Origin of the sequence: Streptomyces sp. NPDC048590, from assembly GCF_043199535.1 — a bacterium.
Taxonomy (GTDB): domain Bacteria; phylum Actinomycetota; class Actinomycetes; order Streptomycetales; family Streptomycetaceae; genus Streptomyces.
The window spans coordinates 170,561-225,864 of record NZ_JBICWC010000010.1; the positions used below are offsets into that span (position 1 = coordinate 170,561).

The 55,304-nt window shown below is 71.5% G+C and carries 54 protein-coding genes, 1 tRNA gene and 2 pseudogenes (2 of these 57 running past the window's edge); 22 read left to right on the forward strand and 35 right to left on the reverse strand.

What is annotated here, in order from left to right:
• The 6 genes from ACGFNN_RS27500 to ACGFNN_RS27525 all read left to right on the forward strand — a co-directional run.
• Positions 1-952, forward strand: the 3' portion of a protein-coding gene (locus ACGFNN_RS27500; protein ID WP_393559821.1) for an ABC transporter ATP-binding protein. 671 nt of this gene lie to the left of the window's left edge; 952 of the gene's 1,623 nt are visible here — the last part of the coding sequence; its start codon lies off the left edge, out of view; its stop codon occupies positions 950-952.
• Positions 953-1,023: 71 nt separating this feature from the next.
• Positions 1,024-2,136: an ABC transporter permease gene (locus ACGFNN_RS27505; RefSeq protein ID WP_393559823.1), complete on the forward strand. Its 1,113-nt coding sequence runs from the start codon at positions 1,024-1,026 to the stop codon at positions 2,134-2,136.
• Positions 2,133-3,056: an ABC transporter permease gene (locus ACGFNN_RS27510; protein ID WP_393559825.1), complete on the forward strand. Its 924-nt coding sequence runs from the start codon at positions 2,133-2,135 to the stop codon at positions 3,054-3,056. The genes ACGFNN_RS27505 and ACGFNN_RS27510 overlap by 4 nt, the downstream gene beginning before the upstream one ends.
• 52 nt (positions 3,057-3,108) lie before the next feature.
• On the forward strand, positions 3,109-4,104 hold the full coding sequence (locus ACGFNN_RS27515; RefSeq protein WP_393559827.1) for an ornithine cyclodeaminase family protein: 996 nt from the start codon (positions 3,109-3,111) through the stop codon (positions 4,102-4,104).
• 99 nt (positions 4,105-4,203) lie between these two features.
• A complete protein-coding gene (locus ACGFNN_RS27520) occupies positions 4,204-4,713 on the forward strand; it encodes a YbaK/EbsC family protein (RefSeq protein ID WP_393559829.1) in 510 nt (169 codons plus the stop codon).
• On the forward strand, positions 4,710-5,561 hold the full coding sequence (locus ACGFNN_RS27525; protein WP_393559831.1) for an EamA family transporter: 852 nt from the start codon (positions 4,710-4,712) through the stop codon (positions 5,559-5,561). The genes ACGFNN_RS27520 and ACGFNN_RS27525 overlap by 4 nt, the downstream gene beginning before the upstream one ends.
• Positions 5,562-5,612: 51 nt before the next feature.
• Here ACGFNN_RS27525 and ACGFNN_RS27530 read toward each other — a convergent pair whose 3' ends face one another.
• From ACGFNN_RS27530 to ACGFNN_RS27550, 5 genes are all read right to left on the reverse strand, one after another.
• Positions 5,613-6,401 (reverse strand): SDR family NAD(P)-dependent oxidoreductase, encoded by a 789-nt coding sequence (locus ACGFNN_RS27530; RefSeq protein ID WP_393559833.1) that lies wholly within the window; start codon positions 6,399-6,401, stop codon positions 5,613-5,615.
• On the reverse strand, positions 6,398-7,558 hold the full coding sequence (locus ACGFNN_RS27535) for a serine hydrolase domain-containing protein (RefSeq protein WP_393560120.1): 1,161 nt from the start codon (positions 7,556-7,558) through the stop codon (positions 6,398-6,400). Before ACGFNN_RS27535 ends, ACGFNN_RS27530 begins: the two co-directional genes overlap by 4 nt.
• A gap of 77 nt (positions 7,559-7,635) precedes the next feature.
• Positions 7,636-8,406: an energy-coupling factor ABC transporter ATP-binding protein gene (locus ACGFNN_RS27540; protein ID WP_393559835.1), complete on the reverse strand. Its 771-nt coding sequence runs from the start codon at positions 8,404-8,406 to the stop codon at positions 7,636-7,638.
• Positions 8,403-9,164 (reverse strand): cobalt ECF transporter T component CbiQ, encoded by a 762-nt coding sequence (gene cbiQ, locus ACGFNN_RS27545; RefSeq protein WP_393559837.1) that lies wholly within the window; start codon positions 9,162-9,164, stop codon positions 8,403-8,405. The genes ACGFNN_RS27540 and cbiQ overlap by 4 nt, the downstream gene beginning before the upstream one ends.
• 1 nt (position 9,165) lies before the next feature.
• Positions 9,166-10,215, reverse strand: coding sequence for an energy-coupling factor ABC transporter permease (locus ACGFNN_RS27550; protein WP_393559838.1), 1,050 nt, complete (start codon positions 10,213-10,215; stop codon positions 9,166-9,168).
• 177 nt (positions 10,216-10,392) lie between these two features.
• On the opposite strand from ACGFNN_RS27550, the gene ACGFNN_RS27555 reads away from it, so the two are divergent.
• Positions 10,393-10,761, forward strand: coding sequence for an SsgA family sporulation/cell division regulator (locus ACGFNN_RS27555; protein WP_393559840.1), 369 nt, complete (start codon positions 10,393-10,395; stop codon positions 10,759-10,761).
• A gap of 129 nt (positions 10,762-10,890) precedes the next feature.
• On the opposite strand, the gene ACGFNN_RS27560 is transcribed toward ACGFNN_RS27555, so the two are convergent.
• Both ACGFNN_RS27560 and ACGFNN_RS27565 read right to left on the reverse strand, forming a co-directional pair.
• Positions 10,891-13,104, reverse strand: coding sequence for an MMPL family transporter (locus tag ACGFNN_RS27560; protein WP_393559842.1), 2,214 nt, complete (start codon positions 13,102-13,104; stop codon positions 10,891-10,893).
• A 118-nt stretch (positions 13,105-13,222) separates the two neighbouring features.
• Entirely contained in the window at positions 13,223-13,795 is a 573-nt protein-coding gene (locus ACGFNN_RS27565; RefSeq protein WP_393559844.1) for a TetR/AcrR family transcriptional regulator, read from the reverse strand.
• Positions 13,796-13,986: 191 nt separating this feature from the next.
• On the opposite strand from ACGFNN_RS27565, the gene ACGFNN_RS27570 reads away from it, so the two are divergent.
• Positions 13,987-17,400, forward strand: a complete 3,414-nt coding sequence (locus ACGFNN_RS27570) for a S41 family peptidase (RefSeq protein WP_393559846.1) — start codon at positions 13,987-13,989, stop codon at positions 17,398-17,400.
• A 268-nt stretch (positions 17,401-17,668) separates the two neighbouring features.
• On the opposite strand, the gene ACGFNN_RS27575 is transcribed toward ACGFNN_RS27570, so the two are convergent.
• From ACGFNN_RS27575 to ACGFNN_RS27590, 4 genes are all read right to left on the reverse strand, one after another.
• A complete protein-coding gene (locus ACGFNN_RS27575; protein ID WP_362540375.1) occupies positions 17,669-17,896 on the reverse strand; it encodes a hypothetical protein in 228 nt (75 codons plus the stop codon).
• Positions 17,897-17,983: 87 nt separating this feature from the next.
• Positions 17,984-18,868: an SDR family oxidoreductase gene (locus tag ACGFNN_RS27580; protein WP_393559848.1), complete on the reverse strand. Its 885-nt coding sequence runs from the start codon at positions 18,866-18,868 to the stop codon at positions 17,984-17,986.
• Complete coding sequence (locus ACGFNN_RS27585) at positions 18,865-19,827, reverse strand: alpha/beta fold hydrolase (RefSeq protein WP_393559850.1); 963 nt, start codon at positions 19,825-19,827, stop codon at positions 18,865-18,867. Before ACGFNN_RS27585 ends, ACGFNN_RS27580 begins: the two co-directional genes overlap by 4 nt.
• Complete coding sequence (locus ACGFNN_RS27590) at positions 19,824-21,350, reverse strand: flavin-containing monooxygenase (RefSeq protein ID WP_393559852.1); 1,527 nt, start codon at positions 21,348-21,350, stop codon at positions 19,824-19,826. Before ACGFNN_RS27590 ends, ACGFNN_RS27585 begins: the two co-directional genes overlap by 4 nt.
• A gap of 170 nt (positions 21,351-21,520) precedes the next feature.
• On the opposite strand from ACGFNN_RS27590, the pseudogene ACGFNN_RS27595 reads away from it, so the two are divergent.
• Both ACGFNN_RS27595 and ACGFNN_RS27600 read left to right on the forward strand, forming a co-directional pair.
• Positions 21,521-22,141, forward strand: a pseudogene (locus ACGFNN_RS27595) (MerR family transcriptional regulator); the annotation flags it as partial.
• 195 nt (positions 22,142-22,336) lie between these two features.
• A pseudogene (locus tag ACGFNN_RS27600) lies at positions 22,337-22,732 on the forward strand (GNAT family N-acetyltransferase); the annotation flags it as partial.
• Positions 22,733-22,831: 99 nt separating this feature from the next.
• Here the strand turns inward: ACGFNN_RS27600 and ACGFNN_RS27605 are convergent.
• Together ACGFNN_RS27605 and ACGFNN_RS27610 are read right to left on the reverse strand one after the other, a co-directional pair.
• Positions 22,832-23,197, reverse strand: a complete 366-nt coding sequence (locus ACGFNN_RS27605; RefSeq protein WP_393559854.1) for an iron chaperone — start codon at positions 23,195-23,197, stop codon at positions 22,832-22,834.
• 8 nt (positions 23,198-23,205) lie between these two features.
• Complete coding sequence (locus tag ACGFNN_RS27610; protein ID WP_393559856.1) at positions 23,206-24,021, reverse strand: exodeoxyribonuclease III; 816 nt, start codon at positions 24,019-24,021, stop codon at positions 23,206-23,208.
• 50 nt (positions 24,022-24,071) lie between these two features.
• On the opposite strand from ACGFNN_RS27610, the gene ACGFNN_RS27615 reads away from it, so the two are divergent.
• A complete protein-coding gene (locus tag ACGFNN_RS27615) occupies positions 24,072-24,563 on the forward strand; it encodes a GNAT family N-acetyltransferase (RefSeq protein ID WP_362667132.1) in 492 nt (163 codons plus the stop codon).
• Between the two features lie 3 nt (positions 24,564-24,566).
• Here ACGFNN_RS27615 and ACGFNN_RS27620 read toward each other — a convergent pair whose 3' ends face one another.
• From ACGFNN_RS27620 to ACGFNN_RS27635, 4 genes are all read right to left on the reverse strand, one after another.
• A complete protein-coding gene (locus tag ACGFNN_RS27620; RefSeq protein WP_393559858.1) occupies positions 24,567-25,352 on the reverse strand; it encodes an SAM-dependent methyltransferase in 786 nt (261 codons plus the stop codon).
• Between the two features lie 132 nt (positions 25,353-25,484).
• Entirely contained in the window at positions 25,485-26,090 is a 606-nt protein-coding gene (locus ACGFNN_RS27625) for an HD domain-containing protein (protein WP_393559860.1), read from the reverse strand.
• Positions 26,091-26,162: 72 nt separating this feature from the next.
• Positions 26,163-27,221: a MarR family transcriptional regulator gene (locus ACGFNN_RS27630; RefSeq protein ID WP_393559862.1), complete on the reverse strand. Its 1,059-nt coding sequence runs from the start codon at positions 27,219-27,221 to the stop codon at positions 26,163-26,165.
• Positions 27,222-27,586: 365 nt separating this feature from the next.
• Positions 27,587-28,093 carry a DinB family protein gene (locus tag ACGFNN_RS27635; RefSeq protein WP_393559864.1) on the reverse strand — a complete coding sequence of 169 codons (507 nt, stop codon included), beginning with the start codon at positions 28,091-28,093 and terminating at the stop codon, positions 27,587-27,589.
• Positions 28,094-28,382: 289 nt separating this feature from the next.
• On the opposite strand from ACGFNN_RS27635, the gene ACGFNN_RS27640 reads away from it, so the two are divergent.
• Positions 28,383-28,634: a hypothetical protein gene (locus ACGFNN_RS27640; protein WP_393559866.1), complete on the forward strand. Its 252-nt coding sequence runs from the start codon at positions 28,383-28,385 to the stop codon at positions 28,632-28,634.
• Between the two features lie 83 nt (positions 28,635-28,717).
• Here the strand turns inward: ACGFNN_RS27640 and ACGFNN_RS27645 are convergent, their stop codons facing one another.
• From ACGFNN_RS27645 to ACGFNN_RS27660, 4 genes are all read right to left on the reverse strand, one after another.
• A complete protein-coding gene (locus tag ACGFNN_RS27645) occupies positions 28,718-29,329 on the reverse strand; it encodes a hypothetical protein (RefSeq protein WP_393559868.1) in 612 nt (203 codons plus the stop codon).
• Between the two features lie 193 nt (positions 29,330-29,522).
• Positions 29,523-30,395, reverse strand: a complete 873-nt coding sequence (locus tag ACGFNN_RS27650; protein WP_393559870.1) for a hypothetical protein — start codon at positions 30,393-30,395, stop codon at positions 29,523-29,525.
• 2 nt (positions 30,396-30,397) lie between these two features.
• The gene (locus ACGFNN_RS27655) at positions 30,398-31,099 is read right to left on the reverse strand and encodes a carbon-nitrogen hydrolase family protein (RefSeq protein WP_393559872.1); all 702 of its coding nucleotides are present in this window, start codon (positions 31,097-31,099) and stop codon (positions 30,398-30,400) included.
• A 65-nt stretch (positions 31,100-31,164) separates the two neighbouring features.
• Positions 31,165-31,788 carry an HAD family hydrolase gene (locus ACGFNN_RS27660; protein ID WP_393559874.1) on the reverse strand — a complete coding sequence of 208 codons (624 nt, stop codon included), beginning with the start codon at positions 31,786-31,788 and terminating at the stop codon, positions 31,165-31,167.
• Positions 31,789-32,025: 237 nt separating this feature from the next.
• On the opposite strand from ACGFNN_RS27660, the gene ACGFNN_RS27665 reads away from it, so the two are divergent.
• Complete coding sequence (locus ACGFNN_RS27665) at positions 32,026-32,238, forward strand: DUF5958 family protein (RefSeq protein WP_393559876.1); 213 nt, start codon at positions 32,026-32,028, stop codon at positions 32,236-32,238.
• Positions 32,239-32,369: 131 nt separating this feature from the next.
• Here the strand turns inward: ACGFNN_RS27665 and ACGFNN_RS27670 are convergent.
• From ACGFNN_RS27670 to galU, 7 genes are all read right to left on the reverse strand, one after another.
• Positions 32,370-32,443: transfer RNA gene (locus tag ACGFNN_RS27670), tRNA-Ala, on the reverse strand.
• Positions 32,444-32,530: 87 nt separating this feature from the next.
• On the reverse strand, positions 32,531-33,679 hold the full coding sequence (glpR, locus tag ACGFNN_RS27675) for a gephyrin-like molybdotransferase receptor GlpR (RefSeq protein ID WP_393559878.1): 1,149 nt from the start codon (positions 33,677-33,679) through the stop codon (positions 32,531-32,533).
• Between the two features lie 124 nt (positions 33,680-33,803).
• Complete coding sequence (locus ACGFNN_RS27680; RefSeq protein WP_362667163.1) at positions 33,804-34,433, reverse strand: GNAT family protein; 630 nt, start codon at positions 34,431-34,433, stop codon at positions 33,804-33,806.
• A gap of 17 nt (positions 34,434-34,450) precedes the next feature.
• Positions 34,451-34,963 (reverse strand): molybdenum cofactor biosynthesis protein B, encoded by a 513-nt coding sequence (locus ACGFNN_RS27685; RefSeq protein WP_393559880.1) that lies wholly within the window; start codon positions 34,961-34,963, stop codon positions 34,451-34,453.
• Positions 34,960-35,460, reverse strand: a complete 501-nt coding sequence (moaC, locus tag ACGFNN_RS27690; RefSeq protein WP_362540316.1) for a cyclic pyranopterin monophosphate synthase MoaC — start codon at positions 35,458-35,460, stop codon at positions 34,960-34,962. Before moaC ends, ACGFNN_RS27685 begins: the two co-directional genes overlap by 4 nt.
• A 126-nt stretch (positions 35,461-35,586) precedes the next feature.
• Positions 35,587-36,897, reverse strand: a complete 1,311-nt coding sequence (gene glp / locus ACGFNN_RS27695; RefSeq protein ID WP_393559882.1) for a gephyrin-like molybdotransferase Glp — start codon at positions 36,895-36,897, stop codon at positions 35,587-35,589.
• A gap of 4 nt (positions 36,898-36,901) precedes the next feature.
• On the reverse strand, positions 36,902-37,804 hold the full coding sequence (galU, locus tag ACGFNN_RS27700) for a UTP--glucose-1-phosphate uridylyltransferase GalU (protein WP_385032169.1): 903 nt from the start codon (positions 37,802-37,804) through the stop codon (positions 36,902-36,904).
• Between the two features lie 106 nt (positions 37,805-37,910).
• Here galU and ACGFNN_RS27705 point away from each other — a divergent pair, with 106 nt between their 5' ends.
• The gene (locus ACGFNN_RS27705; protein ID WP_393560122.1) at positions 37,911-38,513 is read left to right on the forward strand and encodes a 5-formyltetrahydrofolate cyclo-ligase; all 603 of its coding nucleotides are present in this window, start codon (positions 37,911-37,913) and stop codon (positions 38,511-38,513) included.
• Here the strand turns inward: ACGFNN_RS27705 and ACGFNN_RS27710 are convergent.
• Positions 38,500-41,244 (reverse strand): penicillin acylase family protein, encoded by a 2,745-nt coding sequence (locus tag ACGFNN_RS27710; protein ID WP_393559884.1) that lies wholly within the window; start codon positions 41,242-41,244, stop codon positions 38,500-38,502. The two genes, ACGFNN_RS27705 and ACGFNN_RS27710, sit on opposite strands and share 14 nt — an antisense overlap.
• Before the next feature lie 217 nt (positions 41,245-41,461).
• On the opposite strand from ACGFNN_RS27710, the gene ACGFNN_RS27715 reads away from it, so the two are divergent.
• The 5 genes from ACGFNN_RS27715 to ACGFNN_RS27735 all read left to right on the forward strand — a co-directional run bounded on the left by ACGFNN_RS27715 (position 41,462) and on the right by ACGFNN_RS27735 (position 47,282).
• Positions 41,462-43,147 carry a potassium/proton antiporter gene (locus tag ACGFNN_RS27715; RefSeq protein ID WP_393560123.1) on the forward strand — a complete coding sequence of 562 codons (1,686 nt, stop codon included), beginning with the start codon at positions 41,462-41,464 and terminating at the stop codon, positions 43,145-43,147.
• Positions 43,148-43,484: 337 nt separating this feature from the next.
• Positions 43,485-44,768, forward strand: coding sequence for an MFS transporter (locus ACGFNN_RS27720; protein ID WP_393559886.1), 1,284 nt, complete (start codon positions 43,485-43,487; stop codon positions 44,766-44,768).
• 66 nt (positions 44,769-44,834) lie between these two features.
• Complete coding sequence (locus tag ACGFNN_RS27725) at positions 44,835-45,164, forward strand: FmdB family zinc ribbon protein (protein WP_362540298.1); 330 nt, start codon at positions 44,835-44,837, stop codon at positions 45,162-45,164.
• 80 nt (positions 45,165-45,244) lie between these two features.
• On the forward strand, positions 45,245-46,093 hold the full coding sequence (locus ACGFNN_RS27730; RefSeq protein ID WP_362540295.1) for an S-methyl-5'-thioadenosine phosphorylase: 849 nt from the start codon (positions 45,245-45,247) through the stop codon (positions 46,091-46,093).
• Between the two features lie 418 nt (positions 46,094-46,511).
• Positions 46,512-47,282, forward strand: coding sequence for a hypothetical protein (locus tag ACGFNN_RS27735; RefSeq protein WP_393559888.1), 771 nt, complete (start codon positions 46,512-46,514; stop codon positions 47,280-47,282).
• Between the two features lie 22 nt (positions 47,283-47,304).
• Here ACGFNN_RS27735 and ACGFNN_RS27740 read toward each other — a convergent pair whose 3' ends face one another.
• From ACGFNN_RS27740 to ACGFNN_RS27765, 6 genes are read right to left on the reverse strand one after another with little or no spacing between them, the layout of a single operon-like run.
• Positions 47,305-47,532 (reverse strand): hypothetical protein, encoded by a 228-nt coding sequence (locus ACGFNN_RS27740; RefSeq protein ID WP_365090933.1) that lies wholly within the window; start codon positions 47,530-47,532, stop codon positions 47,305-47,307.
• A gap of 21 nt (positions 47,533-47,553) precedes the next feature.
• Entirely contained in the window at positions 47,554-47,958 is a 405-nt protein-coding gene (locus ACGFNN_RS27745; RefSeq protein ID WP_393559890.1) for a hypothetical protein, read from the reverse strand.
• Positions 47,955-48,650: a ubiquinol-cytochrome c reductase iron-sulfur subunit gene (locus tag ACGFNN_RS27750; protein WP_393559892.1), complete on the reverse strand. Its 696-nt coding sequence runs from the start codon at positions 48,648-48,650 to the stop codon at positions 47,955-47,957. Before ACGFNN_RS27750 ends, ACGFNN_RS27745 begins: the two co-directional genes overlap by 4 nt.
• Entirely contained in the window at positions 48,647-49,249 is a 603-nt protein-coding gene (locus tag ACGFNN_RS27755; RefSeq protein WP_362540280.1) for a 4Fe-4S dicluster domain-containing protein, read from the reverse strand. Before ACGFNN_RS27755 ends, ACGFNN_RS27750 begins: the two co-directional genes overlap by 4 nt.
• Before the next feature lie 7 nt (positions 49,250-49,256).
• A complete protein-coding gene (locus ACGFNN_RS27760; RefSeq protein WP_393559894.1) occupies positions 49,257-51,581 on the reverse strand; it encodes a molybdopterin oxidoreductase family protein in 2,325 nt (774 codons plus the stop codon).
• A complete protein-coding gene (locus ACGFNN_RS27765; RefSeq protein WP_362667203.1) occupies positions 51,578-52,594 on the reverse strand; it encodes an MFS transporter in 1,017 nt (338 codons plus the stop codon). The genes ACGFNN_RS27760 and ACGFNN_RS27765 overlap by 4 nt, the downstream gene beginning before the upstream one ends.
• A 314-nt stretch (positions 52,595-52,908) precedes the next feature.
• Between ACGFNN_RS27765 and ACGFNN_RS27770 the strand changes: the two genes are divergently transcribed.
• From ACGFNN_RS27770 to ACGFNN_RS27780, 3 genes are all read left to right on the forward strand, one after another.
• Positions 52,909-54,027: a P1 family peptidase gene (locus tag ACGFNN_RS27770; RefSeq protein WP_393559896.1), complete on the forward strand. Its 1,119-nt coding sequence runs from the start codon at positions 52,909-52,911 to the stop codon at positions 54,025-54,027.
• 131 nt (positions 54,028-54,158) lie between these two features.
• Positions 54,159-54,905: a DUF6227 family protein gene (locus ACGFNN_RS27775; RefSeq protein WP_393559898.1), complete on the forward strand. Its 747-nt coding sequence runs from the start codon at positions 54,159-54,161 to the stop codon at positions 54,903-54,905.
• A gap of 95 nt (positions 54,906-55,000) precedes the next feature.
• Positions 55,001-55,304 carry the 5' end (the start) of a helix-turn-helix transcriptional regulator gene (locus ACGFNN_RS27780; protein WP_393559900.1) on the forward strand. 689 nt of this gene lie beyond the right edge of the window, so 304 of the gene's 993 nt are visible here — the first part of the coding sequence; it begins with the start codon at positions 55,001-55,003; its stop codon lies beyond the right edge, outside the window.

Sequence of the window (55,304 nt, forward strand, 5' to 3'; positions counted from 1 at the left end):
GCGGCTGGTTCCGCTGATGATCGGACGGGCCGCCGTCACGCTGGACGCGGGGCTCGCCGGGACCATCGGCCTGCCCGTGGAGCCCGGGACCGCGACCGCCGGCCTGCCCGCGGAGTCCGGGACCGGCACCACTGCGCGGGCGGCCGGAGGCCGTACGGGGACTGCTCTGCGGCTGCACGAGGTAAGCGTCCGGCGCCCCGACGGGACCTCCGCGCTGGAGGAGGTCTCCCTGGAGGTCGGCTTCGGGGAGATCGTCGGGATCGCCGGGGTCGAGGGCAACGGCCAGAGCGAACTCATGGCCCTGCTCGGCGGATCGCTCGCACCGACCGCGGGCCGGGTGGATCTCGACGGCCGCGACATCACCCGGGTCCCGCCGCGCGGGCGGAGCCGGGCAGGCCTCGGTGTGGTGCCCGAGGACCGGCTGCACGAAGGGTGTGTGCCGCGACTGACGGTCGCGGAGAACCTGTTCCTCGGCCGGCTCGACCGCTTCCGCCGTTACGGGGTGTTCCTCGACCGGCGGGAGATGGCCCGCGCGGCGGACGCGGTGCTCACCGGGCACGGCGTACGCGCGGACGGGCCGGGCGCCCTCATGTCCTCGCTGTCCGGCGGGAACCAGCAGAAGGTGGTGCTGGCACGGGAACTCGCGCTCGACCCGCTGGTCTGTCTGGCAGCCGCCCAGCCCACCCGCGGCCTGGACATCGGGGCGGTCGCGGCCGTGCACACCAGGGTCCGCGAGGCCGCCGCCGCGGGGACCGGCGTACTCGTGGTCTCCAGCGAGCTCTCCGAACTCCTGGTCCTGTGCGACCGGATCAGCGTGGCCTACCGCGGCAGGCTGCTGGGTCCCGTCGACCCTGCGCTCCCGGACGCCCGGGAGCGCATCGGCGCCCTGATGCTCGGGGCGCACTCACCGGATACCGAGGGAGAGAGCGCGGCTCCCGAGCCCGCGGGCTGATCCGCCCGCCCACCGTGATCCCCGCAGGACCAGCCCGTGCCCGTCCCGCCCCGCCGTCCCGAGGAGCCGCCATGTCACCCCCGCCCCTGTCCGCCCCGGCGCCCGTGCCCGTCCTCCGCTCGGCGGCCGACCGAGTCGCCCCCGCACTGCGGCACCCCGTCACCGTCGGCGTGCTGGCGGTCGTACTCGCCGGTGTCGTGGGCATCGCGCTGGTGGAGGGCGCGGGTACACAGCCGGGAGCCGCCTGGGACGCCCTCGTCGAGGGCATGTTCGGGTCGCCGTACGCCGTGGGGAGCTCGCTCAACTCGGCGGCCGTGCTCGCCCTCATCGCGACCGGGTTCACCGTCGCCCACCGCGCGGGGCTGGTGAACGTGGGCGGTGAGGGGCAGCTCTGCGCGGGCGGACTGGCCGCGGGGGCCGTGGGCGTGGCCCTGCCCGCCGGTGTTCCGGCCGTGCTCGGCGTCCCCCTGGTGCTCGTCGCGGGCTGCGTGGCGGGCGGTGCCTGGGCCGGGATCGCCGGCTGGCTGCGTGCGAGCAGGGGCACCAGCGAGGTCATCACCACGCTGCTGCTGAACTTCGTCGGCGTGGGACTCGTCTCGGTCGCCGTCCACGAGGAGGCGCTGCTGCGCCAGCCGGTGACCTCCTCGGAGACGCTGCCGCAGTCCGCTCCGCTGCCCGAGGGGGCACGGCTGCCGCTTCTCGGGTCGATCGAATCACCCGCGACGGCGATCGTCGTCGTCGCGGCCGTCGTCGCCGTGGTCGCCGGCGTCGCGCTGAGGCACTCGGCGATCGGGCTGCGGCTGCGGTCCGTCGGCCACTCCCCCGCCGCCTCCGCCCGTCTCGGCCTGCCCGTGACCGGTCTGGAGACCGGCGGCCTGGCCTTCGCCGGCGCCGCCGCGGGCCTCGCCGGCGCGAGTCTCGTCGCGATCGCCCCGTACGTGCTGGCCGAGCACTTCTCCTCCGGCTACGGCTTCTCCGGGCTGGTGGTGGGTCTGCTCGCCCGCGGCTCGCTGACCGCCGTCGTGGGCGTGTCGCTCCTCTTCGGCTTCCTCACCAACGGCGGCATCAACCTCCAGCTCGCGGCCGGGGTCCCCGCCTCCTCCGTACAGATCGTGCAGAGCCTGCTCGTCCTGTTCGTAGCCGCCGCCATGTTCACCACCGCACGTAACGGGAGGGCCTCATGAGCGCGGTCGTGGAGGAACTCGCCTCCGGTGGTGTCCGCCTGGCCGTGCCGCTGCTGCTGGCCTCGTCGGGCGAGCTGCTGAGCGAACGCGCCGGGGTGCTCAACCTCTCCGTCGAGGGGATGATGCTGACCGGCGCCTTCGCCGGGGCCGCCGGGGCCCTGGCCTCGGGGAGCGCCGGGGTGGGTGTGCTGGCGGCGCTGGCCGCCGGGCTGCTCTTCGCGGCGCTCCAGGGCCTGCTCAGCGTGGTCCTGAGGGCCGACCAGATCGTCACCGGCATCACCGCCAACGCCCTCGCCCTCGGCGCGACGACCTACGGCGCCCGTGTCCTCCTCGGCGACGGCGAGGCGGACTCCGTCCCCGGCTTCGACCCGGTCGCCGTCCCGCTTCTGCACCGGATACCCGTCCTGGGACCGGCGCTCTTCGAGCAGACGGTCCTCGGTTACGCGGCATTCGCCGTCGCCGCGGCCCTGGCCGTCGGTTTCAGCAGGCGCACGGGGTGGGGTCTGGCCGTGGACGCGATCGGCGAGGACGCGACCACCGCCGACCGCTGCGGCCTGCCCGTCCGCGCCGTGCGGTACGCGGCCGTGCTGCTCACCGGGGCGGTGTCGGGCCTGGCGGGGGCGCAGTTGGCCCTGTCCGAGGTGCACGCCTTCAGCGACAACATGACCGGCGGCATCGGCTACCTCGCGGTCGTCGCGGTGATCGCGGGCCGCTGGCGTGCCTGGCCGACGATCCTGGCCTGTCTCTTCTTCGGGGTCGCCCAGTCCCTCCAGTTCGTGGCGCCCGCGCTCGGCCTGCACCTCTCCGCGCCGCTCCTGACGACGCTGCCGTACGTCATCGCGCTGCTGGCGGTGAGCGGCCTGGTAGGCCGGAGCCGTGCGCCGTCCGGGCTCACCGTCCCCTTTCTACGCGGCACCTGACCTGCCGCCGGCACCCGCACCCGCACCCCTCCACCCCCTGAGGACGAACGCCATGACGCTGATCCTGACCCGCTCCGACATCGCCGCGCTGCTCGCGGACGTACGGGAGGACGTCGAGAAGGCGGTGGAGAGCTGCCACCTCGATCTGGCCCTGGGACGGGCCGTGCTGCCGCCGCCGCCGGCGATGCCGCTGCCGGGATCGGACGGGACGTTCCTCGCGATGGCGGCGGCCTCGGCCCCGGCCGGTCTCGCCACCGTGAAGCTCCTGGCGGACCTCCCCGCCAACCGTGGACGGGACCTGCCCGTCCAGCGCTCGGCCGTGCTGGCCGTGTCCGCGGACACGGGCGCGTGCGAGGCGCTCCTGGACGGGGCCGAGGTGACCCGGGCGAGGACCGCCGCGGCCACCGCGGTCGCCACCCGGGCGCTCGCCCGTGAGGACGCCCGCGTGCTGGGCCTCGTCGGGACCGGGCCGCTGGCCCGTGCCCACGCCCGGGCGCTGCTGCCGGGCCGCCGCTACGAACGGATCGTGCTGTGGGGGCGCGACGCCGGCCGGAGCGAGGATCTGGCCCGATGGATCGGCACCGAACTCGGCGTGGAGGCGGACGTGCTGAGCGGGCCGCGCGAGGTGACGGAGGCGTCGGACGTGCTGTGCACCCTTACCCCCTCGCGCGAGCCCGTCGTCCTGGGCGCCTGGATGCGGCCCGGGCAGCACATCAACGCGGTGGGAGCCCCGCCCCGCCCCGACCACCGGGAGATCGACACCGAGGGCGTCCTGCGCTGCCGGATCGTCGTCGACGCCTGGACCACGGCCCGGGCCAAGTCGGGCGAGGTCCTCATCCCGCTCGCCGAGGGCAGGCTCGGCGAGGACGACTTCCGGTGCGAGCTGGGCGACGTCCTCGCCGGTACGCGGCCGGGCCGGACCTCGGACACCGACCTCACCCTCTTCAACTCGGTGGGCGTCGGCCTCCAGGACCTCGCCACGGCCCGCCTCCTGATCGACGCCGCCCACGCGCGAGGCGCGGGAACCCGCATCGAGCTCAGCGGCTGACCAGGGACGTCCGGCCACGCGCGAAGGGCCGCGTGAGGATCGGCACAGGTCACCGGAATGCTGTGGTCCGCGCCGGGGCCGGGTCGGTAGCGTGCGGACATGAGCACTTCCGACACCACCCCGGCCACGACTCCGTCCGATGCACACCCCCGGTTCGCCGAAGCGCTGCGGGAGCTGGGTCTCCAGGTCGAGGTACGCCGCTTCCCCGATGCCACCCGCACCGCCGTGGAGGCGGCCGAGGCGATCGGCTGCGATCTCAGCCAGATCGTCAAGTCGCTGATCTTCGAGGCGGACGGGGTGCCCGTGCTGGTCCTGATGGACGGATCGTCCCGGGTGGACGTGGAGCTCGTACGTGCCGAGCTGGGCGCGGGCAAGGTGGAGCGGGCGCGGGCGGACCTGGTCAGGGAGACCACGGGGTACGCGATCGGCGGGGTGCCGCCCTTCGGCCACCGTACGAGGACCCGGGTGCTGGCCGACCGGGGCCTGCTCGCCCACGAGGAGGTCTGGGCGGCGGCGGGACACCCGCACGCGGTCTTCCGGCTCGATCCCGGCAGTCTGGTCGAGCTCGCGGGCGGCACCCTCGTGGACGTACGCGAGCGGACCGCGTGACCCCGCTGGTGGCGGCGGCCGTGCTGGCCGCCGCGATCACGCACGCCGGCTGGAACGCGATCGCCCACGCGATACGCGACCAGCTCCTCTCCTTCACCCTGATCTCCGGCGGCGGCGCGCTGATCGGCCTCCTGCTGGCCGTCTTCGCGCCGCTCCCCGCGGCGGGCGCCTGGCCGTACCTGCTGGTCTCCGCCGCCCTGCACGTCGCGTACATGCTGCTGCTGATGCGTTCCTTCACCCTGGGCGACTTCGGCCAGATGTATCCGATCGCCCGGGGCACGGCCCCGCTCGTGGTGACCCTGCTGGCCGCGGTCTTCCTCGGGGAGCGCCCGGACGCCTGGGCGACGGCGGGGGTCGCGGTGGCCTCGGCGGGGCTCGTGGGCCTCGCCCTGTGGGGCATCCGCGGTTCCGGCAAGCGGCCCCACTGGCCCGCGATCCTGGCGGCACTGGCGACGGGCCTGGCCATCGCCGGGTACACCACCGTCGACGGCGCCGGGGTACGCGCCTCGGGGACACCGCTGGGCTACATCGCCTGGCTGATGATCCTGGAGGGGATCGCCATCCCCACCTACGCGTTCTGGCGCCGAAGAGGTCAACTGGTCTCCCAACTGCGCCCGTTCGCCGCGCGGGGCCTCCTCGGCGCCGCGCTCTCGGTCGCCGCCTACGGTCTCGTCCTGTGGGCGCAGACGAAGGGGCCGCTCGCGCCGATCGCGGCGCTGCGGGAGTCCTCGATCATCGTGGGCGCCGCGATCGGAGCCCTGTTCTTCAAGGAGCGCTTCGGCGCCCCGCGGATCGCTGCGGCAGGGCTGATGGTGGTCGGCATCGGGCTGATGCTGCACACGAGTTGACGCCGGTGGGGCTCCGGCGCGCGGCCGGCACGGTACCGCGCCCGGGGTACCTCAGGCGTCCCCGGTCATCGCCTTGCGGAACCCTGTGTTGACGCCCAGGAGCCCCCCGTCCACCCGCAGCGTCGTGCCGGTGATCCACGCGGCGTCGGCGGAGGCGAGGAAGGCGACGGCGGAGGCGATGTCCTCGGGTTCGCCGATCCGCCCGAGGGGGTACAGCCCGGAGGCCCGCTTGAGTGCGTCGTCACGTCCCGCCCAGGCCTCGGTGCGGATGGTGCCGGGGGCGACGAGGTTGACGCGGACACCGCGCGGGCCCGCGTGGCCGGCGAGGGTGCGGGTGAGGCTCGCGAGGCCGGACTTCGCGGCGCTGTAGGCGTGACCGCCGAAGTCCTGTTCGCCGTTGACCGAGCCGATGTTGACGATCGCCCCGCGCCCGGAGTCGACGAGGTGCGGCAGTGCGGCACGGGAGCAGCGGTAGGGCCCGCTGAGAGTGATGTCGAGGGTGTGGGCCCAGGAGTCGTCGTCCTCGTCCTCGAAGAGGGCGGCGTCGTCGTGGTTGGCGTAGGCGTTGTTGACCAGGACGTCGAGGCGGCCGAAGGCGGTGACGGCGTGGGCGACGGCGGCCTCGACCGCTTCTCGCGAGCCGACGTCGCAGGCCATGGATTCGGCGGCGCCGCCCGCCTCGCGTATCGCGGCGGCCGTGCGGGCCGCCCTGCCGGCGTCCAGGTCGGTGACGAGCACGGCGGCGCCCTCGGAGGCCAGTCTGCGGGCGGTGGCCGCGCCGATGCCCTGACCGGCACCGGTCAGGAGCGCCGCGTACCCGTCGAAGCGTGGAGGAGTCATAGCGCCGACCGTACTGCCCTGACCAGGGCCTGGGCACGGGGGTCGGCGGTAACTCCCTTCTGCAGACCGTTCGTCACATAACCGAGCGCGATGCCGGATTCGGGGTCGGCGAACCCCAGCGAACCGCCGCGGCCGGGGTGCCCGAACGATCCCGGGCCGAGCAGCGGCGCGGCCGGTCCGTGCAGCATGAAGCCGAGGCCGAAGCGGGTGCTGACGACCAGTACCCGGTCCGGTCCCGCGGACTCCTCGGTACGGGCGAGGGTCAGGGTCGCCGGGGCGAACAGCCGCTGCCCGTCCACCTCGCCGATCATCGCCGCGTAGCAGCGGGCGAGACCTCGTGCGGTGGCGACGCCGTTGGAGGCGGGGAGTTCGGCCGCACGGTAGGCGGGGTCGTTCTCCTCCGGGAGGGGGTCGATCGCCCCGAAGGCGCGGCGGGTCAGCGACGCCGGGTCGGCGTAGGCCTCCACCACCGACCGCTTGGGACGGGTGCGCAGGGCGCCGCCGCCTTCCACGGGCGGCGGTTCGACGGGCCCGATCCGGCCGATCCGGTGGGCCTCGTCCTCGGGGAGTCCGAACCAGAAGTCCAGTCCCAGCGGGCGGGCGATCTCCTCGGCGACCCAGCGGCCTATGGTGCGGCCGGTGGCCCTGCGCACCAGTTCGCCGACGAGCCAGCTGTAGGTCTGGGCGTGGTAGCCGTGGTCGGTGCCCGGTTCCCACTGGGGGCGCTGGGCGGCCACCGCCTCCGGGCCGGAGACCTGGTCCGTCGCCTGCTCGGGCGTGAGCGGCTGGTCGAGGGCGGCGAGACCCGCGCGGTGGGCGAGGATGTCGCGTACGAGGACGCGTTCCTTGCCGTTCGCCTTGAACTCGGGCCAGTAGGTGGAGACGGGCGCGTCCAGGTCGACCTGCCCGCGCTGGTGGAGCAGGAGCGGTACGGCGGCGGCGATGCCCTTCCCGGCCGAGCGGACGATCTGGACGGTGTCCACGGCCCAGGGCTCGCTGCCGTCGACGTCCCGCGTGCCGGCCCACAGGTCCACGACCTTGCGGCCGTGGTGGTAGAGGGCGACCGCCGCTCCCCGTTCCCCGCGTTGCTCGAAGTTACGGACGAAGGCGTCCCGTACCGCCTCGAATCCCGGTGCCACCGTGCCCCGTACGTCCACGCCTGCTCCCGCGCTCCCGCTCATCCCCCCATGGTGCATCCCGCCGCAGGTGGAACGGGGGGCGGGTCACCATCTGTTCACGGACGCGGTACGGACACGGAACGCGGGTCGAAGCCGAAGGGCAGCTCCAGCCGGTGCCGGCGCATGAGTTCCTCGTCGCAGAGCAGGTCCTGTGTGCGGTCGTCGGCGGCGATCACCCCGTCGCTGAGGACGACGGCCCGCGGGCAGAGTTCGAGGGCGTAGGGGAGGTCGTGGGTGACCATCAGGACGGTGATGTCCAGGGACCGCAGGATGTCCGCGAGTTCGCGGCGGGAGGCGGGGTCCAGGTTGGAGGAGGGCTCGTCGAGGACGAGGATCTCCGGCTCCATGGCCAGGACGGTGGCGACGGCGACCCGGCGGCGCTGCCCGAAGGAGAGGTGGTGCGGGGGGCGTGCGGCGAACTCCTCCATGCCGACGCGCCTCAGCGCGGTGGTGACCCGGTCCTCCAGTTCGGGACCGCGCAGTCCGGCGGCCGCGGGGCCGAAGGCGACGTCCTCGCGGACGGTGGGCATGAAGAGCTGGTCGTCGGGGTCCTGGAAGACGATGCCGACGCGGCGCCGGATCTCCGCGAGGTTCCGTTTGTCCACGGGCAGCCCGGCGACCCGGACGGTTCCGGCACCGGCGTCGAGGATGCCGTTGAGGTGGAGGACCAGGGTCGTCTTGCCCGCGCCGTTGGGCCCGAGCAGCGCGACGCGCTCCCCGCGGTCCACGGTCAGGTCGACGCCGAAGAGGGCCTGGTGGCCGTCCGGATAGGCGTAGGCGAGGCCGCTGACCTCCAGGGAGGGTACGGGGGCGGTGGAAGGGCTCATACGGTCCATCCCAGCAGACAGACCAGGAGGGCGAGCACCGGGAGTGCCGCGGCGTGCGCCCACTGGGTCCGGGAGGCGGTGACCTCGTCGATGACGGGCATGGTGCCGGTGTAGCCGCGGCTGACCATCGCGAGGTGGACGCGCTCGCCGCGCTCGTAGGACCGGATGAAGAGGGCGCCGGCCGTCTTCGCGAGGACGCCCCAGTGCCGTACGCCGCGCGCCTCGAACCCGCGGGAGCGGCGTGCGACGGACATCCGGCGCAGTTCGTCGGTGATGACGTCGCCGTAGCGGATCATGAAGGACGCGATCTGCACGAGCAGCGGGGGCAGCCTGAGCCGCTGGAGGCCGAGCAGCAGGGCACGCAGCTCGGTGGTGGAGGCGAGGAGCACGGAGGCGGCCACGCCGAGGGTCCCCTTGGCGAGGACGTTCCAGGCGTCCCAGAGGCCGGGGACGCTGACGGGGACGCCGAGGATCTCGGTGTGTTCGCCGGGTACGACGAACGGCATGAGCAGGGCGAAGGCGACGAAGGGCACCTCGATGAGGAGACGCTTCAGCAGGAATCCGGCGGGGATCCGGGCCACCGCGGCGACGGCGGCGAGCAGCAGGGCGTACAGCCCGAAGGCCCAGACCGCCTCGCGCGGGGTGGAGACGACGACCACGACGAAGCAGAGCACCGCGGCGAGCTTGCAGTGCGGGGGCAGTGCGTGGACGGGCGAGTGCCCGTGCCGGTAGAGCGTGTGCGCGTGGCCGGCGCCCATGTCAGACGGCTTCCGCGGTGCGGTGCTCGTCGGGGGTGCGGCGCTTGCGGACGGCCCAGAACACCCCGCTGCCGACGGCGACGGTGACGCCGACGCCGATCACTCCGGCGAGCCCTCCGGAGATCCGGGCGTTGCTGATGTCCTTGACGCCGTAGTCGGCGAGCGGGGAGTCGGCCGCTCCGTGCTCCTGGACCTTCTCGTCGATTCCCTTGTCGGCGGCGACCTTCTCCAGGCCGTCGGGGCTGGCGGAGGCGTAGAAGGAGACGAAGCCGGCGAGGACGACGGCGGCGGCCAGTCCGGCGGCCCACACCTTCCGGGTGGAGCGTGCGGCGGCCGGGGCGGGCGCGGGGGTGGCGGCGGGGGCGTCGACGAGCTCACCGTCGACACGGAGCTTGAGCGGGGCGGTGAGCCCCCGGGCCCCGTGCACCAGGTCGGGACGTACGGCGATCACGGCACCCACGGTCAGCGCGGTGATCACGGCCTCTCCGATACCGATCAGCACATGGACGCCGACCATCGCGGTGAGGACCTTGCCGACGGGGACGTCGGTGGTGCCGCCGACGGCGTAGATCAGGGTGAAGACGACGGCCGCGGCCGGGACGGAGACCAGCGCGGCGACGAAGGAGGCGACGGTCGTCGAGCGGCGCGTGGGCGGGAGCACCTTGGTCAGTACCCGGAAGAGGGCGTAGGCGACGACGGTGGTGACGACGCCCATGACCGTGATGTTCACGCCGAGCGCGGTGAGACCGCCGTCGGCGAAGAGGATGCCCTGCATCAGCAGGACCACGGCTATGCAGAGCACCCCTGTGTACGGTCCGACCAGGATCGCCGCCAGCGCCCCGCCCAGGAGGTGGCCGCTGGTGCCGGCGGCGACGGGGAAGTTCAGCATCTGGACGGCGAAGATGAACGCGGCGACGAGCCCGGCCAGCGGGGCGGTCTTTTCGTCCAGTTCGCGCCGGGCGCCCCGGAGGCTGACCGCCACGGCGCCCGCGGCGACGACACCGGCCACGGCGGAGACAGGTGCGTTGATGAAACCGTCGGGTACATGCATGGAGTGGCTCCGCTTTCGGGCGTTGCTGCTGGCGGGGTCGGGAACCGCCTAATGATAGGGCCCTGTTGCGAAGCGTTCGCAAGAGCGCAGGCATGACAACTACCCAGCCTCCGAAATGCCCAAATGGGAAATTATGGGACATTGGGGAGGAGAGTTCTACACAGGAGGAGCCGGCCCATGTCCCCAGTGATCCGAGAAGACGTCCGCGCCCGGCTCATCACCGACGGTCCCGACCCGCGCCTGGTCCCCGTGGAGCTGCGCCACGACCCCGAGAAGCCGGGGACGGTCCATGTGGGACTCCCCGGCGGTGTGGACTGGGCCTTCGGCCTCGACCTCCTGGAGCGCGGCCTGCGTTCCCCGGTGACCCGCGACGACATCCGGGTGTGGCCCTGCGGCCGGGCCCAGGTCGTGCTGGAGCTGCACTCGCAGGACGGCGTCGCCGTCCTCCAGTTCGACAACGCTCCCCTCATCAGGTTCCTCACGCGGATCCACGCGGTGGCACCGGCGCGGCCCACGACCGCTCCGGCGGCCGCGACGACCGCCTGAGCGCGAAAGGACGAGCCCCCGTGCGCGTGCGCACGGGGGCTCGTCGTCGCTCCGGCCCCCCGTCCCCACAGGTAACCGGCGCTCCGGGGCCACGCTCCGCTCAGGCGCGGACCCCGGGGTTCAGGCGGGTCAGACGCGGACCAGTTCCCGCTCCCCGCCGCCCTCGGCCGGACCGTCGGAGAGTTCCTTGCGCAGGCCCTCACCCTCAACGTCCACGTTGGGCAGCACACGGTCCAGCCAGCGCGGCAGCCACCAGGCACGCCTGCCCAGCAGGGCGAGCACGGCGGGAACGATCGCCATACGGACCACGAAGGCGTCGAAGAACACCGCGATGGCCAGCGAGAAGCCGATCATCTTGATCATCTGCTCGGAGGAGCCGATGAAGCCGGCGAAGACGGCCATCATGATCACCGCGGCGGCCGTGACCACCCGTGCACCGTGCTTGAAGCCGGTCACGATCGCCTGTCCCGGCGTCTCCCCGTGGACGTACGCCTCGCGCATCCGCGTGACCAGGAAGACCTCGTAGTCCATCGCGAGGCCGAAGACGACGCCCACCATGAAGATCGGCATCATGCTCATGATCGGACCGGTCTGCTCGACCCCGAAGAGCGATCCGAGCCAGCCCCACTGGAAGACCGCGACGACGGCGCCGAGGGCCGCGACCACGGAGAGCAGGAAGCCGAGGGCCGCCTTCAGCGGGACGAGGACCGAGCGGAAGACCACCATCAGCAGCAGGAACGCCAGGCCGACGACGAGCGCCAGGTAGGGCAGCAGCGCGTCGTTCATCTTCTGCGAGAAGTCGATGTTCATCGCCGTGGCGCCGGTCACCAGCACCTCGGCACCGGTGTCGCTCTTGATGTCCGTACCCGCGTCACGGATGGCGTGGACGACGTTCTCCGTCTCGACGGAGCTCGGCCGGTCCTTCGGGATGACGGTGATGGTCGCGGTGTCGCCGGCCTTGTTGAAGGTGGCCGGGGTGACGGCGGCGACGCCGCCGGTGCCCTCGATCTCGTCGGAGACCCTGCTCACCGCGGCCTTGCCGTCGGAGCTGTTCGCGGTGTCGACGACGACCATCAGCGGACCGTTGAACCCGGGGCCGAAGCCGTCGGAGAGCATGTCGTACGCCTGGCGCTGGGTCGTCGACTTCGGCTGGGCGCCGTCGTCCGGGAGACCCATCTCCAGCGAGGAGGCCGGGACGGCGATCGCGCCGAGCCCGAGGACGCCCACCAGCAGCACCCAGACCGGGCGGCGCAGTACGAAGCGTGCCCAGCGGGTACCCATGTTCGGCTTCGCCTCGGGCTTGTTCTCGGCCTCGGCGGCCTTGCGCGCCTTGCGTCCCATGACCCGCTTGCCCGCGAAGCCCAGCATCGCCGGGACGAGGGTGAGCGCGATGAGGACGGCGATCGCGACCGTGCCGGCGGCGGCGAAGCCCATCTTCGACAGCATCGGGATGTTGACGACGGCGAGGCCCACCAGCGCGATGACCACGGTCAGCCCCGCGAAGACCACGGCGGATCCCGCCGTGCCGACCGCGCGCCCGGCGGCTTCCTCACGTTCGCGGCCCTCGGCCAGCTCGGCGCGGTAGCGCGAGACGATGAACAGCGCGTAGTCGATGCCGACGGCGAGGCCGATCATCATCGCGAGGGTCGAGGTGGTGGAGCCGAGGTCCAGTACGTTGGCCAGCGCGGTGATCGTGGAGACCCCGATACCGACCCCGATCAGGGCGGTCAGCAGCGGCAGCCCTGCGGCGATCAGCGAACCGAAGGTGATGACCAGGACGACCGCGGCGATGGCGACACCGATGATCTCGGTCGCGCCGGTCTCCGGCATGACCTGGAGGGCGTCACCACCGATCTCCACCTTCATGCCGCTCTTCTGGGCGTCGTGCCCCGCGTCCTCCAGGGCGTCCCGGGTCGCGTCGGTCAGCTCCATGGAGTTGACCTTGTAGGACACCGAGATGTAGGCGGTCGAGCCGTCCTGGCTGACGGCCTTCGCGGCGAACGGGTCGGCGACCGAGGCGACCTGGTCGGAGCCGGACTTCAGCTCCTTGACGATCTCCTGGATCTCGGCCTTGTTGGCCGCCGAGGTGACCTTCTCGTTCGCGGGCGCCCCGAAGACGACCCGGGCGGTGGCGCCGTCGGCACTGGCCCCGGGGAATCGTTCCTCCAGCAGGTCGAAGGCCTTCTGGGCCTCGGTGCCGGGGATCGAGAAGGAGCTGGAGGTGGCGGTGGCCGCGGAGGAGGCGCCGAAGCCGGCCAGGGCCAGCAGGGCCACCCAGATCAGGGCGACATAACGGCGCCGTCGGAAGACGAGCCGTCCAAGTTTGTACAGGAATGTAGCCACGGAGGGGTACTCCCGGTCAGGTCGTTGAGTGGAAGAGGGCGTGAGGAACCAGCCCGACGACGAGAGCGGCGTGTCAGGTGGAGCGTCGGGGAGCAGTTCGTACGGGGTGGAGGGGACGTCAGACGCCGAGGGCGGGGAACACCACGGCTTCCGCGTAGTCGGTGAGGAATGCCTGGTCGACCGGCCGTTCCTCCACCAGCTCACGAGCGGCGAAGGCGCCGATCATCATGTGAGGGACATAGGGGAGCGCCGGGTTGTCCGAGCGCACCTCTCCTCGGTCCACGGCCCGCTGGAGCATCGTCCCGAGACCGGTCATCTCCGGCTCGATCAGCAGTTCCCGCAGCGCCTGGAAGAGGTCGGGGTTGTTGTGGACGGCATGGCTCAGCCCCCGCATCAGCGCGGAGTTCCGCTCCATCTGGCAGTCGTCGGTGCGCGCCATCACGGCGAGGAAGTCACCGCGGAGCGAGCCCGTGTCGATGTCGCCGAGACTCACCGGCTTGTCGTTCCGGAGCGCCTTGACGACCAGCTCGGCCTTGCTCCCCCACTGGCGGTAGAGGGTGGCCTTGCTGGAATGGGTGCGGGCCGCGACGGCGTCCATGGTCAGGGCTTCGTAGCCGACCTCGCCCAGCAGGTCGAGCACGGCCTCGTACAGCTCGCCCTCGCGTTCGGGCGTGAGCCGGCTGCGTGCCATGGATCGACCTCCTCTTCCTCGCGTCCGCAGGATCGTACGTCAGCCGACGATCATCATCGAAGATCGACTAACGGAACGAAACTGTTTCGTACACCTTGACGGTACTCCCCTCTCCTAGCGAAACGGGACAGTTTCGCTTGTGTCGCGCACCACAAGTTGCCGGGGGCCCTGCGCGCGGAAAGCATTGAAGGGTGAGTGACGACGCCGCGTATCTCCGCTTCCCGCACCTCCACAAGGACTTGCTCTGCTTCGTGGCGGAGGACGACCTGTGGGTCTCCCCGCTCGCACCGGCGGCGCAGCGGCCCGGCCGGGCCTGGCGGCTGACGGTCGACCGGACCAGACTCGGTCACCCCCGCTTCTCGCCCGACGGCAGCCGGATCGCCTACACCACGTGGCGCACCCTCGATCCCGAGATCCACGTCGTCCCGGTGGACGGCGGTCCGGCCCGCCGGCTGAGCCACTGGGGCTCAACGGACGCCCGGGTCTGCGGCTGGACGCCCGATCCGGGGGACTCGTCGCAGATCCTCGCCGTGTCCTCGCACAACCAGCCGTTCAGCTACTTCTCGTGGGCCTACAGCCTCCCGACCGACGGCAGCCCCGGCGGCAGACTCCCCTGGGGGCCCGTCTCCGACATCGCGGTCGCCGACATCGACGGCAAACGGCGCACCCTGCTGCTGACCGGGAAGCCCCCGCACGAACCGGCGGCCTGGAAGCGCTACCGGGGCGGGGCGACGGGCCGGCTGTGGCTGCACGGCGAGCGGCTGCTGCCGGACATCGGCGGTCATCTGGAGGCCCCGATGTTCGTCGGAGGGCGGATCGCCTTCCTCTCCGACCACGAGGGCGTGGGCAACCTCTACTCCTGCCGGACCGACGGCGGTGACCTGCGCAGGCACACCGACCACGACGCCTTCTACGCCCGGCACGCCTCCGGCGACGGCTCCCGGGTCGTCTACCAGTGCGGCGGCGACCTGTGGATCGTCGAGGACCTGGAGTCCCCGGACGCGAAGCCCCGGAAGCTGGAGGTGCGGACGGGCGGTCCGCGCACCGGGCGGCGCACCTACCAGGTGCCCGCCTCCAGTCATGTCTCCTCGCTGTCCGTGGACGAGACGGGTAGGGCCAGCGCCGTCTCCGTACGCGGCAGCCTCTACTGGCTCACCCACCGCGACGGCCCCGCCCGCACCATCTCCGACACCCCCGGGGTCCGGGTCCGGCTGCCGGAGATGCTCGGCAGCAGCGGCCAGGTCGCGTACGTGACGGACGCCGAGGGCGAGGACGCGATCGAGATCGCCCATCTCCCCAGGGCCAGCGGCGACCGCCCGCCCCGGCGGCTGGCGGCCGGGCGCCTGGGCCGGGTCCACGAGATGGTCTCGGACCCGGACGGCGAGCGGCTGGCCATCGCGTCGAACGACGGACGCCTCCTGCTGCTGGAGACGGCCGTGGAGGAGACCGGCGGCCTCCTGGGCCCGGCGTCCGGGGACGACGGCCCCCCGGACGATTCCCCGGAGGCGCCCGCACCGGTCGCCCCGCCCAGGACACCGGCCCCTTCGGGCGTCCTCGACCTGCTCGGGACTTCTGAGGACGGGATCACCGAGCTCATCCGCTCCGTCAACGGCCCGGTCCGCGACCTGGCCTTCTCCCCTGACGGCCACTGGCTGACCTGGTCGCATCCCGGCGTCGGACGGTCCCTGCGCCAGATCAAGCTGGCTCGGATCACCGGGCCCGACGCCCCGGTGACCGTGGATGTCACCAACGGCCGCTTCGAGGACGAGAACCCCGTCTTCACCGGCGACGGCCGCTACCTGGCCTTCCTCTCCTGGCGCGGGTTCGATCCCGTGTACGACGTCCACACCGGCGACCTGTCCTTCCCGCTGGGCTGCCGCCCCTACCTCGTCCCGCTCTCGTCCGCGACGCCCTCCCCCTTCGCCCTGCTCCCCGACGGCAGACCGGCCGCCGGGGGACTCGACCCGGTGGACATCCCGGAGGGTCCGGTCGAAGGGCCGACGGTCATCGTGGAGTTCGAGGGACTGGAGAGCCGGGTGACCCCCTTCCCGGTCTCGGCGTCGAAGTACTCCGGGCTCCAGCCGGTCAGCGGCGGCGGTCTCGTGTGGCTGCGCTGGCCGATCTCGGGCGCGCTCGGCGAGACGTTCGCGAACCCGGCCGACAAGTCCGGCCGGCCCACCCTGGAACACTTCAACATCGCCAAGGCCCGCAGGACCGAACTCGTCGACGACCTCGACTGGTTCGCGGTCAGCGGCGACGGGACCCGGCTGGTCGTCATGGACGAGGGCGAGCTGCGCGCCGTACCGTCCACCGAGTCCGGCGACAGCGACTCGACGGTCTACCTGGATCTGCGGCGCATCCTGCACGACGTCGATCCGGCGGCCGAGTGGCGCCAGGCCTACGGCGAGGCGGGACGCATCATCCGGTCCTACTTCTGGGAACCGGACATGTGCGGCATCGACTGGGACGCCGTCCTGGAGCAGTACCGTCCGCTCGTCGAACGGGTCTCCTCCCCCGACGAGTTCGCCGATCTGCTGCGCGAGGTCCTCGGCGAGCTGGGCACCTCCCACGCGTACGTCTCACCCGCCCGCCGCAACGAGGGGCCGCCGCACTACCAGCGGGCGATCGGGCTGCTGGGCGCCAACTTCGTCTGCCGGGACGGCGACTGGACGCTTCTGCGCATCCTGCCCGGCGACTCGTCCGACTCCAAGGCGCGCTCACCGCTCGCCGGTACGGGAATCCGGGAGGGCGCCGTCCTTACCCATGTGGACGGCCGGCCGGTCGACCCGGTCGCCGGCCCCTACCCGCTGCTGACCGCGGCGGGCGGCACCACGGTGGACCTGACCTTCCGCCCGGCGGGCGGCGAGGGCGGCGGGCGCTCCCGCCGCATCGCGATCGTCCCGCTGGTCGACGAACGGCCGCTGCGCTACCAGGACTGGGTGGCCAAACGCCGTTCCGTCGTACGCGAGTTGAGCCACGGAAAGTGCGGGTACCTGCACATCCCGGACATGGGCGGCTCCGGCTGGGCCCAGTTCAACCGCGATCTGCGTCTGGAGGTCTCGCGCCCCGCGCTGATCGTCGACGTACGGGGCAACGCGGGCGGCCACATCAGCGAACTCGTCGTGGAGAAGCTGACCCGGACGATCCTGGGCTGGGACCTGACCCGCAACGCCCAGGCGGTCAGTTACGCCTCCAACGCCCCGCGGGGGCCCGTCGTGGCACTCGCCGACGAGGCGACGTCCTCCGACGGGGACATGATCACCGCCGCGTTCCGGCTGCTGAAGCTGGGCCCGGTGGTCGGGCAGCGCACCTGGGGCGGCGTGGTCGGCATGACCGGACGGCACCAGCTGGGCGACGGCACGGTGATCACGGTGCCGATGAACGCGGCCTGGTTCGACGCCTACGGCTGGTCCGTCGAGAACCACGGGGTCGAGCCCGACATCGAGGCGCAGCGGACCCCGTTGGACTGGGCGGAGGGCCGCCACGCGGTACTGGACGACGCCGTGCGGGTGGCCCTGGACCTCCTGGCGGCCCGGCCGGCTTCCGCACCCCCCACCTACGACACCGCCCCGGACCTCCGCCGCCCACCGCTTCCCCCGCGGTGACGGAACCGGTCGCCCTGCCCCTCCCGCGGTGAAGTACCTGGCCGGGGCGGACCGGCCGACGTGGCCCACGCGGTGTCCCGCCGGTCACCGCACCACGCACGCCGTCGCCCTCCGACCGCACCTCGCCCCGCGCGCACGCCTCCGGAGCCACCGCCCGCGCACCCGCGCACCCGCCCGCGCGCGGCCCCCCGCCGCGGGCACACGAGAAGGGGCGTACCCGGAAACCGGGTACGCCCCAACCAACCGCAGACGCTCAGGGCGTCAGCCGTCAGCGCTCGGAACGCTCACGCGGACGGTCCTGGCCGCCCTGCGCGCGGTCCCGCGCCTCGGGGCGACGGCCCTGGCCCTGAGCCTGGCCCTGGGCCTGGCCCGCCGGGCGGCGCTGGGCGTCGGCGGAACGCTCGCGCGCCGCGCCCTGCTTGCCACCGGCCTTCTGCTGCTTGGCCTGGTCGGCGAGCTCCTGCGCCTTGTCCTTGAACTGGTCTGCGATGCCCATGCTGTTCACTCCTATGTGGGTGCGTGGGGTTGGTCCCCGGTGGGACCTCGCTCAGACTTACACACCCGGACATTCGCCGCATTTCGATCACTTACGCTGCGTACGCGCCGCCCTGTCGGCCTCGCCGCCCGCGCCCACCAGCCCCTTGCTCACGCCGTCGAGACGGGCTCCGAACCGCTTCATCTCGCGCTGCCCGATCGTCCCGATGACCATCGGCAGGTACCCCCGGACGGACTGCATCCCGCGCAGCCACCACTGGGCGTAGACATGCGCGGAGCGCCGTTCGATCCCGGCCACGATCCGGTCCACCGCGGGCCCCAGCGGGTAGGTGCGGTTCGTGGGCCAGGGCAGCCGCTGCCTCAACTCCCGCATGACGTCGTCCTCGTCGGCACCGCGGACCATGTCCGTGTCGGTCCAGGAGAGGTAGCCGACGCCGACCTTCACCCCCCGGTGACCGACCTCGCCGCGCAGGCAGTGGGCGAAGGCCTCCACCCCCGACTTGGAGGCGCAGTACGCGCTCATCATCGGCGCGGGGGTGATGGCGGCCAGCGACGCTATCTGGAGGAAGTAGCCGCGGCTCTCGATGAGTACCGGCAGGAACGCCCGTGCCGTCACCGCGCCACCGATCAGGTTCACCTCGATGACCCGCCGCCACGCCTCGGGGTCGGAGTCGACGAGCGGCCCGCCGGTGGCGACGCCCGCGTTGGCGACGACGATGTCCACCTTCCCGAACCGCGCCTTGACCTCCTGGGCGACGCGGCTCATCGCCTCGTGGTCGGTGACGTCCGCGTACCAGTGGTCGCTGGTGGAGTGAAGCCGCTCCGAGACCTTCTTCAGCTCGTCCGGCTCCAGACCGACCAGCGCCAGGGTCGCTCCCCGCGCCGACAGCTTGCGGGCCAGCAGTTCACCCACTCCGCGCGCCGCGCCCGTGACGACGACGACCTGTCCTTCGAGACTCCTGCTGCCGCTCATGCGACCTCCTCCTCGCCCACGACCGCCGCCGCACCGCCGTCGACCGCGGCACCTTCCACAGTGACGTAAGCGGCCACCAGTTCGCGGAGCTTCTCCGTGACCACTTCGGGCGCCTCGACGGGCGTCATGTGGCCCATGCCCGCGAGCACGGTCAGCCCGAGGCCGTTCGGCAGCGACTCCTCGATGGCCCGCGCGTGCACGGGCGGCGTCAGCCGGTCCTCGGTTCCCGCGATCACCGCGGTCGGCAGCCGCAGCTCCCGGACCCCGGCCTCGAGGTCGAGCTCCGCCAGCACGCGCCCCCAGGCCACCCGGGCCCCGCGCGGACACGCATGGACGATCCTGGCACAGGTGTCGACCCTCTCGGGTGCCGAACCACGGCCCATCGTCACGTACTTGAGGATCACCCTGGACACGGCGTTGACAGGGCCGAGCGGCGCCCGCGCGGCGAGCACGGCCGCCGTCATCCTCGTACGGAGCGCACCGGCGCGCAGCGGGATGACCAGGGACTCGGCGGTCAGCCGGGAGCTGCCGGTGCTGCACAGCAGTACGGCGGCGCCGTGTTCCCGTACGGCGTCGCGTCCGGCGGCCGCCATGATCGTCATGCCGCCCATGGAGTGCCCGGCGAGCACGGCCTTCTGCCCGGGTTCCAGGGTGGCCTTCAGGACCGCCTCGAGGTCGTCGGCCAGCGCCCGGGTGCTGTAACCGTCGGGGCCCGCGGCCGGCGAACGGCCGTGCCCGCGCTGGTCGTAGGCGATGACCCGGTGGTCGGCGGACAGGTCACGGATCTGGGCGTCCCAGAAGCGGGTGTTGCAGGTCCAGCCGTGCGCGAGGACGACGGCGGGGGCTCCCTCCGGTCCGTGCACCTCTACGTGGACGCGCTCACCGTCGGCGGAGACGACGTCGAGTTCACGGACGGGGACGGGCGCCGCCTGGGCGCCCGTGGTGGTGAGCCGGCTCATCGTGCTGCCTCCTCTGTCGCGGCGGCCCGCGCCGCGGTCCGGGTGGATGCGGGGGAACGGACGACCTCGTACTCGGCGAGGTCGACCGAGCGGGTGGCCCGGCGGAACTCGGCGGTCGTACCGGGCCAGACGGTGGTGTTGCGGCCGTTGGCGTCGAGGTACCAGCTGGTGCAGCCGCCGGTGTTCCAGACGGTCCGCTTCATGCGGTCCTGCACCCGGCGGTTCCAGGCCCCGACGGCGGAGGGCCGGGCGTCCAGGGCGACGCGTCCGCCCAGGACGTCGAGCTGGCGCATGTAGTCGGCCATGTAGTTCAGCTGCGACTCGATCATGAGGATCATCGAGGAGTTCCCGAGCCCCGTGTTGGGCCCGATGATCGTCATCCAGTTGGGGAAGCCTGCCGCGGTCGCCCCGCGCAGCGCCTGCATCTCGTCCTTCCAGGACTCCGCGAGGGTGATGCCCTGCGCCCCGACGACCCGGGTGGCGATCGGCATGTCCGTCACATGGAATCCGGTGCCGAGGATGATCACGTCGGCCTCGGTCTCGCTGCCGTCCGAGCCGACCAGGGTGGACCCCCGCACCTCGGAGAGCCCGGAGTCGATCACGTCGACGTTGGGACGGGCGAGCGCCGGGTAGTAGGCGTTGGAGAGCAGGATGCGCTTGCAGCCGATGCGGTACGAGGGGGTCAGCTTGGCCCGCAGCGCGGGGTCCTTGATGGCCCGCGCCATGTTCGACTTGGCTATCGACTCGACGAGCCCCAGCTGGTTGGGGTGCTTGGTGAAGGCGCCCACCTGCAGTTCGCGGATCCCCCACAGCAGCCCGCGGCGCGCGGTGGCGGTGAAGGGCAGCGTGCGGTGCAGCCACTTCTCGGCGCCGCTGATGGCGCGGTCCATGCGCGGCATCACCCAGGGCGGGGTCCGCTGGAAGAGCGTGAGCCTGCCTGCCTTCGGCTGGATCTCGGGCACGATCTGGATCGCGGAGGCGCCGGTGCCGATCACGGCGACCCGCTTGCCACTGAGGTCGTAGTCGTGGTCCCACTGCGCGGAGTGGAAGACCTTGCCGGTGAAATCGGCGAGCCCGGGGATGTCCGGCAGCTTGGGGTCGGAGAGCGGACCGGTCGCGGAGACGACCGCGTCGGCGGTGACGGTCGCCCCGTTCTCCGTCTCGATCACCCAGTGCAGCTCGTCGTTGTCCCAGCGCATGACGGTGACTTCGTGGTTCAGCCTGATGTGCGGGCGCAGCCCGAAGGTGTCCGCCACGTGCTCCAGGTAGGCCCGTATGTGCTGCTGCCCGGAGAAGGTGCGCGGCCAGTCGGGGTTGGGCGCGAAGGAGAACGAGTACAGGTGGGACGGCACGTCGCAGGCGCAGCCCGGATAACTGTTGTCGCGCCAGGTTCCGCCGACGGATCCGGCCCGCTCCAGGACCACGAAGTCGGTGATTCCCTCTCGGCGGAGCCGGACCGCGGCTCCGAGGCCCCCGAATCCGGATCCGATCACCGCCACTCGTACGTGCTCGTGCTGGGCCATGCTGCCGCCTCCCCGCGGTACGTGACACGACTCTGCCAGCAATCACTGGCATGGTTGGGAGGGTAGAGCAGCTCCGTACCGATGGGTAGGGGTCCGGGCAAGGAAAGTTACCGGCGGTACAACATAGGGTGGCGGGCGTGGCCGAAGGAGACGAGCACCGCGAATACCGCATGGAGGAGCTGGCCAGGGAGGCCGGCATCACCGTGCGCACCCTGCGCTTCTACCGGGAGCGCGGACTGATCCAGCCACCCCGCCGCGAGGGCCGTATCGCCTGGTACGACGACCACCACCTGGCCCGGCTGCGCACCATCACCGGCCTGCTGGAGCGGGGCCACACCCTCAACGGCATCGCCGATCTCGCCGCCACCTTCGACAGCGGCCGGGACGTCGCCGAGGTGCTCGGCCTGGGCGAGCCGACCGAGGAGACCCCGGTACGGCTCACACCCGAGCAGCTGGCCGACTACTTCAAGGACGAGGCCACGGCGGAGAACCTCGCCGCCTCCATGGAACTGGGCTACCTCGGCATCGACGGCGACGAGATCGTCCACATCAGCCGCCGCCTCCTGGATGCCTCCTCCGAGCTGGTGCGGGCCGGGGTCCCGCTCGGCGCGGTGCTCTCCTCCGGCCGACAGGTCCGTGCCCACGCCGACGCCCTGGCCGACCTCTTCGTCAGGGTCCTGCGCACCCACGCGGCGCACTCCGACCCGGACCAACTGCGGGCACTGGCCCATGCGGTGGTCGACGCGGAACTCTCGATGTCCCTGGACCGGCGGCTGCGCGAGGACGGCGGCCCGCACGACGGGACGACGTGGACCGGGAGCGCCGGGCCCCGGCCGGTCACCCCCGTGGACATCCTCGACGCCGGCGAACTCGCGGCCGACACCGAGCTGCGGAACGGGTTCGCCGGGTCGGCCCACCGCATCCTCGCCGACCTGGTCGCCTCGGGCGCCGCGCTCGGCTGGACCGAACCCCCGTCACCGGACGAGGTGGCCGCCCTCCTCGACCACGTCATCGCTGCCGCACGGGACGGGGACGCCGCCCTGCGGGCCGCCTACTCCGGCGGCCGCCTGGTGGGTCTCGGCTACTGGACGCGCTACGGCCGCCCGACCCACCGGCCCCACGCCGACCTGGAGAAACTCGCGGTGGACGCCGCCGCCCACGGCCTGGGCACCGGCCGCGCGCTGGCCCGCGCCCTGATCGCCGACGCCCGGGAGGCGGGCGTCGAGGTCCTCACCCTGGACGCCCGGGGCGACAACGCCGGCGCCCTGCGGCTCTACGAGTCCCTGGGCTTCACCGAGTACGGCCGCCTGCCCGGCTTCGTCGCCGTCGGCGAACGCCGCTACGACAAGGTCTTCCAGATGCTGGACCTGCGGCAGCCCTGACCTGGACCTCGCAGGCCCGGGCCAGGACCTTCGTTCGGATCATGCCGGATCAGGCACCGGAAGCCCGGGCCCGGCAGGATCCGAACGAGAGGCCCTGGATCAGCAGGGTGTGCCCGGCAGCGCCGCCGTGGCCCTGAGCAGATCCCGCACCAGCTCCAGGTCGACGCTCTCCGGCTTCCGGAACCGCAGGCAGCCCTTCCCCATGTCCTGGCCCGCGAGCCGCTCCTCGAACGCCTCGCGGACGTCGGCACGCATGAGATAGAAGGAGATGTACTGCTTCTGGCTCGCGAACGCGATCTCGCAGGCGCCGTTCCGCTCGTAGGCGGGCATCCCGTACGCCATGCGCTCCTCGAAGCCCGTCAGCTCCTCCCGGCACAGGTTCCGCATCCTGGTCAGCACGGACCGGCGCTCCTCGGCCACCTCGGCCAGGTAACCGTCGACGTCGCCCGCCTCGCTGCGCACCACGACGGAGGTCAGCGCTCGTAGGTGACGGTGACCGGCGCGTGGTCGCTCCACCGCTCGCCGTGCGTGGCGGCCCGCTCCACATGGGCCTTGACCGCGCGGGCGGCGAGTCCGGGCGTCGCCACCTGGTAGTCGATCCGCCAGCCCGCGTCGTTGTCGAAGGCGCGGCCCCGGTAGGACCACCAGGAGTACGGGCCCTCCTGCTCCGGATGCTGGGCGCGGACCACGTCCACGTACTCCGCCTCGTCGAAGACCCGCGTCAGCCAGGCCCGCTCCTCGGGGAGGAAGCCGGAGTTCTTCTTGTTGGACTTCCAGTTCTTGAGGTCGGCCTCCTGGTGGGCGATGTTCCAGTCGCCGCACACGACGACCTCACGGCCGTCGGCGGCGGCCCGTGCCTTCAGGCTCACGAGGTAAGGGAGGAAGGCGGCCATGAAGCGCTCCTTCTCCTCCTGCTTCTCGGTTCCGACCTCACCGGAGGGAAGGTAGAGGCTGGCGACCGTCACGCCGGGCAGATCGATCTCGACATAGCGCCCCGAGGTGTCGAATTCCTCACATCCCGGCACATCGAACGCACCGAAGCCGATCTGCACACGCTCCGGCTCCCGGCGCGTGTAGACGGCCACCCCCGCGCGCCCCTTGGCCGCCGCCGGGGCGTACACGGCGTGCCAACCGGCGGGCTCACGCAGTTCCTCGGGGATCTGCTGCACCTCCGCCCGGACCTCCTGGAGGCAGATCACATCGGCCTCGGTCCGCCCGAGCCACTCGACGAAGCCCTTCTTCGCGGCGGCGCGGATCCCGTTCACGTTTACGGAGGTAACAGTCAGCATCCCGGTACGATACCTACAAGCGCCTAGTGCATACCTGTACCATCGCTGGAATGAATATCCAGCCTCGGCCCTTCGACCACCCTGACGCCGTCAAACTCAACGACCTGGTGCAGCTCGAATACGCCGAGCGCTACGGCGACGGGGGCGATGTCACACCGCTCGACGCCACCATGTTCGACCCGCCGCGCGGCCTCTACCTGCTCGCCTACGACGCGCAGGACCGCCCGGTGGCCACCGGCGGCTGGCGCAGCCAGGAGGAGAACGAGGAGGGCTACTCCGACGGCGACGCCGAGATCAAGCGGATGTTCGTGACCGCCGAGGCCCGGGGGAACGGCCTCGCCCGTCGCATCCTCGCCGCCCTGGAGGCGGACGCCCTCGCCGCCGGACGCACCCGCATGGTCCTGGAGACCGGCGACCAGCAGCCCGAGGCCATCGCCCTGTACACGTCGAGCGGCTACACGCCCTGCTCGAAGTTCGGCCACTACCGCACGTACGACAGCAGCATCTGCATGGCCAAGCCGCTGACCGGGCCGGCTGCCTGAACCCTACGGAACCCGTGCCACGCCCACGTAGAACCCGCTCCGCTCATAGACCGGCGCCGGCTCCTCCTGGTACCACTCGGGCGCGGTGACCAGTCCCGGCTCGACGAGTTCCAGCCCGGCGAAGAACGGCTCGACCTCCTCGCGCGTACGCATGCGGAGCGAGATCGCACCCTTCCTGTAGGCCGACTCCGTCTCCTGCTTCAACTCCGGGTGCTGATCGGCGGTCCCGTGCGAGAGGACCAGGTAGCTCCCCGCGGGCAGCGCCCCGACCAGCCGCCTGGTGAGTCCGTACGGGTCCTGGTCGTCGGGCAGGAAGTGCATCAGCGCGATGAGGGACAGCGCGACGGGACGGGTGAAGTCGATGACCCCGGCGGCGCGTTCGAGGATCGCCTCCGGGTGCCGTACATCCGCGTGGATGTAGTCGGTCGCACCCTCGGGACTGCTGACCAGCAGCGCTTCCGCGTGACGCAGGACGATGGGGTCGTTGTCCGCGTAGACGACGCGGGCGCCCGGGTCGACGGACTGGACGATCTGGTGGAGGTTGGGAGCCGTCGGGATGCCCGTCCCGATGTCCAGGAACTGGTCGACGCCCTGCCGCGCCAGCCAGGCGGAGGCCCGGTGCATGAAGGCCCGGTTCCGCGCCGCGTTGGCCCGCGCCTCGGCCGGAAGCTTCTCCGCGACCTCCTGGTCGACCGGGTAGTTGTCCTTGCCGCCCAGCAGCCAGTCGTAGACCCGCGCCGGGTGCGGCTTGCTCGTGTCGACCGAGGAGTCGGGTATTCCGGCAGTCACAGGCGCCCTCCGTACGAAACCGTGGAACACACCCCGCACGCACCGGCGTGGACCCCGACAGCGGTCACCGGCAGGGCGGGTGAGCGAGGACGGCCCAGGTTACCGGCTGGTCACGCCGATCAGTGCCACCCGTCAGATCCGGTCCAGAGGACTGGAGACGGTCCGCCCCACCCACTCCCCCGCCACCAACTGCGCTGCCGCGCAACCCGGCTTGCGCTCCGCCTGGTCCTGGAAGAGGCTCACGAAGGACTTGGCGAAGCCCAGCCGGGGGTAGGCCCGGACGAGCGCCTCCGTGAAGGACGGATCGAAGGCGTCCAGCCCCGAACCGGACACGTCCGCACTCGTCCCCACCTGCAGCAGCCGGCTCTCCACATCCACTTCCGGCGCGACGTCGTCCCGCATGTGGAGCACGATCAGCTCGGCCGCCCTGTCCCGCCGCTCGACCGGCCAGCCGAGACCGGCCGTGAAGACCCGGGCGAGGTGACCGCCGGCCTCCTCGAACGGGAGCGTGTGACTGTCGAAGGGCGGGACAAGAGCCAGGTCGTGAAGGAGCGCCGAGACGAAGAACAGCTCACGGTCGAATTCGAGCCCGCGCGCCTCGGCCCAGGCAGCACCGAAGAAGTACGACCGCAGCGAATGGTGAAGGAGCGCCTCGTCGGCGTACTCCTCACAGACCAGCAGCGCCGCCTCCGCAGCACGCCCCACCGGCACCCGAACCCCGGCAACCTCGGTCGTCATCGCCCGCCCCTCCGCTCGAACATCCTTCAGCCACAAGCAACTTAGCGGTCGTCGGCCGCACGGCTGGCGCACTCAGGGCAGCCCTAGCCCCTCCCGGAGCGTCCGCATGTGAGTCTCGATGTCCCGGTCGGCACACGGCGGTTCGCCCTGCCCGGCCGGCTGCTCGACGGCTTCGGCCGCTGCCTGACGGCAAGCGCGGCACAGGCCGTCGGGCAGCGCCTCGGGCGGGCCCGGACGCCCGCAGCCGGCGCATTCGACCAGCACGGCGCGCACGGGTGCGTCCGGTGCGGCAACCGCCGGACGAGGCAACCGCGCCGGAAGCTTGTCGGTCAGCCTGCGCCGGACGTGCCCGACGGGCGATCCGACCTGTGCGGGCAGCCCGGCCGTGAGTGCCCGGGTGAGGTGGTCGGCGTCCACCCCGCACTCGAACCAGGCGGCGGCCAGGCCCTCCAGCACCTCGCAGTCCTTGGCGGACAGGGTCAGCCGCGAATCGACCAGCCCCAGCCCGGCCAGAGCGAGATAGGCGGGCGACCGCTCGGGCTCGGCCGTGCGGCCGGCCTCAGCCGGGGCGGTGGCGGAGGCCGAGGAGGCGAGACCGGCTACGGCCCCGGAGTCAGGGGCGGACGACTGCTCCGGGACCCGCTGCCGGGGAACCTCCGGAGCAACCGTTGCGCCCGTGCTGTCGGTGGCGTCGGCACCGGCGGAGACGGAACTCCCGCCCGACGCGAGCTGGAGCGACCACCACTCGTTGTCGCGAGCGGTGCGGGACCAGTAGGTGAGGGTGACCCATCGGCTCTGCCCGAGGCTTTCCACCCGGCAGTGCACATGCCGCAGATGCCCCGCCACGGCGAGCGCCCGGAGCGCGGAGCCGATCGCCATCTGGCCGTACAACGGGAGGTCCTTGGCCAGGGACTTGATGTCCATCGCGGCACCCTCGGGCAGATGGTCGACGTACCCGGCGACATAGCGCTCCCGCGCCGGAAGACACGCGAAGTCAACTGAGGAGGCGGGGCGTTGATCCGGTGCGGACCGCTTGCCGTAGCCGCTCGGGGCCTGGCGGTAGGGCCGGGAAGCCTCGGCGCGGGGAGATGCGGGGGCACTCGGGGCGGAGCTAAGGTGCTGAACAGCCACGGGACCGACCTTTTCTCGGATCTTGGGGTGAGACCCCGGCCGGTGCGCCTAACACCGCGTCGGGGTCGCTTCGTTGTGGGCACCGTAAGCAGTCGCCACTCTGCGCCGCAAGTTTGTCACGATTAGTCATACTTGCTGGCCGTGACGGGGTGGGGAGAGAGGAAAGGTTCTTCCCAAACCCTTCTTTCCCACCCGGATGAACAACACCGCTCGAACCTCGGCCCCCGAATCCCGCCCCCGGATCCCGAAGCTCAAGCGCCGAGCCGGAGCCCTCCCGGCATCCCCCGAAAGAGCGAACCAGCCATCCCGGAGCCCGAGTCCCGAGATTCGGGCTCCGAGGTTAGGGCTCCGAGCACCGGAAGCCCTCAGTCCCCGGTCGTGCCGTCGAGCATCTCGCGCAGGATGTCCAGATGGCCGTTGTGGCGTGCCGTTTCCTCCGTGAGGTGCAGGAGGATCCAGCGCAGGTCGACGTGGGAGCCGCTGCGGCGAGCTCGTACGGCCTGCTTGTCGAGGTCGTTCCCGGCGACCAGTTCGCGGTACCGCGCGCTCTGTTCCGCGTATTCGTCGAGCAGCTGGGCCAGCGGGAAGTCCACCGCGATACGCATCTCGCGGTCGGGGTCCTCGTCGGTCCAGGGACCCCGGTCCTCCTCGCCGAGGAAGACCACCTGGAACCAGTGGTACTCGACCCAGCGGAGGTGGTTGATCAGACCGCTCATGGTCATCAGCGGCGATCCGGGCAGAAGTGACTTGCACGCGTTCTCCGCCGAGACGCCCTCACATTTGGCGCGGGCGGTGTCACGTGCGTAGTCGAGGAACGTGGTGAGCTGGGTGCGCTCGTCCCACGCGGGCGGGATGTCATCGATTCTGGTCATCCGGCGAAGCGTCCCCGATCACCGAGGCAGGTGTCGAGGCATTTATCCCCGGGGGCGGCACCAGGTGGCTCTTCCCGCGAGCGGAAGCAGAAACATCTCGCCGAACTCGTTTATCCGAGCGCCACGGGGCACCCGCAACTCCATGACCACTGGGGCAACTTCTCACGCACCTCGCCCGCGAATGCGTACGCGCACGTCGGCGTGGACAGCTCCCAGCCGCAGTTCCGCGCCCTCCGACAGGCCGTCACCCCGGCCCCGGGGAATCGGACCTTCCGGAAAGGATCAGCCCATGTCCCGTCTCGAACGGCACTCCGAGCAGCGAACCGCCGTGAGGCGGTACGCCCAGTTCGTCGCGTCCTTCTCCGTGGTCGCCGTTCTGATCTCCGCTTTCCTGGTGTTCCCCGAGAGCCCCGGCGGCTGGGCCCTTCTCGCCTCGGCCTTCTTCGCCTGTCTCGTGGTGTCGCTCCTCGTCCAGGAGAGCGGGAGCAAGCAGTCCCGACCGGGCGCTACGCCGCACCCGCCCCGCGCGCAGGCGGAATGACGTCGATTCTCTTCATCACGCTGAGCCTCCTCCGGCCACCGTGCCGGTGTGGAGCCGTTCACCCACAGGTCGACAGGCGGAGCTCAGTACTGCCACTCGGCCCAGAAGCCGAAGATCCTTGAGATGCCCGCGCGCACGGCCCCTCGCCGGGTCAGCACGGAGCGGTCGACGCAGGTGAAGACGACGGCGAGTGACACATCGGCGGGCAGCACCCTCCCGGTCGCCCGTACGGTCACCTTCCGCCTGCTCCCCCGGCCCGACTCGCTCACGACGATGCCGACGCCCGGGTCCTCGGAATCGCGCAGCCGGACCAGTTCGTACGTCCTCCGGTTGAACGCCGTGAGCCGGTACGAGTCGCCCTGGTACGTCATGCGCAGGCCCCGGCCCCGGTGGCCGGGTGCCCAGCGGTTGCGTTCCATCCTCACCGGCGCGTCGCCCAGCCGGAGCGTGGAACGGTTCAGGGTCGGCATCGAGGCGACCTCGGTGTGCACCCCGCGCGTCTCGAAGGTGGCGGTCGGGATCAGCCCGCCGCTCACCTCGGTCACCAGGACGTTCGCCATGCCGCTGCCCGCCGGGTACACCACCCTGATGTCGCCGAGCTCACCCGCGACGCCCTCCCAGCCGCATCGCGTACGGCCGTGCGGCTGCTTCTCCGTGCGGTAGGTGAGGGTGAACGGGCTGATGGTCGTGTGCATCGATGTCCTCGTCGGAGGTGACGGCGGGCGTGCGAAGGTGCAGTTCCTCAGGGCCGCGTGCGAACCGCGGCCCGACAACTGCACGGGCACCGCAGGCCGTCGGCACGTGGGCAGGAACGGACACGCGTCCACGGGGACCCATGGTTCCCGCAGGTGCTCCGGCCATGCGCGTGGACTCCGGCCCGGCAGGTCCTCACCCGCGCCACCGGTCGCGCAACTGCCATGCGAGCCGCTCACGGATCTGGTGACGCCACAGCCACCAGGGCAGTCTGCGGCGCGGAACGTAGCCCCACAGGTCGTCGTCGGCCTCGTTGCCCCGTGGATGGGACCTCAGGAGCTCCAGGCAGCGGCGGTCGACGGTGCCGTGCAGCCGGGCGACATGGGCCAGCGCCACGCGACTCTGAGCGCGCAGCGCCGGGTCGGCCGACTCCAGGGCCCTCGCCACCCGGGGCAGGATCGCGGCAGCGTCCGGATGGTTCAGCGCCAGACCGATCACGGCGACCCCGACCAGGTCCTCACCCCGGTCGAACGCCGCGTCGACCTCCTCGGGCCGGTCCGTGCCCATCAGGGCCGATGAACTGCGCCAGTTCATGCCCTCGCCCGAGGCGGCCCGGGCCACCAGGAACTCGTTCCGCCCCGACGCGATCCGCCGCGGACCGGGTCCATCCCCCTCACAGGACATACGTGGCGTACCCCCGCCCGCCTCCTCGCCAAGTGCCGTGAGCAGACTCTCGCGGCACTCCCCGGGACGCGAAAGGGCCCAGCTGAGCGCCAGGTGGGCCCAGACCCTCCCGGCGTCGGCCTGCCCTCGCGACAACCGGTGGCACAGCGGCCCGAGCTCCGGCGCGGACGGATCCAGCCCCGCCAGGAGCTCGAAGTCGCCCGCGCGCTCACGGAGATCGCACCGCCGCAGAAAGGCGAGGCGTACGGCGTCCTCCGCGCTCAGGAAACCGTCCACGTATCCGCGTGCGACCTCCGCGGGCCGCAGCGCCGCGGCGTACCGGACGAACTCCGCGGGGATGCGGAAGGGCGCCGCGTCCGGGAGCCCAGGCGCCCCGGTGCCCACCGTCAGCGCGGGTCCCGGCCGAAGACCGCCCGCGCCACGTCGTCGGGAGCGGTGCCCGCCTCGGCGATCAGCTCGCCCTCGGCGGACCAGATGCCGGAGCGGCCGGACGTCCGCTCGAAGCCACCGCCGGTCGGCCCCGCGAAGGCGGCCGTGGCCGCCCACACCCCGTGGTCGGCGGCCACCCGGCGAGCACGCTCGCCGTGCACCTCGGCCTCGTGACCGGCGTGGACGACCCCGGCCACGTAGCCGTCGATGCCCAGTGCGGCCGTCTTCGCGGCGTGCTCGGGGATTCCGGTGTCACGGCAGACGGCGAGCCCCAACCGCCAGCCGTCCACCTCGATCACTGTGGGCTCGCCGGGCACGAACCGGTCCGCCTCGCCGCCGTACAGACAGACCTTGCTGTAGACGGCCCGCGCTCCGTCCCCGTCCACGGCCAGCACACCGATCCCGGGGCCGGGCACGGGAGCTCCCGCCAGGGCGAGCGCCCCGGTCTCCGCGCATGCGGCGACGAGCGGTGCCAGCCGTTCGTCGTCCGGCGCGATGACCTCAGCGTCCAGCTCGTAGCCCGTCAGCGACATCTCCGGGAACACCACCACCCGCGCGTCCGCCGCCCGCACGGCCTCGGCGTGTGCCTCCACATTGCGTACGACGTCGTGAGCGACACACCGCGGCTGCGCCACCGCGACACTTAGAAGCTGCCCCACCCTTGCTCCTCCTCGGATCACGGGCAGATTATCCGGTCCCCAGCAGCGGTCCTGTAGCGGTCCTGTCAGCGGCCCGGTACGCGATCGGCGTCCACGTGGGCCGTGATGCGCGCGATCGTCCCGGGGTTGTCCTCGAACAGATGCGCCTGCATACCGAATGCCCGGGCGGCCTCGACGTTGGCAGCGGCGTCGTCCACGAAGAGACAGCTCCCCGGTTCCACCTCCAGGGCGGCGCACACCGCTTCGAAGGCCCGAGGATCGGGCTTCTCGATGCCGATCTCGTGGGAGTAGACGATCTGCTCCACCAGTTCGTCGAACCGGTAGCGCGCGGCCTCCTGCTCGCGGGCCCCGGCAAAGCTGTTGCTCAGGATTCCCAGCCGGCACCGCCCCCGCAGCCCTTGTACGAAGTCGATGAGCTCCTGGTTGGGCGTCCCCAGATACTCCGCCCAGAGATCGGCCATGAAGGCTTCGAGCTGATCCCCTTCGATCCCCAGCCGGGACATCGCCTCCCACCGCACGTCGCGCTCGTCGATCTTCCCGAGGCTTCCGGCGCGCCAGACGTCGCCCATGCGCTCGTTCACGGTGCCCGGCGACAGCCGCAGCCGCTCCTCCCATCGCCGCACCCACCCGGTCTCCGGCGTGATCTCCAGCACGCCGCCGATGTCGAGAACGACGCAAGCCGTGTTCATGCGAACTCCCCCTGTTCTGCCGCCGGGTCATGCCCGGCCGACGGCCCGACCACGGTGCCCGGATCCGCCTCAGCGGCAGCGGACCGGCACTGCGGCCACCGCCCGGGGTCATCGTGTCACCCGGCCTCGACGGACGGCGGCACGCCCTCCACCAGCAACTCCCGTCGCTGCTCGGGCAACCGGACGCCACCGGACGCGCCACCGCGACTGTCGGACCCGAGGGCGAGAATGGGCGTCGTGACGAGGACAGCAGCGGACTACACGTGGTTCGAGAACGACTTCCCGGACATCGCCGAGGCGTACTGCTTCACAACCGTGGGTCCCTGGCCACTGCTGATCGCGGTGCTCGCGGTTGCCGACGCGCGACGCCGTGAGCTCTTCTGCTCCGACGGCTGCGGTCACTGGTGGCACAGACTGTCCGCGCCTGACGAGCCTGCACCGCGCGCCTGAGGATTCGGAGCACGGGGCACCAGAACGCCCACTCACCCGGGCCACACCCCGAAACGCCAAGATCCCGTTCCGCCTTCCGGCGGAACGGGATCTTGTGACGTCCACGAGAGCTACTCGCGAACTGTCGTCTGTGGACCTGTGGGGATTTGAACCCCAGACCCCCTCGATGCGAACGAGGTGCGCTACCAGACTGCGCCACAGGCCCTTGCGACGTGTGAAACTCTAGCACCCCGATCGGGGTGCTCGGAAATCCGTATCCCGGCAGGTCACCGAGTCGGCTCCGCGAGCGAGCTCACTCGTTGGCCGCGCGCGGCCGTTCGTCGCCGTCGTACTGGTCGAAGAGGGGGGTCCGGCCGCGGTCCCGGGTGCGCCTGGCCGGGTTGGAGCGGCGTCGCGGAGCCGGTTCGGCGTCCGGTGCGGCCGCGTCCTGGGAGTCACGGCTGGGCTCCACCGGGCTGGAGCGGGCCGCGCTCCAGGTCTCCGGGTCGCCGACCTCCACCCCGCCCGTGGCGCGCGGGGCGACGGGGGCGGTGACATAGGTCGGCAGCGGGACAGGAACGGGCTCCCAGCTGTCACCCTGGGCGGGGCCGCGCTCACGCTGCTGGTCGACCCACTCCGCGTGGTCCGTCTGCTCGACGAGCGCGCGGCGCCCGGCCTCCTGCGGGGAGACCGTCGGGACGGGCGCGGGCGCTTCGGGCTCCTCGTCGGGCTCGGCTGCCGCCGAGGACGTGGACTGGTGCCGGCGCGGGCGGTTCTCACGGAGCCGCTGCGCGGCCGCCTCCGCCCGGCGCCGGTCCATCGTGAAGACGAAACGTCGGCGCTCCTGGCCACGCAGATGCACGATGTACGCGCTCAGCAGTACGGCCGGAACAGCCGGGGCCCACAGGAAGCGGAGTCCGCCCACCGCCGCGACGACCGCACCCAGGGTGAACGCGAGGAAGAGGACCGTGGTGGTACGCCTCCGGCGGGCCAGGACCTGTGAGCGCCGCCGGCGCTCACGCTCGGCCTCGGCCCCGGAGAGGCGTCCCGCCTCGCGCCGGCCGGACGCCGGACGGGCCGGCCGCTCACTCGGGCGATCCGGTCCGGGCCCGGAGGACGCCGGGTCGCGCAACCGCGCTTCCGTACGGGCCGGGGGCGCGGAAAAGGCCCGGACGTCGACGGACTCCAATCGGTCCGTGACGGCATCCGGGTCCACGTCGCCAGGCGCCTCCTCGGCATCCCGCTCCTGCAGCTCCCTGGCGTATCGACGCTCCATCGCCGCCCGTCCGGACAGCAGCCGGATGGCGGTGCTGAAGCGTTCCGTCGGACGGGCCTCGTTGAGCTCGTCCTGCCTGCGGAGCCACATCGGCACCAAGTAGGCGGCCCAGGCACCGACGATGACTGCGTAGATGAGGCCGCTGCTGCTCACTCTCACACCGTAGAGGGGTTTGCACGGCAGCATCCGCCAATTGGCCCGGTGTGTCGCACGTTCCCGCTCATATGACGGACTTTTTTTGTGATTCTTCGGGTCACTCGCCGACGAAAGTCAGGTCGATTGCCTTCAGTTCACGATCAAATTCGAACACTTATCTTATTTCCCCGGGCGCGCTCGGGGTGTCCGGCCTACCCGGCCGCACCCTGCGCCAACGCCGCAGCAGGCCGTCGGGTACCTCTTCCGCGGTGAGGGCGAAGATCAGGTGGTCCCGCCACGCGCCGTCGATGTGCAGATAACGCGGCCTCAGCCCTTCGGCACGGAATCCGAGTTTCTCCACGACGCGGCGGCTGGGGGTGTTCTCCGGCCGAATGCACACCTCGATCCGGTGCAGTCCGACCGTGCCGAAACAGTGGTCGACGGCGAGCGCGACCGCGGTCGGCATGACCCCGCGGCCCGCCACGCTCCGGTCGACCCAGTACCCGACGTGTCCTGAGCACATCGAGCCCCAGGTGATGCCCGCCACCGTCAACTGACCGACGAGGCGCCCCTCGTACTCGATGGCGAAGGGCAGCATCCGGCCCGCGTTGGCCTCGGCGCGCAGGTGACGGATCATCTGCCGGTAGGTGGGGCGGTGAGCCACCGGACCGCCCGGCGCGGGCGGCGGGACCGTCGCCTCCCAGGGGCGCAGCCAGTCCCGGTTACGCCGGTTGACCTCACGCCACACGCTCTGGTCCCGGAGCTTTATCGGGCGGAGGGTGACGGCGCCGTCGGTCAGGATCACCGGCCAGGTCCGGACGTTCAGCTCGGGCTCCCGGGTCGGGGGTGGTCGCCACCGCGAAGCTGGTCGACGGCGTGCACCAGAAGCCTGCCGAGCACCGCGAGCCCGTCGCGGACGCCGCCGGTCGAACCGGGCAGGTTGACGATCAGGGTGCCGCCCGCGACACCGGCGAGCCCTCGGGAGAGCGCGGCGGTGGGTACCTTGTCCCGGCCCTCTGCCCGGATCGCCTCGGCGATGCCCGGGATCTCGCGGTCCAGGACCCGCCGGGTGGCCTCAGGCGTGCGGTCGGTGGGTGAGATGCCGGTGCCGCCGGTGGTGACGATCACGTCGTAGCCGGCCTCCACCCCGGCCCGCAGGGCCGCCTCGACCGGGTCCCCGTCCGGCACGACCTGCGGACCCTCGACGGTGAAACCGAGACCGGTGAGGCCTTCCGCGATGAGAGGTCCGCCCTTGTCGGCGTACACACCGGCGGAGGCACGGTTGGACGCGGTCACCACGAGAGCGCGGTGGGCGCCGCTGCCGGGGGTGCTCATGCGTCCGTCCCCTCCGGTCCGGGTCGTCGGTAGTCGCCGGACTTCCCGCCCGACTTGGCCTCCACCCGCACATCCGTGATGACAGCGCTCTTGTCGACCGCCTTGACCATGTCGATCACCGTGAGCGCGGCCACCGACACGGCGGTGAGTGCCTCCATCTCGACCCCCGTCCGGTCCGTCGTCTTCACGGTGGCCAGGATCTCGACCGCCTCGTCGGCGACGCTCAGGTCGACCTTGACCCCCGAGACGGCGAGAGGGTGGCAGAGCGGGATCAGGTCGGGGGTGCGCTTGGCCCCCATGATCCCCGCGATGCGCGCGGTCGCGAGGGCGTCTCCCTTGGGGACGCCCTCGCCCCTGAGGAGTTCGATGACACGCGGCGAGACGAGGACCCGTCCGCTCGCCCGGGCGACACGGGTCGTGACGTCCTTCTCCGACACGTCGACCATGCGGGCCGCACCCGCCTCGTCGATGTGGGTCAGCCTGTTCTGCGTACTCAACTCACTCCGCCTAGCGGTAGGGCGCCGGTTGCCCACCCGTCCGCGCACACGCGTGCGGGGCGGGGGGCCGGGGGGCTTCCCCCGGTAAGGCACAGCGCCAGATACCGTACCGCCACCGCGCGGAAGTCAGCGGAGGAGGATCACCTCGGTCTCCGCGCCGGGCTCCGCGGAGGTGACGTCCTCCGGCAGCACGATCAGCGCGTCGGCCTGGGCGAGAGCGGCGATCAGATGCGATCCGGCACCCCCGACGGGTGTCACCGTGCCCTTCTCCCCGTCGTAGGTGCCGCGCAGGAACTGACGCTTCCCGGCGGGCGAGGTGAGCGCCTTGTCCGTGTCGAGGGCGGCCCGCACCTTCGGGCGGTGGACGTCCTCCAGACCCATCAGCGTCATGATCGCCGGTCGGACGAACAACTCGAACGAGACGTACGAGGAGACCGGGTTGCCGGGCAGCGCGAGCAGCGGTGTGTGGTCGGGGCCGATCGAACCGAACCCCTGGGGCTTGCCCGGCTGCATGGCGAGCTTGCGGAAGTCGACGCCGCCGCCTGCCTCGTCCTCGTCGCCCACCGAGGACAGCGCCTCCTTGACCACGTCGTACGCGCCGACACTCACGCCGCCCGTGGTGACGACGATGTCGGCACGGATCAACTGGTCCTCGATCGTGGCGCGGAGCGTCTCCGCGTCGTCGGCCACCGCGGGGACCCGGTAGGCGATGGCCCCGGCGTCGCGGGCGGCCGCGGTCAGCGCGAAGCTGTTGGAGTCGTAGATCCGGCCGGCGGTGAGCTCCTCACCGGGCTGGGCCAGCTCACTACCGGTGGACAGGACGACGACACGCGGCCGGGGCCGCACCTTCACCGTCGACCTGCCGATCGCCGCGAGCAGCCCGATCTGCGGAGGTCCGACGATCGAGCCCGCGCGCAGCGCCAGGTCACCGGGTTTCACGTCGCTTCCCTTGGCCCGGACATGGGCGCGGGGCCCGGCGGCCCGGTGGACACGCACCTCGCCGCTCGCACCCTCCGGGGCGTCGCTGTGGGCCCGCATCGTCGTCGCGGGGCCCTCGCCCGCGCCGCCGTCGGTCCACTCCACGGGGACGACCGCCTCCGCCCCCGCGGGAAGCGGCGCGCCGGTCATGATGCGAGCCGCTTCTCCCGGGCCGACGGCCCGCCCGTCGGCCAGACCGCCGTCACCGGCCGCTACATCGCCGATGACGGTGAGGACGGCCGGGAACTCCTCGCTGGCGCCCTCGACATCGGCGATCCGGACGGCGTATCCGTCCATCGAGCTGTTGTCGAAGGGCGGCAGGGCGACCTCGACCACGACGTCCTCGACCAGGACGCAGCCCTGGGCGTCGGGCAGTTGCAGCTCGATGGGTTCGAGCGGCCTCACCGCCGAGAGGATGTCGTCGAGATGCTCGTCGACCGACCAGATCGTGCTGCTCAAACTCCTACAACTCCTCGCTGACGTAACTGCGGAGCCAGGACCGGAAGTCCGGTCCCAGATCTTCACGTTCGCACGCCAGTCTGACAATGGCGCGCAGATAGTCGCCCCGGTCACCGGTGTCGTAGCGGCGTCCCTTGAAGACGACACCGTGCACGGGGCCGCCGATCTTCTCGTCCTCGGCGAGGAGTTGGAGGGCGTCGGTGAGCTGGATCTCGCCGCCGCGTCCGGGCTCGGTCCGGCGCAGTATGCCGAAGACGGCCGGGTCGAGGACGTAGCGGCCGATCACGGCGAGGTTGCTGGGAGCCTCGCCCGTCTCGGGCTTCTCCACGAGTCCGGTGACCCGGACGACGTCGCTGTCGGTGGTCGCCTCGGTGGCGGCGCAGCCGTACATGTGGATCTGGGAGGGGTCGACCTCCATCAGCGCGACGACGCTGCCGCCCTCGCGCTCCTGGACCTCGACCATCCGGGCGAGCAGGGGGTCGCGCGGGTCGATGAGGTCGTCCCCGAGGAGCACGGCGAACGGCTGGTCGCCGACGTGCGGTGCGGCGCACAGGACGGCGTGGCCGAGTCCTCGCGGGTCGCCCTGGCGCACGTAGTGCATGGTGGCCAGGTCGCTGGACTCCTGGACCTTCGAGAGCCGGTCGGCATCGCCCTTGCGGGTCAGCGCCGACTCCAGTTCGTAGTTCCGGTCGAAGTGGTCCTCGAGCGGACGCTTGTTCCGGCCGGTGATCATCAGTACGTCGGAGAGGCCCGCGCCTACGGCCTCCTCGACGACATACTGGATGGCGGGCTTGTCGACGACAGGCAGCATCTCTTTGGGAGTGGCCTTGGTGGCCGGCAGGAACCGGGTGCCGAGGCCGGCAGCTGGGATGACAGCTTTGCTGATCCTGGGGTGCGACTGAGTCATGCGCAGCACTGTAACCGTTGAATATGGGCGGAAGATGAGCGTCCGGTTAACTTCGTCCATGTACATGCACATAGACGAAGGATGCGAGCAGCCGTTGAACCGCGACATGTCCGGAAAGCAGGCACTGCGACGCGAGCTGCTGGCCGCGCGCGCCCTCCTCACCACGGAGGACGTCGGAGGCTCGGCCACGGTTCTCGCCTCGACGGCGGCCGGTCTGCCGGAGCTCGCGGACGCCCGGACCGTGGCGGCCTACGTGTCGGTCGGACGCGAGCCCGGGACCCACGCGCTCCTCGACGCCCTGCGGGCGCGCGGCGTCCGCGTCCTGCTGCCGGTCCTGATGGACGACAACGACCTGGACTGGGCCGAGTTCGAGGGCGCCGGACACCTCGTCCCCGCGGGCCGCGGCCTGCGCGAGCCGGACGGTACGCGCCTGGGCCCGCAGGCGGTCCTCGAAGCGGACGCGGTCCTGCTGCCGGGCCTCGCCGTCGACGGCAGGGGGATGCGGCTGGGGCGCGGCGGGGGCAGCTACGACCGGGTGCTGGCCCGGCTCACGGCCGCCGGCGCGCACCCCGCCCTCGTCGTCCTGCTGTACGACGACGAGGTGGTCGCGCGGGTCCCCGAGGAACCGCACGACCACCCCGTGGATGCCGTGGTCACACCGGCCGGAATCCGGCGCTTCCGCGCCGGGTCCGGCCCTAAGGCTTCTTGAGTGTCAGGGAGTCCACCGTGGACTTCTCCACGGCGCTCTCCCCGAAGGACCAGTCCAGCAGCTCACCGTTGACCCATTTGTCGGTCTGGTCGGTGTAGTGGGCGCTGAACGCGTGGCCCGACGCACCGGTGAGGTTGATCCAGCGCGACTTGTCCCAGTCACCGACGTTGACGACCATCCGCATCGACGGCACCCAGATGACCTCGTAGCCGCCCGCCGCGTTCCAGCCGGTGGCGTCCACCGCCGCCTCACCGCCACCGAGGTCCCAGGGACCACGGTTGAGGGCGCGCTGCAGGAGGCCGGGTCCCTCGGTGCCGAGCGTCTGGTTGCGCAGGGTCAGCTGGTGCAGCCTGCCCCAGCTCCAGGTGCTGATGTCCTTGCCCAGCTTGGCCGTCAGCTCCCAGCGCGCGTCCTCCATGGCACGGGCGAAGAGCTCGTCACGGTTGTCGATGGCCTCCTCGCGCCCCTTGGCCGGGGTCTTCCACCAGGAGTTGTCCTGGTCGTCGAGGATGTTCTCGACCACCTCGTACCAGCGGTCGCCGCCGTCGGGCTGCGCCGCGTCCGGGGCCCGCTGGCCGCATTCGCGTACGAGCTTGGCCTGCTCGTCCACTGGACCGGTGCCGGCCACCGGCTCGACGTAGATGCAGTCGCCCTCGGCCCGCATCTCCTTGGGGAGCTTGTCGCCGAAGGCCAGCTTGAGGATGTTGCGCCAGACGCCGTTGAAGTACGCGGCGGCGGCGGAGTCGGACTCCTGGGTGTAGTCCCACCCTTCCAGCAGCTTCTGCGCCTCGCGGACACTCTTGTCGGAGATGTTGATGTTCTTGAGGATCGGCACCAGCTTCGCGGCGATCGCGCTCTGGTTGTCCATCTGCATCGTCTGCATGTCGTCGGTGGAGATCTTCTCGCCACCGTCGATCTTGTTCTGGATCAGGTCGTTGATCCGCTGGCTGCGCGCGCCGTAGCCCCAGTCCTTGGTGAGCATGTGGTCGTAGTCCTCACCGATGACCGCCTGGTTGGCGGTGACGATGTAGCCACGGTCCGGGTTGTACTCGTAGGGCAGTTCGTCGAAGGGGATGGGGTCCTTCTCCCAGCCGTACTCCGGGCTCCATCCGGGGCTGGGCATGGTGCCGTCGCCCTTCTTGCGGACGGGGATGGTGCCGGGCGCCTGGTAACCGATGTTGCCCTTGGTGTCCGCGTAGATGAGGTTCTGCGAGGGCACCTCGAAGTCCGACGCCGCCTTGCGGAAGCTCGTGAAGTCCTTGGCCCGGTTGAGCTCGAAGACCGCGTCCATCGACCTTCCGGGCTGCAGCGCGGTCCACTTCAGGGATACGCCGTACCCGTCGCCGCGGTCCGGGGCGGAGGTGGTGACGGGGGCCTTCTTGCCGACCTTCTCCAGCTCCCCGCTGCGGTCCGACACCAGCGGACCGTTGTTGGTCTCGCGGACGGTGATCTTCCGGTCCCTGCCCCCGGCGACCTTGATGGTCTCCTCACGGGTGATGAAGGGCTCGGTCTTCCCGTCGTACTGGTAGCCGTCGGCGGTGACCTTCTCCAGGAAGAGGTCGGTGACGTCGGCGCCGAGGTTGGTGAAGCCCCAGGCGATGTCCTGGTTGTGACCGATGATCACACCGGGCATCCCGGAGAAGGTGTACCCGGCGGTGTCGTACTGACAGGACGCCGAGACCTGCCGGCAGTGCAGCCCCATCTGGTACCAGAGGGACGGCAGCATGGGCGCCAGGTGCGGGTCGTTGGCCAGCAGCGGTTCGCCCGTGGTGGTGTGCGCTCCGGAGACGACCCAGGAGTTCGACCCGATGCCGTCGCCGTTGGGGCCGAGCAGCGCGGGAATCTCGTCGAGCGTCTTCGAGAGCGAGGAGAGCTGGGTGTTCACGCCCTCGGTCGCACCTTGAGGGGTCTGGGCGCCGACGGTGCCCGAGGGCTCGGCGTCCGGGTCGAACTTCCCGGTGACCGGGGAGACCGCGCCCTCATCGACGATCGGCCTGTTCTTCTCGTACGGGTAGTCCGGGTACAGATCCTTGATCTGCTTCGAGTCGAGCCTGCTGGTCATCAGCGAGCGGTCGATCTCGTCCTGCATGTTTCCGCGCAGGTCCCAGGCCATCGCCTTGAGCCAGGCCACCGAGTCGACCGGGGTCCACTTGGTGGGCTTGTAGTCGTTGGTCAGGCCGAGGGCCGCGTACTCGACGGAGATGTCCTTGCCGTCCTTGCCGTCCAGATACGCGTTCACCCCCTCCGCGTAGGCCTGGAGGTTCTTCTTGGTGTCCTCGTCCAGGACCGTGTCGTACTCCTCCTGCGCGACCTTGCGCCAGCCCAGCGTGCGCAGGAAGGAGTCGGTCGCGACCTGGCCCGAGCCGAACATCTCGGACAGACGGCCCGCGGTCATGTGCCGGCGGACGTCCATCTCCCAGAAACGGTCCTGGGCCTGGACGAAGCCCTGGGCGCGGAAGAGGTCGCTGTCGGAGTCCGCGTAGATCTGCGGGATCCCGTAGTCGTCGCGTTTCACGTCGACGTCGCCGGTGAGTCCCTTCAGATCGAGGGAACCCGTGGTCTGCGGGTACGAGGCCCGGACCGTGGAGACGGACCAGTACGCGCCGTATCCGACACCCGCGACAAGCGCCAGCACCAGGACGATCACGAACAGGCGGGCGCGTCGCCCCTTCTTCCTGCCGGGCTTCTTCGCATCGGAAGACCCGGAAGGGGCGGTTGTGTTGGCGGGCATCGCTGTCCTTCGAGGGGCAGGGTGGTCCTGGGAGTGCAGGAGCAACCATAGGCGCCCCGCCGAAGCCACTCGGACGCGGTATGGGGATGCATCCATTTGCGCACCGGTTCGTACGAACACTCGAAGGCATCAAGAAAGCGTTAAAGATTAGGTAAGGTAACGAAGTACCGGCCTCCGGAGGACGTTCCGGACGGCGTACACAGGGAAGGATCTGACCCTGACTGTCCACGCGCTCAACGAACTTCTGCTCGTCTGCTCGCTCGTCCTGCTGGTCGCCGTTGCGGCCGTACGCATCTCGTCCCGCAGCGGGCTCCCCAGCCTGCTCCTGTATCTCGGCATCGGGATCGTCATGGGGCAGGACGGCATCTTCGACGTCAAGTTCGACAACGCCGAGCTGACCCAGGTGATCGGCTACGCCGCCCTGGTCGTCATCCTGGCCGAGGGCGGTCTGGGCACGAAGTGGAAGGAGGTCCGGCCCGCCCTGCCGGCGGCGGCGGTGCTGTCGACGGTCGGCGTGGGCGTCAGCGTGGGTGTCACGGCGAGCGCGGCGCACTACCTCGTGGGCCTCGACTGGCGGCAGGCCCTCATCATCGGCGCCGTGGTGTCGTCCACCGACGCCGCGGCCGTCTTCTCCGTCCTGCGGAAGGTCCCCCTCCCGTCCCGGATCACCGGTGTCCTGGAGGCCGAGTCGGGCTTCAACGACGCCCCCGTGGTGATCCTGGTCGTGGCGTTCTCCGCCGCCGGGCCCGTGGAGCACTGGTACGTCCTCGTCGGCGAGATAGCGCTGGAGCTCGCGATCGGCGCGGCGATCGGCCTGGCGGTCGGTTTCCTCGGATCCTTCGGCCTGCGCCACGTGGCGCTGCCCGCCTCCGGCCTCTACCCGATCGCCGTCATGGCCATCGCGGTCTCCGCGTACGCCGCCGGCGCCCTCGCCCACGGCAGCGGGTTCCTCGCCGTCTACCTGGCGGCGATGGTCCTCGGCAACTCCAAGCTGCCGCACTGGCCGGCCACCCGCGGCTTCGCGGACGGGCTCGGCTGGCTGGCGCAGATCGGCATGTTCGTCCTGCTCGGACTGCTGGTCACCCCGCACGACCTCGTGGACGACTTCTGGCCGGCCATGGTTGTGGGCCTGGTGCTGACCGCGGTCGCGCGGCCCTTGTCGGTCTTCATCAGCCTGGCGCCCTTCCGGCTGCCGCACCGGGAGAAGGCCCTGATGTCCTGGGCGGGACTGCGCGGAGCCGTCCCCATCATCCTGGCGACCATCCCCATGGTGTCCGGGATCGAGGGCAGTACCCGGGTCTTCAACATCGTCTTCGTCCTCGTGGTCGTCTACACGCTGATCCAGGGGCCCACGCTGCCTTGGCTGGCGAAGTCACTGAACATCGCCGAGGACCCGTCGGAGGCGGCGGACCTCGGCATCGAGTCGGCGCCGCTGGAGCGTCTGCGCGGCCACCTGCTGTCGGTGGCGGTCCCCGGCAGGTCCCGGATGCACGGCGTAGAGGTCGCGGAACTCCGCCTCCCGGCGGGAGCGGCGGTCACCCTCGTCGTGCGGGACGGCAAGAGCTTCGTCCCCGCCCCCTCGACCGTGCTGAGGCGCGGGGACGAGCTCCTGGTCGTCGCGACCGACCCGGTCCGCGACGCAGCCGAGGCGCGGCTGCGGGCCGTCGGACAGGGCGGCAAGCTGGCCAGCTGGCTGGGGACGGGCGGGCCCGCCGGGAAGGGCCGGCGCCCGGCCTCCGCGGAGCTCCTCAGCGGACCGGTCAGGAAGCTGGGCAAGGGCGGCCTGCGCCGCGCGAGGACTGGCGGCGGGAGCTCGGCCGCGGACCGCGCGGGAGGCGAGAACAGCGCGAGAGGCGGAAGCCGCGCCGAGGACGGCGTCGGCAGCGAGCGGGCGCACCACTGACCGCCACCCGCCGGTGATCGGATGTGCTGAATCACAGGTGCACGGGTTACGGGACCTGTAACATGAAGGAACGGATCTCCTGATCCGTTCAATACCTACCTGGTCGGGTTCCGATCCCATGGATCTGGACCCGATCCGTACCTGATCGACCAACTCTGTCTGATGCAGAGCTGGCGCGACCGTATGGCGGTCGTGGCGTCCCTCGCCTCTGGAGCGAGCGCCCGGCATCTACCGCAGTTCCGCGCGAAGAGGACAGCTCTCGGCAGCTCCCGCACGCCCGCTCCCCGGTGCCGTGCCCGGGGGAGCATGGCCACCAGGCGGCAGAAAGGCATGGACCGTGGCGTCCACGGTCTCCGACCGCCCCGGTTACGGGCAGTTGCTGCGCACCCCGGGTGCGTGGACCTTCCTTCTTCCGGGCTTCGCCGCTCGGCAGCCCTTCGCGATGCTGACCATGGGCATCGTGCTCCTGGTGCAACACACCACGGGCTCGTACGGCAGCGCGGGCGCCGTGGCCGCCGTCTCCGGTGTCTCCATGGCCCTGTTCGCTCCGCAGAGCGGCCGGCTGGCGGACAGGTTCGGCCAGCGCGCCGTGCTCCTGCCGGGCGTCCTGCTGCACTCCGTCTCCGTCGGTGCGCTGACGGCCCTGGCCCTGGCGGACGCACCCCTGTGGGCGCTGTTCGCGGCAGCGGTCCCCACCGGTGCGTCGATCCCGCAGATCGGCCCCATGGTGCGGGCCCGCTGGGCCGCGCTGCTCGGCGGCGCCCCCGGGCAGCCCGCGTCACCGCTGTTGAGCACGGCGGCGGCCTTCGAGTCCGTGACCGACGAGTTCACCTTCGTCATCGGCCCCGTGCTGACGACGGCGCTGTGCACCGGCGTGCACCCGGCGGCCGGTCTCCTCGCCGAGGCGGGTCTGACGCTGCTGGGAGGCGTTCTGTTCGCCGCCCGGCGCTCGACCCAGCCGGTTCCCCGGAGCGCGGCCGTGGCGGAGACCGAGCCGCATCGCTCGGCGCTCTCCGTGCCCGGCGTCCGCGTCCTCGCGGTCACCTTCCTGGGCATCGGCGCGGTGTTCGGCGGGATGCAGGTCTCCCTGACGGCGTTCGCGGAGGAGACCGGGCACCCCGGGGTGAACGGAGTGCTCTACGGGATCTTCGCGGCGGGAAACATGCTCGCCGGTATCGCCTGCGGCGCCATCGCCTGGAAGAGCGGCCCGCGCCGCCGGCTGATCGTCGGCTACCTGGCGCTGACGCTGACCGCGTCCGGGCTCTGGGCCGTGCACTCCGTACCGCTTCTGGCGGGTCTCGGGCTGCTGGTCGGGCTCTGCATCGCACCCGCGCTGATCAGCGGATACACCCTGGTGGAGGCGCTTGTTCCCGCGTCCGCCAGGACCGAGGCCTTCACCTGGCTCACCGGCGCGGTCGCCCTCGGCCAGGCGGCGGCGGTCACCGTGGCGGGACAGCTCGCGGACGCCCATGGCTCCAGCTTCGGTTTCATGGTCCCGACGGCCGGTACGGCGCTGGCTCTGGCCACCCTGCTGACCCTGCGATCGCGGCTGGTCCCCCGCGCTTCCGGGCGGACGGTGGCACGTGGTATCGGTCACCGCGAGCCCGTCACGGTGGACTGATGGCTCGGAATACGTCAGTATGGAGCGTCGTTAGCACTCACTGAGTGAGAGTGCCAGGAGGAGCAAGTGCCGACCTATCAGTACCAGTGCACCGAGTGCGGCGAGGGCCTCGAAGCGGTGCAGAAGTTCACCGATGATGCCCTGACCGTGTGCCCGAACTGCGAGGGACGCCTGAAGAAGGTGTTCTCGGCCGTCGGCATCGTCTTCAAGGGATCCGGTTTCTACCGGAACGACAGCCGCGGCTCCTCGTCGAGCAGCTCGCCGGCCACGTCGACCGCCAAGACGTCGGAGTCGTCCTCCGGTTCGTCCCCGGCCAAGACGGAGTCGAAGCCCGCGGCGTCCGCATCGGCCTCCACCTCGGCGTCCACGTCGTCGAGCGGTACGTCGGCCGCCTGACGCACCCCATACGTTTCACCGGGACCCCGCCGATCTGCTCGGCGGGGTCCCGTTCGTGCGTGCCCCGCTAGTGTGACCGCATGGTGAACGCAGAAACGACGTCAGCGGAAATCGGTGTCATCGGCGGATCGGGCTTCTACTCCTTCCTGGAGGACGTGACCGAGGTCCGGGTCGACACCCCGTACGGGGCGCCGAGCGACTCGGTGTTCCTCGGTGAACTCGCGGGCCGCCGGGTCGCCTTCCTCCCGCGTCACGGCCGCGGTCACCACCTCCCGCCGCACCGGATCAACTACCGCGCCAACCTGTGGGCCCTGCGCTCCCTCGGCGTGCGCCAGGTGCTCGGCCCGTGTGCGGTCGGCGGCCTGCGGCCCGAGTACGGGCCCGGCACCCTCCTCGTCCCGGACCAGATGGTCGACCGCACCAAGTCCCGTACGCAGACGTACTACGACGGTGAGGCCCGGACCGACGGCACCCGGCCGAACGTGGTGCACCTGGGCTTCGCCGACCCGTACTGCCCCGAGGGCCGCAAGGCCGCCCTGGCGGCCGCGCGCGGCCGGGACTGGGAAGCGGTGGACGGCGGAACGCTGGTCGTCGTGGAGGGCCCCCGGTTCTCGACCCGCGCGGAGTCGCGCTGGCACGCGGCGATGGGCTGGTCGGTCGTCGGGATGACGGGCCACCCGGAGGCGGTGCTCGCACGTGAACTGGAGCTCTGCTACACGACGATGACTCTGGTGACGGACCTGGACGCGGGGGCCGAGGCCGGGGAGGGCGTCAGTCACGCGGAGGTACTGGAGGTCTTCGCGGCCAATGTCGACCGCCTGCGGACGGTGCTCTTCGACGCGGTGGCCGCGCTGCCCTCCTCCGACGAGCGCACCTGCGTCTGCTCGCACGCGCTGGACGGCCTCGACACCGGGATCAAGCTGCCGTAGGGCGCGCTGTCACAGGCCTCGCCGCCGTACGTCTGGCTTCCGCGGACCGCGCATCAGGGACTGTTCGGCAGTGACGGCGCCCGCGCAGGCGGCGGTCACCCGGGAAGTTCGGGGTGGCGGCTGCGGGCGCGATGCGTCGCGGGACGTTGCGGTGCGGTGGTTCGAGGTGTGTCGGGGTGCGTTGCTGTCGCGGTGCGTTGCCTTGTCACCGTGCGGGTGACCGGGTTTTCCACATCGCCCTGGTTGTCCACAGGGCCAGGCGGGATATGCGCGAACGGTGGATCGTGAGGGGGAGTTCGGCGGGTATCCCGCGGGGCTCCCCCTCACGCGTGTCCAAGGACCGCGCCGCTCCTCAGTCGCGCGCGGACGCTCCCGCGAGGGGTGCGCTCAACCGTCCTCTCACCAGGTGGAGTCGGCCATGACCCGTTCCGTGTTCTCCTCCGTGCCCGTAGCCCGTCCCGAAGTGCCCGGCCCACGTACGGGGGCGCCCTTCGTCCGCCCGGAAGTCCCCCGCTCACGTACCGCGATCCCCGCCGTCCGCCGTGAGTCTCCCGCGCCGTACGGGGTCCCGGCCTTCGGTCCCGTTCGTGTGCGCGGCGGGGGCGGAGGCAGACTGCGGCGGCTGCTGCGCGGGCAGCGGCGGGCGCTGGCAGCCGGATTCGCCCTGGCCTCGGCTGTGATCGCCGCGTCGGGGCTGGCGGACGGACACGGGGCGGCCGCCGTGACGGACGGCGGACCACCCGGGCCGGAGCGAAGGGCCGAGAGGCTGGTCGCGGCTCCCGTGCGGATCGCCGACGCGGCGACGGTCGGGCTGCTTCGGCCGGGAGACCGGGTCGACGTGATCGCAGCGGAGGAGGGGGACGGCGCGGCCGAAGTGGTGGCACGCGGTGTGCGGGTGGCGGAGATCCCGGGTGGCACAGGGCCAGGGTGGCCGGCCCGCTCAGGGAGTACCCAGGAGCCAGGCACCCAGGAGCCGGGGACGGCCTTCGAACGGGGTGAGACGCCGGGTTCCGGGGAGCTGTCGCCCAGGGACCGGGAGTTCCCGTTTCCCGTTCACGAAGGCGGCCAGGGGGTGGGGGAGGGTGCCCTGGTGGTCCTGTCGGTGGAGCGGGACACCGCTGCGGCCCTGGCCGGAGCCGGAGTCTCGGGGCGGCTGGCCGTGGCGGTGTCCGATGCCGCCGCGGAGTGAAGCCGTGGCGATCCGCCGGAGATCAGATGTGGTGGGGCGGCTTCTCGTCGAGGAAGCGCGCCAGATCGGAGGCGCCGCCGGCCGAAGGAGCCCGCTCGCCCCAGCCCTGGTCCGTGTCGTCCGTGGACTGCCGGTCCAGCGGATCGTCGAAGACCAGAGCCGCAGGCCTGGGCCGCGACTGCTGCGACGGCTGGTCCTGCGCCTGAGGATGCTCCGGCTCTCGCGGTCCGGGGGTGGGGGCGGTACTCATGTCTCCAGGGTAAGGCCGGGCTCAGCGGTCCTCGGGGTCCAGCAGCCAGAGTCCCAGCACCACGAGGAACGACAGACACAGGAAGCCGGCACCCCACCAGGCCGTTCCGGTGTCTCCCTCCATCCAGACGTTGACGACCTCGGAGAGGGCCCACAGCTGACCGATGACGACGCTCAGCGCCAGCACGAGCCTGGCCGTCAGCTTCGACGAGCGTTCCGGCTCCTGCTCCGTCCCGGCCCCGGGGCCGGGACCGGTGTGGCGGACCCGCGGGTCGGCGTATCCACTGGTCGGCCTGATCTGGGGATAGCGCTCGTGGACCGGCCGGTTCAGCTCCGCCCGCGCGCTGCCCGGCCGGTAGTCGGGGTACGACGTTCCGGGCGGGTCGGGGGGCCGCGGCGGCTCGACCGGGTCGAGCGGCTCGGTCATGACCGCCTCGCCGGGCCGGCGGCGTCGACAGGACCGGGTGCGGGCGGTGCCTCCGCACCGCCCCCGGTGCCGGGGCAGCCGATGCGGTCGGCGAGATCGGGGCGGTCCGCCCGGAGCTGCCGGCACAGCCCCTCCTCAAGGCTCTCCCCCGAGCGGGTCGTGCCGACGGCCCAGATACTTCCGTCGTCCAGCTCGGTCAGCGCCACCTTCGGCAGCCCGCGAGGAGGCGGACCGGCGGTGACCTCACCCGTGCGGGCGTCGAAGACGCCTTCGTGGCAGGGGCAGTACAGCTCGCCCTCGCTCCCCCGGTCCTTGCGCCAGAGCACGGCGCAGGCCAGGTGGGTGCAGACGGCGGAGTACCCGACGAGGGTGCCGTCGTCCATCCGCACGGCGACAGCCCGGTCCTCCTCGCCCGGGTACCGGAAGGCGAGGGACTCGCCGGGAAGCAACCGGTCCGCGATCTGCTTCGGCGGGGGCGCCTTGCCGTCCTCGGTGTCGCCGTGCCGGTGGAGGATGCCCCCGGCCACGGCCAGACCACCGATGGCGAGTCCGCCGGAGACAGTGGCGACGATCCGGAGGTAGTCGCGCCGGGTGGTGAGCGAGTCCGCGGCGATCCTGTCGTGCAGCGCCTCGCGGGGGTCGCTGCCCGAACCGTTGTCCGGCCCCGGCTGCTGCTGCTCGGTGACGCTCATCGGCGGACGTCCTTCCCGTTGATCTCGACGACGGGGAGCCCGCCGGGCACCGGCCACTGGACCCTCTCCGCGGGGACGACCATGGCGACCCCGGTGCGGACCTCGCTCTCCCCGAAGACGAAGGTGTCGGCGACCTGGACCCCGGGGCGCTCCGCCTGGAGCTCCTCGACGGTTCCGTAGAAGAGGGCGCCGGTCGGACAGACCGTGGCGCACATCGGGGCGAGTCCGTAGGCGGTGCGGTCGTAGCAGAGGTTGCACTTCAGCTGCAGCTTCGCCTCGAGGTCGATCTTCGGGACTCCGAAGGGGCAGGCGTTGACGCAGTTGGCACAGCCGATGCAGCGGGTGGTGTCCGCCTGCTGCACGACTCCGTCGGCGGTGACCAGGATCGCGTCCGCGGGGCAGACCTCGGCGCAGGGGGCCACCGGGTCCTCGCAGTGCATGCAGACGGTGGGAAGGGAGGCGACCGAGGAGCCCTCGTCGGTGTAGTCGAGGTGGATCATCGACTTGCCCCGGTGCGAGTCGCACTCCCGGCACGCCGAGACACAGGCCTGGCAGCCGATACAGCGACCCGGGTCGATGAAGATCGTTCTTCCCATCATCCGGGCATCAGCTCCTCTCCGAGGTGCCGCGGCCCTGTGGGGCCGTGGGCGGCAACGGGTCGGTACGGGAGACCTGGGTCTCGGGATAGGCGGTGTGGCCCGGCGCGACAGGGGGTGCGGGGACCTCGTCGATCGCCTCGGCGTGCTCGACGCGGCAGGCGCAGACCTTGTACTCGGGGATCTTGGAGCGGGGGTCGAGGGCGTCGATGGTCAGCGCGTTGGCCGCGGTCGGGAAGGGCCAGTGGTAGGGGATGAACACCGTGTCGGGCCGGATCGCCTCGGTGACCAGCGCCGGGAAGATCTCACTCCCGCGCCGGGTCACGACGCGGACGGGCTCGCCGTTGCGGAAGCCGTGCGAGGGGTGGACCTCGGCCCAGGGCCGCGGGGTCTGTTCGACGAGGGCGCCCAGCCTGCGGGTCTGGTTGCCGGAGAGGAAGTGGGCGACGGTGCGGCCGGTGGTCAGCGTCATCGGATGCTCGTCGTCGTACGGGTCCGCCGGCGGGTGCCATTCGACGACCTGCATATGGATCTTGCCGTCGGCGTGGTAGGTCCGGCCGTCCTCGAACAGCCGCGGGGTACCGGGGTGATCGGTGGACGGGCAGGGCCAGGAGATCCCACCGGTCTCCTCGAGACGTTCGTAGGTGATGCCCGAGTAGTCGATGATCGTGCCCGCCGACGCGACGCGGAGCTCGTCGAACACGTCGCGGGAGCCCTTGAAGGCGAACTTGTCCCCGGCGCCGAGACGGCGGGCGATCTCACACATCACCCAGGTGTCGGTCCGCACCCCGGCGGGTGGCTCCTGCGCCTTGTTGTGCTTGATGACGCGGGCCTCGGCGTTGGCCATAACCCCTTCGTCCTCGGCCCAGCTGGTGACGGGGAAGACGACGTGCGCGTTGGCCGCGGTCTCGGAGAGGAAGAAGTCGAACTGGGCGTGGAACTCGGTGGCGTCGTACCCGTCCTTGACCACGGCGTAGTTGGGGAGCGAGACGAAGGGGTTGTTGCAGATACCGATCAGGCCGCGGATCTCCCGGCGCTGCATCTGCCAGACCATCTCCATCATCGATGTGCCGGCGGTGGGGAGTTCGGTCTCGTCGATGCCCCAGATCTCGCAGATCTGGCGGCGGTGCTCCTCGTTGAGGATCGACCGCCCGCCGGGGAGGAGGTCCGCCTTCTGCCCGTGCTCGCGGCCGCCCTGGCCGTTGCCCTGTCCGGTGAGGGTGCCGTATCCCGCTCCGGGCTTGCCGATGTGGCCGGTGGCCGTGCAGAGGTTGATCACGCTGAGGCAGTTCTCCACGCCCTGCGTGTGGTGCTCGATGCCCCGGGCGTGGAAGGCCATGGCCTTGGGGGCGCGGGCGAAGGCGCGGGCGACCTGGACGACCTGTTCGGCGGGGATGCCGCAGATCTCGGCCGCTCGGGACGGCGGGTACAGCGCCGCGTTGGCCTTGACCTCCTCCCAGCCGGTGGTGTGTTCCGCGAGGTAGGCCTCGTCGGTGAGCCCTTCCTCGATGACCACGTTCAGGACCGCGTTGAAGAAGGCCGAGTCCGTCCCCGATTTCAGTGCGACGTGGATGTCCGCCGTACGGGCCACCGCGGTCTCACGCGGGTCCACCACGATCAGGGTGGCTCCACGGTCCCTGGCGCCCCACACGTACTGGGTCAGCACGGGGAAGCACTCACCGACGTTGGCTCCCGCGAGCAGCAGGCAGTCGGTGAGCAGGATGTCGGAGAACGGGTTCCCGGCCCGGTCGATGTTGAAGGCGAGCTTGTTGGCGCCGGCGGCGCTGACCATGCAGAGTCGGCCGTTGTAGTCGACGTGCCGGGTCCTCAGTGCCACGCGGGCGAACTTGCCGACGAGGTAGGTCTTCTCGGAGAAGAGGCTGGCCCCGCCGAGTACGCCGAAGGCGTCCCGTCCGTGCTCCTCCTGGATGCGCCGGATCTCGGAGACGGTGAAGTCGAGTGCCTCGTCCCAGCTGACCTCGCGGAGCTCCTCGTCACGGGAGCGGCGCATGAGGGGGGCGGTGAGCCGGTCCGGGTGGTTGACCTGCTGATACGCGTTGATGCCCTTGGGGCAGAGCCGCATACGGTTGATGTCGTGGTTGCGGGGCTCCACGCCGAAGACCTTGCCGCCGCGGTCCACCCTGAGGTACATCCCGCACTGGACGCCGCAGAAGCAGCAGTGTGTGGGGACGAGCGTCTCGCCGTTCTGGTCCGCGTGCCACCGGTCCGCCGGGATGCCGCCCGCGTCCCTGAAGCCGCGGGTCCCCGGCGGGGCCAGGGAGGGGTCGAGGGGGAGGGGCGTACGGCCGTCGGCCGTGCGTGGGTCCGCGGTCACTTGAAACCCTTCTTGACCTGGGTGAGGTAGGCGTTGCCACGCAGCACCCGCTTGCAGCGCGGGCAGTACTCGGCCCATGCGTCGAAGCCGAGTTCGAGATCGCGCATGGTCCCGCGCAGGTTCTCGACGTACGGGCCGGTGTCGATGGGCTCCTCGCACCGGCGGCAGGCGAAGACCTCTTCGTCCTGGCGCGCGGTGTACTTGAACAGCTGCATGCCGACCGCCGCGGGGCGCTGCACGATGTGGAAGAACTTCCCGAAGGGGATGTAGATGAGGGTGAACACCACCGACACCATGTGCAGGATCGCGAGGAACTCGTAGCCCCCGCCGTGCAGGAAGATCGAGGAGAAGGTGAGCAGCAGGCCGGTGACGGACACGATGATGAGGGCGAGCAACGGCACGAGGTCGTAGGCGAAGCGCTGTCCGGTGATCGCCCCGCGGTCCTTCATCCGGCGCCAGAGGAAGTACCCGGCGCCGGGGATGACGAGCACCGCCGCGATGTCCAGGCCGTGGAACATCAGCCAGCCGATGAAGTTCAGCGAGTCGAAGCCGAGGATCTTGATTCCCCAGATCCGCATCTCGTAGCCGGGGCCGGACCCGCTCCCCGAGGTGAAGGTGAACCAGCCCCAGGTCAGCGGGAAGGTGATGAGCGCGGCGAGCACACAACCCCAGAAGATGAGCTGGTGGGCGATCCAGCGGCCGTGTGAACGCGCTCCGAGGAACTTCTGGAAGCCCAGGTACGTGGCGATCATCTTCGGCAGCGCGGTGGGCGCCTTGCGGAAGTTCTCGGCCGAGAAGAGGCTGGCCCAGCCGTTCTTGAAGAGGCGTCGGGCTCCCGGTGCCGAGACCCAGACCGTGTAGCGGTACGCCACGCCGAAGGCGAGGAACACCGTGGCGACGGCGTAGGGCAGCAGCGCCGAGTCGAAGTCTCGCAGCAGGCGGCTGCCGAGGACGATCGCGATGATCAGCAGAGCGGAGACGACGGCACCGGCCAGGGCCGCGCGGCCCGACACCGATCGCGGGAGTCTCTCGGTCGCCCTCGCGGCGGCGGAGTGGAGCCGGCCGGACGGATGCCCGCCGGAGCCCGGGGACGTACCCGGGCGTGCCGCGGACTCGGACTGCCCGGCTTCGGCGGCGGGTGGCTCTGATGGCTCGGTCACCCGGCCACCGTAAGGCGAAATGGAAGGATTGAGCCCTTTTTGTCCGCCGACTGTGTGAGCGTGCCGCCCGGCCGGGCCTCATCCCGCGCCACGGCCCGTCGCCACCTGACGGTCCGCCACCTGTACGTTCGCCCGTACACGACGGAACGCGCCCCGAGGAGCCCGCGATGACCGAGGAACTGCCCGCGCCCGGCCCGTTGGACGCGCTGACGGACGTGGCGGGGATCCGCGTCGGGCACGCCGAGGTGCCCGGCGAGGGCGCGCTGAGCGGCACCACCGTCGTCCTCGCCCCCGAGGGCGGCGCGGTGGCGGCCGTGGACGTCCGCGGCGGCGGCCCGGGCACCCGGGAGACGGACGCGCTCGACCCGCGCAATCTGGTGCAGCGCATCGACGCCGTCGTTCTGACCGGCGGCAGCGCCTACGGGCTCGACGCCGCGTCGGGCGTCATGGCCTGGCTGGAGGAGCAGGGGCGCGGCGTGCGGGTGGGGCCGGATCCCTCCCAGGTGGTGCCGGTGGTCCCGGCGGCCTGCCTCTTCGACCTCGGCAGGGGAGGCGACTGGCGGGCCCGCCCCGACGCCTCGACCGGCCGGGCGGCGGCGGAGGCCGCCGCCGCGTCCGGTCCGGGCGCACGGGTCCCCGAAGGAACGGTGGGAGCCGGTACCGGCGCGGTCGCCGGCCGGATCAAGGGCGGTGTCGGCTCGGCCAGCGTGCGCCTGCCCTCCGGCGTCACGGTCGCCGCCCTGGCCGTCGTCAACGCGGCGGGTTCCGTCGTCGATCCGGCGACGGGGGTGCTGTACGGGGAGTACGGCGCCGGGCGCCCGGCCGCACCTCCGGACCCGGCGGTGCACGAGGCGGCCCGCCGCCGGCTGGACGAGATCACGGACGCCCGCTCCCCCGGGGCCACGGACACCCAGAAGGAAGGGGCGTCAGGCGGCGGAGTCTTCAACACCACGATCGTCGTCGTCGCCACCGACGCGGACCTCACCAGAGCGCAGGCGCAGAAGCTCGCGGGCACGGCGCACGACGGGTTGGCGCGCGCCGTCCGGCCGGTCCATCTGCTCACGGACGGGGACACCGTGTTCACGCTGTCCACCGGATCTCTGCCGCTGCCGGGCGAACCGGTCGCGGCGCTCAACGGGATCCTGGCGGCAGGGGCCGACGCGCTGGCCCGTGCCGTGGTGAAGGCCGTCCGGGCGGCCTCAGGGGTCGACGGCCCAGGCGGAACCTTCCCCTCCTACAACGAGCTCTACGGCGCACCGCGGGCCAGCCGGGAACCTCTTGCGTGAGGCAGCACGAGAGGCCGGGAACTTTCTGCGTGCGCGGTACGTTTTTCGCGAACCCCGGTCACGATGTCAGACCCAGGGACTACGTTATGCACGCATCGGGTAACACGCGGCAACGGCCTGGAGACAGCACCTTGAGCGATCCGTACGAGACAACCGAGCAGCACCTCGAGCGACTCCTGCGATGCGCCCTCAACTCCTTCGACCTCTCCGACACCACCATCGACCGCCTCGGCTCGGCTCTGACTCACAGCAGCGCCCTCCACTCGTCCCACCACAGCGCCGTACTGCACCGTGAGACCTACCGGCACAGCTATCTGCTCTCCGACGGCAGCACCCTCACCCTCTGGGAGCTGGTGCACGGAGGCGGCAGGGACGTCCCGTCACCCCGTAGGCACGAGGTGTACGACGACGAGGGCGACGCCCGTCTCGCGGCGGCCCGCCTGTCCGGGAGCCTGTGGGACACCCCCGCACTCGGCGACGACAGCCTGCGGGAGGACCTGGAGGCGCTCACCCTGCTGATGACCGTCCCCCCGGCCCCGCTGCCCCGGATGTACGCCCAGGACAACTCGGCGGACCACGCCCGCCGTGTCCTGCGCCGCGCGGAGAACGGCGACCGCCCGGGAGAGGGCACCGCGCGGCTGCTCCGGGCCGCCTTCGCCCACCACATCACCCAGGTCTTCGGACGGCAGTACCGGGTCGACGGGCGCGATGCCGGTTTCACGCTCTACGAGCACGCCTTCCTCCTGCTGGACGGCACGGAGACGAGCCTCTGGGAGGTCGAGCACACGGCCACACCCGACGGCCGCCACATGTGCGAGGTCTACGACGAGGAGAGCGCCGCCCGGCTGGCGATGGAGAACCGCGCCAGGATCGGCTGAGTCCGACGGGAGGCGCCCCGGAACCGGCCACATGGGAGACCGCCGGTCTCCCATGCGGCCGGTTCCCGACCTGAAGGGGCGGCATGCTGTCGCCCATGACGGACACCCCGGCACGACTGCTGCGTCTGCTCTCGCTCCTTCAGACACCCAGGGAATGGCCCGGCCCCGAGCTGGCCGTGCGCCTGGAGGTCAGCCCGCGCACCGTCCGCAGGGACATCGACCGGCTCAGGGATCTCGGCTATCCCGTCGAGGCGTCACGCGGCTCCGTCGGTGGCTACCGGCTGGTCGCGGGCACCGCCATGCCGCCTCTGCTGCTGGACGACGAGGAGGCCGTGGCCATCGCCGTCGGCCTGCGGGCAGGGGCAGGGCACGCCATCGAGGGCGTGGACGAGGCGTCCG

Excerpts from the sequence above, each read along its gene's own strand:
- ACGFNN_RS27505 (WP_393559823.1), top strand. The coding sequence starts at position 1,024 with ATGTCACCCCCGCCCCTGTCCGCCCCGGCGCCCGTGCCCGTCCTCCGC.
- ACGFNN_RS27510 (WP_393559825.1), top strand. The coding sequence starts at position 2,133 with ATGAGCGCGGTCGTGGAGGAACTCGCCTCCGGTGGTGTCCGCCTGGCC.
- ACGFNN_RS27515 (WP_393559827.1), top strand. The coding sequence starts at position 3,109 with ATGACGCTGATCCTGACCCGCTCCGACATCGCCGCGCTGCTCGCGGAC.
- ACGFNN_RS27520 (WP_393559829.1), top strand. The coding sequence starts at position 4,204 with ATGAGCACTTCCGACACCACCCCGGCCACGACTCCGTCCGATGCACAC.
- ACGFNN_RS27530 (WP_393559833.1), bottom strand. The coding sequence starts at position 6,401 with ATGACTCCTCCACGCTTCGACGGGTACGCGGCGCTCCTGACCGGTGCC.
- ACGFNN_RS27540 (WP_393559835.1), bottom strand. The coding sequence starts at position 8,406 with ATGAGCCCTTCCACCGCCCCCGTACCCTCCCTGGAGGTCAGCGGCCTC.
- cbiQ (WP_393559837.1), bottom strand. The coding sequence starts at position 9,164 with ATGGGCGCCGGCCACGCGCACACGCTCTACCGGCACGGGCACTCGCCC.
- ACGFNN_RS27550 (WP_393559838.1), bottom strand. The coding sequence starts at position 10,215 with ATGCATGTACCCGACGGTTTCATCAACGCACCTGTCTCCGCCGTGGCC.
- ACGFNN_RS27555 (WP_393559840.1), top strand. The coding sequence starts at position 10,393 with ATGTCCCCAGTGATCCGAGAAGACGTCCGCGCCCGGCTCATCACCGAC.
- ACGFNN_RS27565 (WP_393559844.1), bottom strand. The coding sequence starts at position 13,795 with ATGGCACGCAGCCGGCTCACGCCCGAACGCGAGGGCGAGCTGTACGAG.
- ACGFNN_RS27575 (WP_362540375.1), bottom strand. The coding sequence starts at position 17,896 with ATGGGCATCGCAGACCAGTTCAAGGACAAGGCGCAGGAGCTCGCCGAC.
- ACGFNN_RS27580 (WP_393559848.1), bottom strand. The coding sequence starts at position 18,868 with ATGAGCGGCAGCAGGAGTCTCGAAGGACAGGTCGTCGTCGTCACGGGC.
- ACGFNN_RS27585 (WP_393559850.1), bottom strand. The coding sequence starts at position 19,827 with ATGAGCCGGCTCACCACCACGGGCGCCCAGGCGGCGCCCGTCCCCGTC.
- ACGFNN_RS27590 (WP_393559852.1), bottom strand. The coding sequence starts at position 21,350 with ATGGCCCAGCACGAGCACGTACGAGTGGCGGTGATCGGATCCGGATTC.
- ACGFNN_RS27610 (WP_393559856.1), bottom strand. The coding sequence starts at position 24,021 with ATGCTGACTGTTACCTCCGTAAACGTGAACGGGATCCGCGCCGCCGCG.
- ACGFNN_RS27615 (WP_362667132.1), top strand. The coding sequence starts at position 24,072 with ATGAATATCCAGCCTCGGCCCTTCGACCACCCTGACGCCGTCAAACTC.
- ACGFNN_RS27625 (WP_393559860.1), bottom strand. The coding sequence starts at position 26,090 with ATGACGACCGAGGTTGCCGGGGTTCGGGTGCCGGTGGGGCGTGCTGCG.
- ACGFNN_RS27635 (WP_393559864.1), bottom strand. The coding sequence starts at position 28,093 with ATGACCAGAATCGATGACATCCCGCCCGCGTGGGACGAGCGCACCCAG.
- ACGFNN_RS27640 (WP_393559866.1), top strand. The coding sequence starts at position 28,383 with ATGTCCCGTCTCGAACGGCACTCCGAGCAGCGAACCGCCGTGAGGCGG.
- ACGFNN_RS27645 (WP_393559868.1), bottom strand. The coding sequence starts at position 29,329 with ATGCACACGACCATCAGCCCGTTCACCCTCACCTACCGCACGGAGAAG.
- ACGFNN_RS27660 (WP_393559874.1), bottom strand. The coding sequence starts at position 31,788 with ATGAACACGGCTTGCGTCGTTCTCGACATCGGCGGCGTGCTGGAGATC.
- glpR (WP_393559878.1), bottom strand. The coding sequence starts at position 33,679 with ATGCTGCCGTGCAAACCCCTCTACGGTGTGAGAGTGAGCAGCAGCGGC.
- ACGFNN_RS27685 (WP_393559880.1), bottom strand. The coding sequence starts at position 34,963 with ATGAGCACCCCCGGCAGCGGCGCCCACCGCGCTCTCGTGGTGACCGCG.
- galU (WP_385032169.1), bottom strand. The coding sequence starts at position 37,804 with ATGACTCAGTCGCACCCCAGGATCAGCAAAGCTGTCATCCCAGCTGCC.
- ACGFNN_RS27705 (WP_393560122.1), top strand. The coding sequence starts at position 37,911 with ATGTCCGGAAAGCAGGCACTGCGACGCGAGCTGCTGGCCGCGCGCGCC.
- ACGFNN_RS27710 (WP_393559884.1), bottom strand. The coding sequence starts at position 41,244 with ATGCCCGCCAACACAACCGCCCCTTCCGGGTCTTCCGATGCGAAGAAG.
- ACGFNN_RS27730 (WP_362540295.1), top strand. The coding sequence starts at position 45,245 with ATGGTGAACGCAGAAACGACGTCAGCGGAAATCGGTGTCATCGGCGGA.
- ACGFNN_RS27735 (WP_393559888.1), top strand. The coding sequence starts at position 46,512 with ATGACCCGTTCCGTGTTCTCCTCCGTGCCCGTAGCCCGTCCCGAAGTG.
- ACGFNN_RS27740 (WP_365090933.1), bottom strand. The coding sequence starts at position 47,532 with ATGAGTACCGCCCCCACCCCCGGACCGCGAGAGCCGGAGCATCCTCAG.
- ACGFNN_RS27745 (WP_393559890.1), bottom strand. The coding sequence starts at position 47,958 with ATGACCGAGCCGCTCGACCCGGTCGAGCCGCCGCGGCCCCCCGACCCG.
- ACGFNN_RS27750 (WP_393559892.1), bottom strand. The coding sequence starts at position 48,650 with ATGAGCGTCACCGAGCAGCAGCAGCCGGGGCCGGACAACGGTTCGGGC.
- ACGFNN_RS27755 (WP_362540280.1), bottom strand. The coding sequence starts at position 49,249 with ATGATGGGAAGAACGATCTTCATCGACCCGGGTCGCTGTATCGGCTGC.
- ACGFNN_RS27770 (WP_393559896.1), top strand. The coding sequence starts at position 52,909 with ATGACCGAGGAACTGCCCGCGCCCGGCCCGTTGGACGCGCTGACGGAC.